Source organism: Sulfurimonas sp., assembly GCF_050296975.1.
Lineage (GTDB): Bacteria > Campylobacterota > Campylobacteria > Campylobacterales > Sulfurimonadaceae > Sulfurimonas.
On the sequence record NZ_JBNKRX010000023.1, the window covers coordinates 288357 to 346027 of the forward strand.

A 57671-nucleotide genomic window follows, 5' to 3' on the forward strand; every position below is an offset into this window, starting at 1 on the left:
TAGAAGTACATCCACCATGATACTTACACTACTTGTATAAGTATTATCTGTAACTTCTGCTTTTGTTTTAAACTCACCTACACTAAAGTTCCACATACCTCGATCGTAAAAGTTTTCTAAAGCTTTGTTCGCCATTTTTTGTGCTTGTATGAGGTAAAGATCATTTTGTGTTGTTTTATATCCACTTAGGAGTGCTTTTGCAAAAAAGGCATAGTCCTCCAAGAAAGCTTTAACTTTTGGAGTCTTATCTGGTAAAGATGTATGATAAAGAGTATCATTGATAAACATTTTTGCTAGAAGTGCATCAAGAGTATTGATCGCTTTTTGCAAATAACTATTGTCAATCATTGCGAGTTGAAAAAATGAAGTTATCATCATTGAAGACCAAGATGTTTGTATCTTCTTATCTATAAATGGGTAAGCTCTTTTTGCACGTATAGCTTGTAAAATGGGCTTTACATCACTAAACCATGTTGGTATTCTATCATCAAAACGAATAATATTTTTACCTTCAAAATTTCCATGTTTAGATACATTCATCTCTTTACACATAGATTTTGGATCGTTGTATCCTTTTTGAGAAAGAAGATCATATATCTCTTCGTAGGTATAGATGAAATATGTTCCCTCTTCACCTTCACTATCTGCATCACTAGCACTATAAAAAAGATTATTCTCACTCATAAAATTAAACCAAAAATCAGCAATTTCTTTAGCGGTTTGTAAATAACTTTTATCTGTATATGTCAAATAAGCATCTATATAGTTTGAGCAAAGTAGGGCGTTATCATATAACATCTTTTCAAAGTGCGGTACTAACCATTGCTCATCTACAGAGTAACGGCAAAAACCACCATCAACCAAATCGTACATTCCACCTTTTTTCATCTGATTGAGAGTATTTGTTATCATAGGTTTGATTGCCCTATCTTGATAAATATTATCTATGATTTGGAGAGCTTTTATAGTTGAAGCATGAGGAAACTTTGGCTGTACTGAAAAACCTCCATAATCAGGTTGATAATTGCTTTTAACCTGTCCAATAAATGTTTTATAAAAATCCTCTTTTAAAATAGTCGCTTCTTTAGGATGTGAAACAGAGGAGATAAAGCCTTCAATCTCATCGGCATTTTTATAGAGTTGTGGGTCATCTTCCCCAATCTTTTGTGCGATAAGTGATGTAAGTTCTTTAAAGCCCATCCCCTCTATACTCCCAGCTGTAGTCTCTGGTGGGATATAAGTAGCTGCAAAAAAGGGTTTATTTCGAGGTGTACAAAAGATAGAAGTTGGCCATCCACCAGCGTGACGATTTAATAGTTGATACACTTCTTGGTAATGTTTATCTATATCTGGTCGCTCTTCACGATCAACTTTGATCGAGATAAAACCTTCGTTGAGTATATCTGCACATTCTTGGTTTTCAAAAACTTTCTCTTCCATCACATGACACCAATGACATGACGAATAACCGATACTTATAAAAATCGCTTTATTCTCTTTTTTAGCTTTAAGAAATGCTTCATCACACCATGGCCACCAATCTACAGGGTTATTTTTATGTTGTTGCAGATAGGGGGAATCTTCGTTTTGTAATCTATTTGCCATGAAAACTCTCTTTGGTTTTTTGTAGAGTATGATAAAGAGGCTAATTTTGTGCTTAAACGAATAGTTATTTTAGTTTGATACAATTACAGAAAAAAAAATATTTTATTATGGGATTTTCTATGAAAAAAGTGTATATCGCTGGACCAGATGTATTTGAACAAGATTCAATAGAGATTGGAAAACAATTAGTCGCATTATGTAAAGAGTATGGTTATGAGGGGTTGTATCCGCTTGATAATGTTGTAGATTTTTCACAAGAAAAACATAAAATTGCAAAAGATATATTTGATGCTAATGTAGCGATGATTGAAAAAGCTGATATAGTGATAGCAAATCTAAATCAGTTTCGAGGAAAAGAGGCTGATAGTGGAACTGTTTGGGAATGTGGATATGCAAGTGCATTAGGAAAAGAAGTGTATGGGTATATGGAAAATACAAACAATTATATCGATACCTTTGAGCACTCAGAGAAGTTTCAAAGAGAAGGGTATGAAGTTGATAAATATGAAAGATTGATTGAAGATTTTGATCATCCAATCAATCTTATGATAGCTTGTTCTGTAAAAGAGATTATAGAGGGTAGTTTTGAAGATGTATTAAAAGGTTTAACACAGGAATGAAGTACCTTCTAATACTTTTTGTATTTTTTTTCTCTTTAAATGCACAAACAATAGAGCCAAAAAAGCTTGATGAAGTATCTTTACAGTTACATTGGAAATATCAGTTTGAGTTTGCAGGGTTTATTGCAGCCAAAGAGAAAGGTTTTTATGAAGATGTTGGGCTTGATGTTGAGTTAAAAGAGTACAAAACAGGGACAAATATAGAAAAAGATGTTTTAAATGGAATCTCAACATATGGAATCTACAATTCATCTACGCTTATAGATTATCTTAAAGGAAAACCTCTTAAACTTGTTGCATCTTTTTTTAAACGTGCAGCTTTAGTTTTAATTGTTAAACCAACTATTCAATCGCCACAAGATTTGGTTGGGAAAAAAATCATGTCATCAACAAAAGAGGATTTTGTACTTAATTTTAAACCTTTTTTAGACAGTTATAATGTCAATGTCAATGTAGATGAGATGTTTTTAACAAACCATACATATTCTATAGATGATTTTGTCAATGGAAAAGTTGATGGTATGACAGCTTTTATCTCTGATCAAGTTCATCAATTAAATCATAGAGGTATCAAGTACAATATTTTAGACCCAAGTAATGATAATCTTTATGTTTTACAAATGGAGCTATTTACTTCTAAGTTTGAAACACAAAATCATCCTACAAGAGTGATAAACTTTAGGAATGCTTCGATCAAAGGGTGGCAGTACGCTTTAGAACATGAAGATGAGATTATAGATATTATCCATAAAAAATATGCACCGTATATATCAAAAAACGACTTACGCTATGAGGCAAAAGGGGTTAAAAAACTGATACTTCCATACACTTATGATATAGGTGCTGTAGATAAAAACTTTTTAAATAAGCAAATGGCTTTTTTTAAAAAACAATATAGCCTCAATCCATCAAAAGAGTTAGATGATTTTATATTTAATTATGAGTATATTGATAAAACTTTATTGTTCTCAGAAGAGGAAAAGAGGTATGTTAAAAAACATTCTGTTGTCAATGTTTGTATAAAACATGATCAGTTTCCAATTGATGGGATGAAAAATGGAAAAATGACAGGGATTATGTCTGACATTTTTAATGATATATCTCAAACAACATCGTTAAGTTTTGAACCTATCTATGTGAGTTATGAAAAAGATTTAGAAAATAAGCTTGAAGATAATGAATGTCAAATTCTTTCGATATATGAAAAGAGTGCAACACAATATTCTATGCTTAAACAAACGACACCTGTCACAAGTTTTCATTTTACATTGATTAGTAAACTTGATAAATCTTTTGTTAGCAGTTTGGATAAGTTGAAAAACGAGATTATTGTTGTACAAAAAGAGTTATATAAACAACATCTTTTATCATTGTATCCATATCTTCATATTGTCGCTGAACCAAATAAAAATAAAATGGTAACAATGGTAAAATCATCTAAAATTTATGCAATCGCTTCACTCGATTATCAAGCAGATTATATAATCGATAAATATGGGTATGGTGAGTTAAAGATAAATGGATTTTTAGCCAAAGAGTCTCCACTTCAAATCAGTATCGGTGTGCAAAAAAATGATCCTGTTCTCTATAACATCATCGAAAAAAGTCTAAAAAAAATATCTAAAGAGAGAATAGAAAATATCTTAAACGAGTGGAGAATAACGAGATACCAACAAACGATAGACTATATGCTTGTTTGGAAGATAGCATTTTTTATGGGATCGATTTTACTTATAATGTTTTATTACCAAAGAAAATTGAAACTTTTTAATAAAAACCTAGAAAGTAAAGTGAAACTCCAAACAAAAAAACTCATAGAATACAATCACTCTCTAGAAAAAAGTGTGCAGGAAAAAGTTGAAGAGTTAATTGAAAAAGATGAGATATTAACATCGCAATCAAAACAAGCAGTTATGGGTGAAATGATCTCTATGATCGCACATCAGTGGAGACAGCCACTCAATAATATCACGCTCCAGATAGCAAATTTACAGCTCAAAAACCTTTTAGAAGTAAAGATAGATAAAGAGGAGATGGAAAAAACTTTTGAGGAGATTAACTCTGCGATTATGTATCTCTCAGAAACTATTGATGATTTTAAAACATACTTTCGTAAAGACAAAGAGTGTGTTGATGTGGCTTTGGAAGAACTTATCCATAAAGCTATCAATTTGATAAAACCAAGAGTTGGCAATATTGATATCCATGTTGATATATATGATGATATAACTATGCAGGTATATGTTAATGAATTAGTACAAGTGCTGTTAAATATTTTAAATAATGCAATTGACGCATATAAAAACTCAACTTCAACAAATAAAAAGATAAATATTTCACTCAGAAATCAAAACAATATGTATATTATAACTATAGAAGATTTCGCTGGTGGGATAAAAAAAGAGAATTTAGAGAGACTATTTGAACCATATTTTAGTACAAAAGGGAAAAATGGAACAGGGCTTGGATTATATATGTCTCAAATGATTATTGAGAAACAATTTTCTGGAACAATCACTGTTGAGACAGAAGATATAAGAACAATATTTAAGATTAAGTTACCTATATCTTGCCCTGTTTTACCATCGAAAGCACAAGAGGGATATTCAAACCATCGTTGTTAAATCCCTCATCGTGACACGCTTCACATTTATTGCCCATTGGGCAATCTTCATTGTCTAAAATCTCTTGTAAAGTTTGAAAGTTGTTTTTTTTAATACACTCTGCAATATCCTTGACATTCAAAGAGTTACATATACAAATTTCAGTATCTAAATCTATCATTTTTTCCTGACTTATAGTGTATTAAGATGTTCTAAAAATTTTTGTGGTTCTGTAAAACCAACAACAGTTTTAGCTTTGAGAGGCTGAAGTTCTTGATCGAAAAAGATGATAACTGGTGGTCCAAAAACACCATATTTTTTACTTAACGCCTTTGCAGCTTCATCATTTGCAGTAACATCTGCACGAATGAGTACAAACTCTTTTAGTTTTGTCATAACTGCACTATCTTGAAAAGTTACTTCATCAAACTCTTTACAAGCAGTACACCAATCAGCAGAGAAATCTAGCATAATTTTTTTGCCGTTGTTTCTCTCTAAAACCGCGTCAAGTTGCTTGATGGATGTGACTACTTCAAATTTTAGTTCTTCTTGAGAAGTAGTTTGTGTAGTCGATGCTTTTGAGACTAAAAAACCAAGAGGCTCAGTCATACTTGGTTTACCTGCTAAAAAACCTGCAAAAAGTGCTAGTGAATAGATGAATACTATAAAAGCAACTGTTCTTTTAAGTACATGGCTCTCTTTATCAAATGCACCAAAATAGATAGCAAACCCGATACCCAAAATCGAGTAAAGCAGGGCCGTTACTTCACTAGATACTACTTTATCAAGCATCCAGATTGCAACACCAAGCATAAGCACACCAAAGATAGCATTGACCATTGTCATCCAAGCACCAGGTTTAGGCATAAATTTTCCAGCACTAACCCCTACTAAAATAAGCGGTAATCCCATCCCAATACTCATACTAAAAAGTGCTACTGCACCAAGAAGTGCATCTCCAGTTTGTCCAATGTAAACAAGTGCACCTGCAAGTGGAGCAGCTACACAAGGACCTACTATGAGTGCAGAGAGAAATCCCATAATTGCAACACCGATAAAACCACTTTTAGATGAGTTTTGACTTGCACGTGAAACGATTGCATCTGGGAGTTTTAACTCATAAAATCCAAACATTGAGAGTGCCAAAGCTACAAAAATTCCAGCAAATGAGTAAACGACCCATGGAGTTTGCAGAGCTGCTTGAAGATTTGAGCCAAATAGACCTGCTAAAACTCCCGCTATTGTATATGCAACTGCCATTGCTAGAACATACACAACAGAGAGTGCAAATGCTTTTTTGGTTGTAAGACCTTCACCTTGAGAGATAATTACACCAGAGATGATAGGGATCATAGGAAATACACAAGGTGTAAGTGAAAGGAGGATTCCAAAAACAAAAAAAGTAGCGATGATAACTAAAAATCCGCTGTTTTTGATCGTATCTGAGATAAGATCAGTTTCTGATTTTTCTTTTTCAACGTTTTCTACTTTAATAGGTGCTAGGACTTCCAATGTTTTTGGGGTTGTTGCTAAGAGTTTAGAAGTATCAACTTCCAAGTCAAACTCTTTACTTAATGGCTCATAACATAAACCCTGCTCAGAACACCCCTGATAGGAGAGTTTTAGTTTAATATTTTTTACTCCAGCATCTCCAGAATCTTGTAATGTTACAATAAACTCAGGTGATTTAAGATAAACCATATCCCCCATATGCTCAACTGGTGTTGGTTTTTGAATATCTTTGATCGAGACATCTTTTGGATTGATGATCTCTATTTTAAGTTGCGCATCATAAACATATATCTCTTTGCCTAGTTTTATCCCTGTAACTATTTGGGCATTGTCATTTACTTTTGCATAGGGTTGAAAAGCTTGATCTGGCATCAAAAAATCTGCTGAAAAAGCGAAGCTAAAAGAGAAGAGTAAAATAAGTAAAAATTTTAAAAAAAAGTTCATATATATCCTAATTGGCTAAATTTGAAAAAAAGTATATCACATATTTGTGTAGGGATTGTGTTACTCTTTTATAAGTTGTGCTACTCTTGAAGCAGAACCATGTTGTAAATACTCCCTTAAAAGAGCTGAGTTTTGTAAAAAATTGTCTCTATTATAGTTGTAAAAACTTTCGAGTAAGTTTGCTTTTGTCACTGTATCTTGTAAAAATTCTGGATGAAGTGTAGTGCCATTGTATTTTTTTAGCAAAATGTTTCCAAGTCCTACATAATAAAGTTTTACAAGACGACTTCCTATGAAATAATCAAGTGATTTCGCTTTATAAGCAAGTATAAAAGGTGTGCCAATGAGTGAAGCTTCAAGTGTTGCAGTTCCACTACATATAAATGCAAAATCAACATCGTAAAGTGTTTTGTGAGTATCGTGAGAGATATTTATCCCCTCTAGATCGCCATAAAGTTCTTGTACTTCTTGATCTGAAAAATGTTTTGGAATTACGATTGTTGCATCAACATTTAAAGTGTTGATGAGTTCTCGAAATACAGGCATTAAACGTTTTATTTCACTTTTTCTGCTTCCTGGTAAGTAAGCAACAGAATTTATAGTTTCATTTAAACTCTCTTTGAAAACTGTTATTTGATCAAGGAGTGGATGTCCAACATACTCAATATTTGCCTCTTTTGGATAATACGATGGTTCAAATGGTAAGATGGAAGCGAGTTTATCGATCGTCCTAGCTAAAACAGGTATACGTTTTTTCTTCCACGCCCAAGCTTGTGGCAAGATGTAGTAGATGATCTCTTTGTCTGGGTACTTTTTTTTGATCTTTTTAGCGAGTGGTAGATGAAAACCTGATGAGTCAATCAAAAGTACTTTGTCTGCATCACGTGATAATTCTACCATCTCATCTGCAAGTTTGAAAAAAAAGCGAAGTTTTTTTATGGCATCAACTAATCCCATGATAGCTAGTGATTGTAAGTCAATGATCGGGTCTCCTAAGTTTTTATCGAAAATACCGATAAACTCAACATCATCCCCCAACTCTTTTTTGAGTGAAGTTAGGTGCACATTTGCTGAGTGTTCAAGAGCAGATACTAAAAGTTTCATAGACAAACACCTCTTAAGCCTTTTTTATTTATAATGTCGTAATTATATCAGAAGGTTATATGAGATGGTTATAACAAATGCAATAGTATGCGATGTTGATGGCGTAAAAGAGTGTGATGTAAAGATCGAAGATGGTGTGATCGTTGAACTTGGTAACACCTTGGTAGATGATGAAATCATTGATGCAAAAGGCTCGTATCTTATCCCATCGTTAGAAGATAAAAATATAAGTTTACTAGATGCAACACTAAATGCAAAAACTATTCATGCCATTGCCGATGAAGCAAAAAGCGGTGGTGTAGGGCGTATAATCATTAACCCAAACACACAACCTCCGATCGATAACACTATCGCTTTAGAGTATGCACAAAACAGTATAAAAGATATAGACGATGTAGCAATCGATCTGATGATAAATACACTTCAAGATGATTTGAGCCTCTCAAATATTGCAATTTTGCTCAAAAAAGGTGCAGCAGCTCCATATATGAGTACTATTGCAAAAAACAACATAGCAATTAAGATCGCAGAATATGTGAAGATGTATGACACAACACTTTACTGTAAAGCAGAAGATAACTCTCTGATAAATTCTGGTGTTATGTTAGATGGAGATGTAAGTTCAAACCTTGGTCTCTCAGGAATTCCAGAGCTTAGTGAAGTGTTGCATGTTTCTCGCATGATCGAGATTGCTAGATATTTTGACATCAAGATACTTTTTAAAGCTATAGCATCGCCAAGAAGTATTCAACTGATCTCAAAAGCAAAAAAAGAGGGTGTAAGAGTTTCTTGTGAAGTCTCGATCCACCATTTAGTGCGCTGTGATGAGTCGTGTAGAGATTTTAATACAATCGCAAAACTAAACCCACCGTTAGCTTCAAAAAGCGATATGAAAGAGTTGCAAGAGTTACTTAAAAATGGCGAGATCGATACACTTACAACACTCCATCAACCAAACTCACCTGTAAATAAAGAGGTAGCGTTTGACGATGCAGCATATGGATGTTCAGCGTTAGCGGATGCATTGCCACTCTACTACACAAAACTTGTAAAAAGTGGACTTATTGATATGCAAACACTTTTAAAACTAACAACGAATAGTGCAAAGATAAAAGTAGGAAGTAAAGCTAACTTAGTGTTGTTAGATACAACAAAAAGCTACACAGTGAACAATTCTGATTCGCTTTATAACTCTGAAGAGTTGTTTGGAGAAGTTAAAAGTATTTAACTTCTTTTAGCGTAAAACTCCGCTTTGTACTCCGCAAAGCGATCTTCTAAAATCGCTTCACGCACTTCCCTCATAAGATTTAAATAGTAGTGTAAATTATGGATAGTTGCAAGTCTAAAGTAAGCGATCTCACGACTTCTAAAAAGGTGGTTGATGTATGCACGTGAGTATGTTTTACATGTTATACACTCACACTCTGGATCGATTGGGGTTGGGTCTTCTTTAAAAGCTGCACCTTTGATGTTGAGCTTTCCAAATGAAGTAAATAGCGTACCGTTACGAGCATTACGTGTTGGCATAACACAGTCAAACATATCGATTCCACGTTCAATGTTTTCTATCAAATCTTCTGGAGTTCCAACACCCATCAAGTAACGTGGTTTATCCTCTGGCATATACTGCGTAGTGTGCTCAACTGTGTCGTACATATCTTGGTTGGCTTCCCCCACACTAAGCCCACCGATCGCAAAACCATCGTAAGGCAGGGCACATAACTCCGTTGCACTTTTTGTACGGTACGCTTTATCCGTTCCCCCTTGGATGATCGCAAATATGTTTTGATCTACGCCGATACCCTCAGCTTGTTTTGAGCGAAAATACTCGATCGAATCCTGCGCCCATTTTGTAGTACGCTCGATGCTAAGTTTGATACGTTCTTGTGTATTTGGCAGAGCGATGAGATCATCTAAGATCATCATGATATCTGAGCCAAGATTGAGCTGAATATCGATCACTTTTTGAGGAGTGAAGAAGTGTTTGCTTCCATCGATGTGGCTTCTAAACTCGATCCCATCCTCTTTTGGTTTTGACATATCTGAGAGTGAAAATGCTTGAAAACCGCCGCTATCTGTTAAAAAACTTTTTGGATACTTTGTAAAACCGTGAAGTTTTCCCATTTTTTTAACTGTTTCATCCCCAGGACGTAAGTACATATGATAAGTGTTTGCCAAGATGATTTCAGCGCCTAACATATCTAAAACATCATGAACATCGAGAGATTTTACACTTCCAACAGTGCCTACTGGCATAAACACGGGAGTTTTTACAGTTGAGTGTGCAGTTGTAAGTGTAGCAGCACGAGCCTTGCCACTTGTAGCTTCGAGGGTAAATTGCATAGATTGATTTCCTAAAATTGGTAACTTTTTTTGAAATTATACCATTTATAGAAAGTGGGTGATTTTTAGAAAATATCAAGTTGAATTTTATATAATTATCATAGAGATTAATTTTAGTGGGGGTATTGTATGAAAAAAATAATGTTAGTGTTGGTATTGTTGTGTAATGTGTATGCTTTAGATTCTATGAGTTCGATTCCAGATGAACAAAAACAGGTTGTAAACAGAGTTGTAAAAGTACTACAATTGCCAGCAAATAAAAAGTCAACAGAACTAGTCTTTAATAAACTTTCTGATTTTTTTAGTAAAAACTGGTCTTCTCATTGGACTACAAATACTACAGGAGCAGATTCAAAGATTAAAAATAGTCAAACACAAATATGTGATATGACTATCTATAATGATAATAGAGTAGTAAATATTACATTTGTACACTTCAAAAAAGAGAAACAGCTTTTTGTAACAATTAAACAGTATATTGAAGCTGAGTCATCACTTGTTCTAGAGTTATACAATAAAAGAAAAAAAGATGATGCGTATACTATAGAAAATGAAACTGACAACTATGCATATTTTCAGGAAAAAGGGTATATGAGTTATGAAACCCATCATATAAAATCACCTGTCGGTATGGTTGTTTATGAAAGTTCATATATTTTAAATGTGGAATAGTATTTAGTAGAGATAATCAAAAATCCTTTTCTGATTTTTGATTATTTAAAAAGCTGTAATACTTTTACGTGAGTAGGCCGAGAAAGCCCTGTTTTGCTCTATAACCTCTAAAACCCCATCCCAAAACTTTATACGAGCTTCGATCGCTTCGATAGCTGCTTTTTCAGCTTCTTCTGTTTTTTTGGGATCGTTTTCACAGAGTATCTCTAACATTTTGAGTGACATTGGTCCATGATGATCGCTGTCTAGTTCTATATGGCGTTCTAAGTAGTAGTGAAAAACCTCTGTATTTTCACGTTTTATTCCCATCTTTTCTATTAACGAGCGAAACATTTTAGGGATGATGTGCTCACGTCCAAGTGCAAAAGCAGCAGCAACTAGATGAGGTTCATTGCTATCTATAAAGCCAAATGTTGTTTGCATAAATTCTACGGAAGCTAGAGGTGCGATATTTGCATTTAGTGCATTTTTAACAGATGAGTTTTGCACACTTTGTAAAAATGAGTAAATATTTTGAGAACTACCAATTTTTACCTCTTCCATTGCTTGGGTATACAGGCTAAAATGACTTGCATATGTTGGAGTGCCATCAGCTAAAGGGATTCCAAGATCAGTTTCCTCCTCAAGGATAATGTCGTTTATAAATCTTTGTATATCAGAGTTTGCCCTTGGCATCCACGGTGTTTGTGAAGGTGCAAAGCAGTTTTGCAGGTACTTTGCCAAAGACATAAAGTCCCAAACAGAATACACATGATGTTGCATAAAAAGGGTTAAATCATCCATATTTTTGACAGCTCCATATACAGGATGCTTCGCTAACTTTTCTCTGTAAACTGCTATCTCTTCTAAGGGGAAGGTTGACATATTTGTACTCGCTCTTTTTTTGTTCACATTCTAGCATGAATTTTTTTAAAGTTTTAAACTAGCTCTAAAAAGTCCTTGAGATTTAAAGGTAAGGGTGTTATAAGGGTATATTGTATTTTATGGTAAGGAGCTACTATGAAAAGAGTTATAAAGATATATACTGAGCATAAAAACAGTATACAGTTTTACATCCGTAGTGTTGTACAAAATTTTCAACCAGCTTCAAATAACACAAGTGATTTGCATCATATTTTTGACTTTGAAAAATCGGCGCAGTTTATATATAGTGTAGATCAATATTTTATACAACAAACTCCATCTATAGGCAGACGGGAAGTCTATGAAGAAAGGGATGGAGCTGATAAATCTTTTTACTTTAAATGGGTAAGTTTTAAAGATGAACCTATTCACATTAGTAACCCATATTTGCATCATGTTACTGGACAGCCTATGTTGACAGCAGTAAAGCAAGTAGAGGATGATTTTTTAGTGATTGATTTTGATATATTGACTCTTTTGAGTGAGTTACAACTTATCGAGCACAATAGTATGTTTACCAAAGTCAACACTGTTATTATGGCTGGAGGTGGTTTACTTCTAGGATTAGTTTCTGTGTTTTTAATTCTTTATGGAGGGTACATATTTGTAGAGATGTTATTTAGCCATTTCAAAGGAGATAATGTGATGCACGATATTTTTACATCTATCATATCTATCACGATTGGACTTGCTATTTATGATCTGGCAAAAACCATCATAGAAAATGATGTATTGTTTAAAACATTTAATTTTGGAAATGATTTACAAAGTAAAACATTAACTAAGTTTTTGACATCTATTATTGTGGCACTCTCTATAGAATCTTTAATGGCAGTGTTTAAAATAGTACTTGATGATTATAGTAAATTGATAAATGCTTTTTATCTTGTTGTAGGGGTAACTTTGCTTATAGTTGGTACAGCAATTTTCAATAAAATGTCACTCAATAAAAACTAACTGTTTTATAGTAATAACTTTCAGAAAACTGGTGCTATAATGTCTTCAAAGTCGGCTTATGGAAATAAATATGGGAAAAAAGATAATTGGGAGACAGGAGAAGATATCTATTTTAGATTTGGAGTTATTTGATCTTGATGCAAAGGTAGATACAGGTGCAGATTCAAGTGCCCTACATTGCGATCATGTAGTAGTGGAGGGTGACATAGTCAGTTTCACTCTTCTAGATGATGTACATGAGGCATATAATAATAAACGTTTTTCATTGCCTATTTATAAAATCAAAAAAGTGAAAAGTTCAAACGGAGAGTTACAAATCCGCCCTTCAATTAAAGTAAATGTAGAATTTTTTGGAAAAAAATATAAAGGTGTGATTTCACTTACAGATCGTAAAGATATGAAGTTTCCTATGTTGATAGGTAGAAAATTTTTAAAAGATAAGTTTTTAGTAGATGTAGCTTTAGAGTACGTCGCAAAATAGAGGAAAAAATATGAGAGTTTATGTACTATCGAGAAATGAAGAGCTATATTCAACTAGAAGATTAGTAGAAGCTGCTAAGCAAAAAGGTTGGGAAGTTAGAGTTGTAGATTTTTTAAAATGTTCTATAGAGATTATGAAGGGGAATTTAGAGATACACTACGAGGGGGAAAAATTACCAGTTCCTGACGCAATTATTCCCCGTATAGGTGCAAGCCGTACCTTTTATGGAACTGCTATGGTGCGACATTTTGAGATGATGGATGTCTTTACTACATCAGGTTCTTTGGCAATCAAAAGAAGTAGGGATAAATTAAGAAGCCTACAAATCCTTTCAAAAAATGGTGTAGATATGCCAAAAACTGTTTTTGCATCAAATAAATCGAGCGCAAAAGATGTGATAGCTTTAAGTGGCGGTGCACCATTAGTTCTTAAAATTTTAGAAGGTACACAAGGGGTAGGTGTTGTTCTTGTAGATAGCGAAAAGGCTGCAAAATCTGTACTTGATGCTTTTTATGGAATGGATGTAAATTTGCTTGTACAAGAGTTTATAGAAGAAGCTGGTGGAGCAGATATACGTGCATTTGTAGTAAACGGAGAAGTGGTTGGTGCTATGCGTCGCCAAGGTGCTGAGGGTGATTTTAGATCAAATCTACATCAAGGAGGCAGTGCAGTAGCACATAAACTGACACGTAAAGAGCGTGCAACTGCACTAGCAGCGGCAAAATCTATGGGACTTGGTGTCTGTGGTGTAGATATGATCCCATCAAAACGTGGACCACTTGTTATGGAAGTAAACTCTTCTCCAGGATTGGAAGGGATTGAAAAATCAACAGAGTTAGATATTGCAATAAAAATAATGGACTATATCGAAGCAAATGTAACACCTGTAGCACAAGCACCAAAAAAGAAAAAAAGAATTAAAAAAGATAATATTGGAGCATAAATAGGTGAAAAATGAGCGCTTAATTATTGGCGGTGTAGAGATAACAAAAGGGAGTTCTACTACGATTAACATCCCTTTACCAAAACACTACAATACTCCAACAAATCTTTTGTTAAATGTGATATGTGGGAAAAAAGATGGTCCTGTTGTTTTTATCAGTGCAGCTATTCATGGAGATGAGCTTAATGGAATAGAAATTATAAGACGTCTAAAAAAGCTCAGTATATTAAAAAAGATACGGGGGACTTTGATACTAGTACCTGTTGTAAATGTGTATGGGATGATGAATCTCTCACGCTATTTGCCAGATAGACGTGATTTAAACAGAAGTTTTCCAGGAAGCTCAAAAGGCTCACTTGCAGCTAGAATAGCAAAGATATTTTTTGAAGAGGTTGTTTCAAAATGCTCACTAGGGATAGATTTGCATACTGGCTCCATCCATAAAATAAACCTACCTCAAATACGTACAAATTTAGATAATGAATATACAGCAAGATTGGCAAGAGTATTTGAAGCTCCAGTAATTTTGCACTCTGAACTGCGTGATGGTTCTTTGCGAGCTGAGGCACAGGATCACGGTGTCCCAATCCTTCTATATGAAGCAGGGGAAGCTTTACGTTTTGATGAAACATCAATTCGTATTGGTGTCAAAGGGATTGTTAATGTACTGCGTGAAAATGGAAACTTACCAAAAATTACGAAAAAAACTAAAAGTAAAACACCAATTACAACACGACAAAATAAATGGATACGCTCAAGTAGTAGTGGAGTTTTAAGAACTGTAAGAGCTTTAGGTGAAACAGTATATAAAGATGAAGTTTTAGCGTATGTAGATGATCCACTTAATGAAGATTCAACAGAGATAGTAGCACCATTTAGTGGTGTTATTATTGGAAAGTCACAAATTCCTCTAGCACAAGAGGGAGATGCGATCTTTCATATAGCCAATATAGCAAATCTTAATCTTGCTGAAGACAAGATCGAGTACTTTAGTGAAAATGCTATTGAACATAGTGAGTTTTTTGAACTCAATAATGAAGAGATTATTGAGTAAACTTAACTCTGTAATTGTTTATAGAGTGAATTAAGATCGCCTAAAACATTTATAGAAACTATTTTATCATTTCTAAATTGGAAAAATGCAGCACCAGAGTAGTTAAATCTATTGCCAGTCGCTTCAAACTCTTGAATTTTTCCAACATGTTTTCCAGTGTATGTAACATATACGGCAGCTAATGCATTTTCAATTACTGTAATCTCAACAGCATGATACAAATCGCCAAATACAGAAGTAAGCATTTTCGCATATTCTTTAAACTCTGCTATACCATGTGCAGTTATATCTAAAGAACCTCGAAAACTAATGTTCTCATCGAGAATCTGTTCTGCTTTATCAAACTCTTTTTTATTCCACATATCGTAGTATTTTGTAATAAGGTCTTTGTTTGTTGCCATAAGTGATTTCTCCTACATAAAAAAAGGTACATAAGCTTGTCCTTCTCAAACTCAAAGTTAGGGCTACATGTAAAATGGAATTATACAGCATAAAATTTATTTCTAAGCAGTTTTTTTATACAATGCCTAAAAATTTCTAATAAGGTGTTTTTATGGCAACAATTGGTATGGGAGATATCAAGAAAAACGTACGTCTTATCATAGGTGAAGTACCGTACAAAGTTGTAGAGTTTCAACATGTTAAACCTGGTAAAGGTGCAGCATTTGTTCGTATGAAAGTAAAAAGTTTCTTAAACGGAAAAGTGGTTGAAAAAACTGTTCATGCAGGTGATAAGTTTGAGGTTCCTGAAATTACTTACAAAACTATGCAGTATCTTTATGATGATGGTGAGATGTTCCAGTTTATGGATAATGAAACATACGATCAAATAGGTCTTACCCATGAACAGTGTGATGATGTTTCAATGTGGTTCAAAGATGGTATTAGTGTAGATATTGTATTTTACAAAGGTGAAGCTATTACAGTAACACCACCAGAAACTATGGAGCTTGTTATTGCAGAAACACCCCCAAACTTCAAAGGGGATACTTCAAGTGGAAGTAAAAAACCTGCAACTCTAGAAACGGGTGCAGTTATTCAAGTACCTTACCATGTTTTAGAAGGTGACACTGTAAAAGTAAACACTGTTGAGTGTGAATACTTAGAAAAAGTAAAATAACCCCTTTTTTTCTTTCATTTTTTTGATATATGTCACTATTTGACATATATCAAATATTTCTTCATTTTTTTTAACAAATAATTTTAAAACATTTTTTCATTTTATTAACCTTTGTTCTGCCCCCTAAATAAAGATATTTCAGAAGAAATCTTAAATCGCAGTCTATAACTAATTCTAATATTTATAGTTCTATTTAAAATATTTATAGTTCTATTTTATTATTTATTAATGTTTAAAAATATAATATACCGCAATGTAAACCGTAAAATTATATATTGTTTACAAATATTAATATTAAGGAAAAGATACAATGAAGTTGTCACATAAATTGTTATCAATTGCCGCAGCAACGGTATTAACTGCTACTTTAACAGGCTGTAATAGTGATACTAGCACTAGTACAAGTGATACTGGATCAGCTGCACAACATATTACAAATCCAAAGGGGTCTGTGACTGGATTGGTTCAAGATACAAATGGTAACCCACTTGCGGGTGCTACAATCTATTTAGCGGGGAAATCTACTACAACAGATGCAGGTGGTGTATATCTCTTCAGTGATGTTCCTGTAACAAATACACAATCAACAGGTTCAAGTACAGAGGCTACACAAGCACTTTCTATTACAATCGTACCACCAACAGGATATATCGGTGCAACAGTAACAGTTACACCATTAGCACAAATCAATGGTGCTGAGGATAGTTCAACAAATGCTGTTGAAACATTTATTGATGGTTACATTGCTTCAGCAGGTACAGCAGTACTCCCAGCTACAGATTCAACTGTAACAGGTGTATTACGTGATGCTAATACTGGAGAGCCTTTAGCAAGTCAAGAAGTAGATTTTGAATTTACTTATGGTGGAACTTCAGGTGTAGCACAAGAACAAGAACAAGATGGTGTAACAACTTCTTACGCAGTATCTACATACAAAGTAACAACAGGGACAGATGGTTCATTCTCTTTTGCTTCACTTCCAAGTGATTCATATTTTACAGTATTAGTACCTGGATATAATGTTTCAAAATCATTTAGTTCAACAGGTGAAGATCAAATTACTCTTGGAAATGTACTTGCTACTGCTATTACTGCATTAGATACTGTTCATCCTTATATTGTTAGTGTAGATAATGTTATCTCAAATAGTTCACGTGCAATGTTAGATGATGATACACGTGATACATTTGTAGTGAATTTTTCTGAAACTTTAGATGCTTCAAAAATGGAACTAGCAGGAAACTCTTTATTACTCTATACTGGAGCAGCTGGTGCTTTACAATCTACTAGCTATACAGCTTCTATAGATTCAACAAATAAAATCATTACAGTTTCAACTACAGCAACATTAAATGATGGTGATTATGTAGATATCTTATTTTTAAATGCGGATGTTGCAGATACTTCTGCAAATACACTTACTTTAAATGGTGATATTGCATATGACTCTACTGTAAGTAACTATACAAAAGTTCAACTACAAATCTTTGAAGAAGCAGATACAAATGCATCTGCAGCAACAAGTTATTCACAATTAACTAGCGATTCATTAGGTGAAGATGATGATGAAGCTGTACAAGCTAAATCAGATGCTTTTACAGATGTTCTTGATGAAACAGCTGGTTTCCAACAACTTAATAGTGCAGATGATGATGATGGACTAAATGGAGCTGATTCAGCTCAAAGACTTAATGCTTTAGCACAGGCATTAGGAGCTAGTGGTGTAACTGTTGGACAAACTCGTATAACTTTTACTCCTACAGGTGCTTATGGTTACTTTGTACAAGTAACAGACAAATCTGCAACTGCTAAAGTTCAATCAAATGTAATAGGTGTTACTGATGCCCTTACAGATAATATAGACACAACTAATAGTGCAGATTTTGATGGAACAGCTACTTTAACATTACTTCCAACAGATACAAATCCTGTAGAAGTATATCTTTCAAATGTTGAACCAACAGATATCGTAACAATTACACCGTTTGACTCATTAGGTTATATGGGAACTGCAGTGACAATTACACTAGAAGATAATGTTGCACCTACAACAATTTTACAAAAATCTTATTTTGCAGGTACTGCAACATCTGATGAAAATAGTTCTGGTACAGTAGTACAATTTGGTGATGGTGGTGAACTAGCAGATACAAATGGAGAGTTAGTAGTAGGTACACCATATTTAGCACTTAATAACTCACTTTTAGATAATGAAGATGCTTCAGGTGAAAATGTTTCTACAGGTGTAACTCCTGATCAAACTTTAAAAACTGAATTATTTGACTTAAGTGTTATTGATGATGATACAAGTTTACCATATATAGATGGAACTGGTGCTTATGATGCACAAGCTATCGCTGCATTTAACCAAGATTCTGCACTTGCAAGAACAATGGGTGTTGCATTTTCTGAAGATATTGAAACTATAGGTAGTACACCTACATTTAATGGTACAGCTACAGTAGATGGATGGACTATTAATAATGATGTTATTATCAATGTTCATGGTCAAACTGTAAATGCTGATTTAATTGATATGGATGTTTCAAATATTTTAACTTTAGCAAACACAGATCATAACTCAGTAATTGATTATTCTGGTATCACTGATAGTACAGGTAATGCTGCATCATCTGCAACAAATGCTGCAGTAGTTATTAAAGATGAGATGGCTCCAATGGTACTTTCAGCTACATATAATGAAAGTTCATCAAATGTTGTTATTACATTTAATGAGGCTATTGCATTAACAGATTCTGCTACGTCACCTGCGGTAAACAGTGTAGTGGTTTTATCTAATGGTGCAACAGCAACTTATAGTGCAAGTGCAACAGAGAACCAATGGTCACTTAATAGTGATGCAACTGTGTTAACTATTCCAGAAGCTGCATTTGATAGTACAGTTAATAGTCGTACACAGTGGTCAGCAGCAGCTTATCCATACCCTGATGATAACTATGGTCAAGGTACTGATGTAGATGTAAATCATTTAGGTTTAGATTTTAGTGCTATTTCAGATGTTCATGGCAACAGCTGGGATTCTTATGCTACTAACACTGGTACAAGAGCAACAACAGCACCATATTTTATGATAGCTGAGATTCCATCAAACTTTGGTGCAAATATTCCTACATTTGGTGCAACAGATACTACAACTAATGCACAAACTGTAACTTGGACATTTAATCAACCTATCAGAATCGATAATGCAGCAGATATCTTTTATGGTGTAACTCCAAATGCGTCAGGAGTATATATAATTAGTGCAGCTACTGATTTATCGGCTATTCAAGATGCATTTACTGGTGTAATTGATCCTGATGGTGCAGAAACATTAGATGCTATCACTAATGCTGATGTTTCTAACCCTACAATGTTAACTCTATCAGCAAATAGAAAAGTAGTAACTTTACGTTTTACTACTACTACTGACTTAACAAGTACATTAGATGACATCGTTAGATTAAATACTAAAACAATTGTTTCAGATGGTGATATTGACCAATCATTATCTGGTGAAGGTGTAAGAGCAGCAGCTCAATAAGCTTTTATTAAAGTCTTAGCGCACTCTGCGCTAAGATTTGTGTAAGAGGTTATCGTGTTTTTTATAGTTCTCCTTGTTTATATAAAGCTATAAATCATTTTAGTATAACCTCTGAAACTAACTTTATGTTAAGTGAAAATTACTATAATTTCTCTATGTCAAAATATCCATTCACTCACTTACATTTACATACAGAATATTCACTCCTTGATGGTGCAAATAAGCTCTCAAATCTAGTCTCACGTATCAAAGAACTTGGTATGACCTCTGTCGCAATGACCGATCATGGAAATATGTTTGGTGCTATTGATTTTTATAAACAGATGAAAGATGCTGGAATTAAACCAATCATCGGTATGGAAGGGTATATCCATAACGGTGAAACACTTGATGATAAGTCTACAAAACAACGTTTTCATATCTGTTTATTTGCTAAGAATAGAAAAGGGTATGAAAACCTCATGTATCTCTCTTCACAAGCATTTATTGAAGGATTTTACTATTTCCCACGTATAAACAAACAAGTACTTCGTGAACATAGCGATGGAATTATATGTACATCTGCATGCTTACAAGGGGAAGTAAACTGGCACCTAAATTTAAGTGAGAGAAATCTAAAATTTGGTGCAAAAGGGTACGATGAAGCTAAACGCATCGCTTTGGAGTATAAAGAGATATTTGGGGAAGATTTTTATCTTGAAATTATGCGTCACGGTATTGGCGATCAGTTAAATATTGATGAGCAAATTTTACAAATCTCGCAAGAAACAGGTATCAAGGTAGTTGCTACTAATGATACCCACTACACATTCCCAGATGATGCACAGTATCATGAAGCGTTTATGTGTATTGGAATGAATAAACTCTACGATGATCCAAACCGTCTGCGCCACTCTGTGCATGAGTTTTACATTAAGTCCCCTGAACAGATGGAGCGACTTTTTGCAGATATCCCTGAAGCATTACTCCACACACAAGAGATCGTGGATAAGTGTGAAGAGTTTGAGCCGATCGTAAAAACTCCTACACCACCGCATTTTAAATTTACTAGGGAGTATGCTAAAGCTGAGGGGTTAGATATTGACAATGAAGATGATGCTCCATTACCAGCTGATGCAAGTGACGACGATAAGAAAAAATGGTTCAGCACGGCAGATAAAAACGATGCAGACTACTTTGCTTATAAATGTAGAGAGGGGCTTGAAAAACGTTTAGAGATAGTTCTGCCAGAGCGTCATCAAGAGTATAAAGATCGCCTAGAGTTTGAGATCGATGTTATCAACTCTATGAAGTTCCCAGGATATATGATGATCGTTTGGGATTTTGTTAAAGAAGCCAAAAAAATGGGAGTAGCTGTAGGTCCTGGGCGTGGGTCGGCTGCTGGGAGTTTAGTTGCATATGCTCTGGAAATTACCGACATCGATCCGATGAAATATGATCTTCTTTTTGAGCGTTTTTTAAATCCTGAACGTGTAAGTATGCCCGATATCGATATGGACTTTATGCAAGCGCGACGTGGGGAGGTAATCGACTACGTAACGCGTAAATATGGACGTAATCAAGTAGCACAGATCATCACTTTTGGTTCACTTTTGGCTAAAGGGGTTATACGTGATGTCGCCCGTGTTTTAGATATGCCACTAAGCCAAGCTGACAAGATGGCAAAACTGATCCCAGATGAGCTTGGAATTACTCTCAATGGAAAACATAAAGGTGGTGAGTTTCATGATGGAGCATTTCAAAAGGAGCCAAAACTTCGTGAACTTATAGATACAGACCCACAAGCTGCACGTGTTTGGGAGTTTGCTAAAAAACTTGAAGGTTTAAAGCGAAACTCTGGGATGCACGCAGCGGGTGTTGTAATCTCAAACGAAGAGCTTTGGAAAAAAACACCGATCTATAAGCCATCGGGTGAGGATACATTTGTTACACAGTATTCACTGAACTATATGGAAGATGTTGATCTAATTAAATTCGACTTCTTAGGTCTAAAAACGCTTGATGTAATTGATAATGCCAAAAAACTTGTAAAAATGCGCTACGGGCGTGAAGTTGACTGGACACAGATTGATGAGAATGATCCAAAAGTGTATGAAAATATCCAATCAGGAAACACGATCGGGATGTTCCAGATAGAGTCTAGCGGTATGCAAGACTTAAATAAACGCCTAAAACCTTCAAACTTTGAGGACTTAATCGCCGTTCTTGCACTCTATCGTCCAGGTCCAATGGAATCTGGGATGTTAGATGACTTCATTGAGCGTAAGCATGGGCGTAAAAAAGTGTACTATCCGTTTGAAGAAGTTAGTTTTGACATCCTAAAAGATACACTTGAACCAACCTATGGAATGATCGTTTACCAAGAACAAGTTATGCAAATCGTACAAACTGTTGGTGGTATGAGTCTTGGTGGTGCAGACATTGTTCGTCGTGCTATGGGTAAGAAAAAAGTTGAAGAGATGCTCAAGTATAACAAGCTTTTTAGTGAAGGTGCACAAAAACTTGGACTTGATTACAACAAAGCAAGTGAACTCTTTAAACTGATCGAAAAATTTGCAGGATATGGTTTTAACAAATCGCACTCAGCTGCATATGCAATGGTAACATTCCAAACTGCATGGCTAAAAACTTACTATCCAAATGAGTTTATGGCTGCACTTTTAACATCTGATAAAGACAATACAGACAAAGTTGTCCGCTACATAGATGAGCTAAAACGGATGGGGATAGAGCTTAGTCCTCCGGATATTTGTGATTCACAGTTAGAGTTCTCGGCGATTGAGAAAGATGGGCAAGATGTTGTACTTTTTGGGCTTGGTGCAATCAAAGGAGTAGGAGGTGCGGCGATTCAGTCTATGCTCCAAGAACGCCGTGAAAATGGGGACTATAAATCTCTGCAAGACTTTGTAAATAGAATAGACCCAGCAAAAGTAAATAAACGTGTAATTGAGAGCGCCATTAAAGCTGGTGCTTTTGATAGATATAACTACTCTAGAAAAGCATTACTCGATCAGGTTGAAGAGATAGTAGAGACTGCAAAAAAAGCGAATGAAGCAAAGAAAAATGCGATGGGTTCTCTCTTTGGCGATGATGCAGAGATCACGACAGTTGAGTTAAAACTGCAAAATTGTGAAGAGTATGAGTTAAAAGAGATACTTGAATTTGAAAAAAACACTTTAGGTTTTTACGTATCTGGTCACCCGATGGATAGTTACCGTGAAGAGTTAGACAAATTAACGTACTCATTATCTTCAGAGATAGAAACAATTAAAGATGGATCATATGCGATTTTTATAGGGATGGTAGAAGAGATTCAAAAGAAGATGTCGAAAAAAGGGAATCCTTTTGGTATAGTAAGTCTTATGGACTTTCATGGAAACATTGACATTATGCTTTTTGAAGATAAACTTAAAGAGCTTGAAGATATGGATTTAACCGAGCCTGTAGCATTTAAAGTAAAGATCACCCATACAGAGATGTTTACACGTATCGGGGTAACAAAACTAATGTCGCTCAAAGATGCTAAAAAAGAGTGCAAAAAGGTAAAAACTGAAGTTCAAGAAACTCCATTGGAACCTATAAACTTAGGTGTAAGACTTAGTGAAAAAACAGATGTTTTAGAGCAACTCTATACACTCATACGACAAAATCCTGGAAACAGAGAGTTAAAAGTAACAATTATTTCAAAACTGCATAATGTTGTGATCGATTCTTCGATCAAAGTTGGAACATCACTGATCTCTGCACTTGATGGGAATGAGAATATCGATATTTTATAAATATCGGTATATTTCTTGCATAGTCGTTTCTCATGGATGAAGAATACAAATTAGATAAATATGAAAGCTTTTTAGGAGAAGTAAAAAGCGACGGTGGGCATTGGGAGAAGATCAAAAAGCGTACAGCTACACTCTTTCAAGTGCTTATGGATGGTGACTTAAAAGAACTTGTTTTTGTACTTAATCATTATCCACAATATACGGAGATAGTTTGTGAACACTTTCGTTACCTTTATAACTACTCAGAACAAAGTGCTGACATCTTCGCAGCAAGTAAACTGTTATGGATGAGTACAGAGTACCACCAAAAACAATTTGTTCGTAACCTTATACGAAAACTGCCAAAGTTTGATGAGTATAACTCTACGCAGATAAAAGAGTTTTTTGATTCACTTAAAACAAATCAAGATAAAATACATCCTATCATCATCGGCTATTACAAGTTACAGTTAGAATACTATTTGGAAAACTCATCTTTGCATATATTACAGAAGAAAATTTTACAAAAGAATGCGCTTGAACTGAGCGGTGATAACAGTTACGATTTTAGTGCAAATGACCGTGATGCAAATTTGGATATACCATATATGATGTAAAACTAGAGAGGGGATTCTCTAGTTTATACTTTGAATTATTTTACTTCGTAAATTACAGTTGATCCACTTACTTCATAAGAAACTAAAAGCAAGTTTTTACCATTTGGAGATTCATTAGCTGGTACAAATTTCATACCCTCAGCTGAGATATCCCCCTCAGAGTCTGTTTCGATATAATCAACAAATTTAACTTCACTTGGGTCTGTGATATCAAATACAACGATTGCATTTTGTCTCTCAAGTCCTACAAATGCATATGTAACATCATCAATAGTACCAACTGCTAAAGCTTCAGGCTCTACGCCTTTGTTACCACTTCTACCATCCATTTCACCATCATCTTGGTTAAAAAGTGCTGGTTGTGCCTGTGCTACTATTTTAGAGATGCTATCGCCACTATCAAATACTAAATCACCATCTTCATCCCAAATAGAGAAACTTCTTGCACCATAAGTGTAAAGTTTATCATAATCACCATCACTATCTGTATCACCCATATCTATAACAACTTTTAAGTCATTGTCATCAGCATATGCATCTGCAATAGCAGAATCAAGGTCTAGTTTTTTAATTTTTTTCTCATCAGTATAAGCATCCCCAGTTTCAAGTGTAGCGTTTACATCATCTATAGGATATTCACGGCCATCACCCTCATTTGCAGTTACTATATATGTTTTTGAACCTGTTGTATATGTAGCAATTGTATCTGGCATATAAAGTCCATAAAGCTCTGGGTAAGTCTGCATTCTGATCTCACCATCTTCTTCGATATCTATAGTATTACCTGACTCTTCATCATAACTTTTTACACCGTAAGATTTGATGTAATCAACAGTGTTAGTAGTAAGATCGATTTTTGCCATTGCATTGTTTTCTTGAAGTGTCACATAAGCATAGTCTCCACTTACTGCAATATATTCTGGTTCTAAATCTTTTGCTTGGTCATTACTTGGAGTTCCACCAAGTCTTACAGCAGTTCCATCATCTGCATCTGTAGTTGTCCCATCAAGAGTGATCTCTGTGTAAGAGTAGTCTGAAACTTTGATAATACCAACAGTACCTTCAGGGTCAAAACTATAGTCACCATTTGGCTCTCCTTCATTTGCTACAAGCACCTTTGTACCATCTTCTGTAAATGTAACCATATCTGGTAAGTAACCAACTTCTACACTTTTAAGAAATGTCCCATCTACGCTAAAGAAAACAACTTTACCTTTTGAGTTTGTATAAAGACCATCTGTTGATTTTACTTCAACAGCAACAGCGATTTTTCCATCATATGCAGTTACAGAATTTACACCTGTTCCATATGTACTTAAATCTAGTGATGTTACTTTTGTTGGTGATGCTGGATCTGAGATATCGATCACGTCAATAGCATTTGCTGCACCATTTGTAGTAAACATTCTTTTAGAATCATGATCAAATGCAACGATCTCAGAACCAGCTTCTGTATTTGTATCGTAAGAGCCTAGTTTTACAAGTTTGTCAGATAAATTTGGAGATTGAACTACATAAAGAGTATTTTGATCAATTTTTGTCATATCATCATCAAGATATTTTTGCTCTAAAACGCCACCTGTTGCCCATGTAGCAAAATCATCATCATTTAAGATACCAAGGCTTCCATTTTGAAATAGAATTAAACCTTCCATTTTATCATGTGCATAACCAACTTCATCTACCATATCAACAACAAGTTTTTTAGATACTGGATAGATCCCTTTTTCAGCTAGTGCGGCCCATCCAGTACTTAAGTTTGTACCATCTCCATATACTACTGATTCTAGTGTTTCCCCACCAATAGTTAAACCTACATCAGCATCTTGGGTCATATCTGCATCAAGTGTTATGTTCTCTAGCTCAGTTCCAGTTGAGAGTTTGATTTTATAGATATGTTTTTGTGCATCAGGATCAGCAGTAGTTGGTCCACCAGCGTAAAAAGCACCATCTCTCTCAATTACTAAAAACTCATCATTTGAAAGTGCGACGATTTCAGAGTTAGAGTTTGCAGGTTTTTCTTGTTTATAAAGATATTGTTTTGTAACCCCTGTTGCAACATTGATAGTTACAATTCTTGTTATTGTAGAAGAATGAGCTGCTTTTGGATTGTCCATAGTTGACTGCATGATACCAACTAAAGTTGTTTGATCTGGAGTGATAGTTAAACCTTCCATACCTCTATTTGCACGACGATTGGCAAACTCAGCTGGTAGATTAAAGTCTGTTCTATTATCATCAACAAATGGGTTGATTCTTCCTATCTCTTTACCGTCTGCATCAAAATGAACCATGTGTGGACCATACTCATCACTTACCCAAAAAGTTCCATCTTTAAGTGCTGCTAAACCTTCTCCATCTAAACCATAATCATCTAACTTAATTGTTGTGTTATCATCTTCTAAGATAGTATCGCCATTTTTATTGTATGGAGTTTCTCCAGTTCCACCAAGTGCAGATGAGCTTGGAAGACCTGTGATCTCAGTACCATCAGGACGTTTGAGTAAAATATCTTTAATTTTGTCAACTGATCCATCAGATTGAATCTCAAAAAGACCGATTCTCGGTGTATAATCAGGTGTAGGAAACATTTTCCCTTTTCCATCATCCCCTGTATAAGTTGCATTTGGACCTCTGTCTGTTAAAGCGTAAAATTGGTTAATGTTTGTTGGATGTGCAGCAGCAGATGAACCATACCCACCATTTCTAACTTCCATGTTTGAACCAATATTTTTTCCATCTTCAATAGTATCATCTAAAACTGTGTACTCTAAAGTAGAACCACTACTTGAAACAAGAGTAGAATAATAAGTACTTGTTTGTGTCGTATCTGTACTAGTAGAATCTGAATCACTACCACAACCTGAAAATGCTGCTACCAATAAACTCGCAGCAATTACGCTTAAACCTTTTTTCATAAGAACTCCTAGATATGTTTTCTAGGCGAAAATATAAGGAAAGATTATTACAATGAAATAACTAAATTATTACGATTTAGTAACGTTATAAAAAGGGTAAATATTGAAAAATTACTGATGGAAGTATTAATAGTAAGATAGTTCTCAAGCTGTGAACTTGAGAACAAAAAGAATATTTTAACGTGTAAAACAGCCAGTACAAGAGATAGTAACTGCTCCAATATAATAATCTTCTATACCCATATAATCTGGATAAGAGAAAGTAAAAGATTTTCCTGTCAGTGGTGTTACAAATTTCATTGGTTGACCATGTTCTTTACCAAAACTATACGTTACAAACTCTCCACCATCAATAGATACAGAAAAACCATCCCACGGTTCTAAAAGGTGGGATAATAAATAGTCTGTAACTCTTTCATCTGGAAAGAAATAAATAGCATCTAAACTTACTTCTGTTTCAAAAGTAATCGTAAGTTTTTCATTTCTTTTGTTTAAAGCATAAAATGTGTCCACTGCTTTAAATTCAGTTCCACAGTAATGGCCAGATACTACACCCAATCCTGCATTTTTGCATTTACTTTGATGTGCTAATGCATCATCATCTATACTACCACCATCTGTTGCGGTAACAACTATTTTGCCACCTATATCTGAATTATAAATCAACTCCGTAGCACAAGTCCCCCTATTTTCACACAAGTTACTTGAGACAATAGGTGATTGAACTGGTGATAATGAAACAATTGTACTTTCTGTAAAAGCAATTGTTTCTGTTCCACAAATTGATGGATCAGCATACAAAAAACTTGATGCTATAAACATCAAAAGCGCTATACTTTTTTTTGAAAAAGACATACTTACTCCTAATATATCTATAAAAAATTAGACAAATTATTGTCAACAATTTAGAACGTATTTTTACTATATATCATATAAAATAATACTTGATTTATGTTTATAAATAACTTAATATTATAAAAAATATTTTTTTATTTAATTCATTTTTTTATAAACTATTTCAGTGATGAATCATAATAACTATTTGCTCTTTTCATTTTCATTTTTTTTATTGACATAGTTAGTAGCTTTTTTAACAACCAATTAATATTGATTTGTATAGAATATTTTATTTTATTAAATTTAATGTAAATGAGTACTAATGGTTATTAAAAAATACTTTTCTTTATTTATCCTCATTTTAGCTTTTGTGGGATGTGGTGGAGGTAGTTCCTCAGGAACACAGACTACAGCCCCAAAGTATCGTGCAATATTAGGACCTATTGTGGGTGGGGAACTTAAGATAAGTCCTTTAGAAACAAATACAAGTTTGTATCTAGGGCAAACAGATTATACAGGATATTTCACTTTTAGTGTGGATAGTAATATTACCAATGATACTTGGTTGAAGTTTGCTGTAACTGGTGGAGTTGATATTGATAGTGACGATGATGGAAATACATCTGAGGGGAATGTATCTTTGAAATGGGACTATCTATATGTTATGCAAAAGAGGTGATTTAAAATCTTCCTCTGCCAACATTAACGTTTTGACAACTATTGCATATATTTTATATGTTCATGATAAAGAAAATAACTCTTCTATAGATATCGAAGATTATCTCAATACATTTGCAAAATCTGTTTTTACTTCAAGTGTAGATAGTATTAGTGGAGTTGATTATAGAGATTTATTTGCGTATCACCCAACTGTAACTTCAAGTTCGGTTTTTAAAAATCCAGATTTGTATCGTGCATTATTTGATGAAGGTGTTATGGATGGACTATTAAACAATACAGATGTTGATGCATTACTTACCTCTGATAGTGATAATGACACTTTGACTTTTTGGGATGAGATATTAGTGAGTTCACAAATTGCTATTACTGATACTGATAATGATGGATTAAGTGATGATGATGAGATTAATATTTATGGGACATCAGCACTTGATCCAGATACAGATGGTGATTATATTCCTGATGGTGTAGAAGTTTCCGAAGGAAGTGATCCAAATGATGATGATGAAAATAACAATAATGTCCTCGATGGTTTAGATGGTGATCCATATTTCGCATATCAATGGTATATACAGAGTTTAGGTACAGCAGTGGCAAATATTGCTGGTGTTAGAACAATTTTAGGAAATGATCTTGATATTTTAGAAGTTTACCACAGTGTTCTGGGAAATAACAGTGGTTCAAAACTACTTGTACAAGTTGTTGATAGTGGTGTAGATGCAAATCATGAAGATTTAGAGGTGGATTTAGCGAACTCTTTAAATGCAGTTAATGCTTCAAATGATCCCACTCCTACAGAAGATATAGATGAAAGTGATCCAACTTCATCATTAGATATAGGGCATGGAACAGCTGTAGCTGGAATAATTGGTGCAAAAGCTAATAATAGTTATGGCATTAGAGGTGTTGCTCCAAGAGTAAAAATAGCTGGAAGTAACTGGTTAGAAGAGCAGTCATTAAGTGAGTTAGAAAAAGTTTGGTATTCCCAAATTAATGATGATAGTATAGTGGTTTCAAACAATAGTTGGGGGGCATATTACTCTGATGATACTGCTATGGAAGCAATCTTGGAAAATGGTGTTAATAATCTTAGAGAAGGAAAAGGCAGAATATATATTTTTGCTGCTGGAAATGAAAGATATGAAGATGGAAATGCAAATCTTTCAACTTTAACTAATAACCCTTATGCTATCACTGTTGCAGCTCTAAACTATCAAGATAAGTATGCATCTTATTCAAATCCTGGAAGTAGTATTTTAGTAAGTGCTTATGGTGGAGAGTTCTATGATGAATCACCTACAATCATGACAACTATTGTAAGTGGTACATCGTTTACAGAATCAGAGCTCTTAGGTGAGTATGGAGCCATAACAATTGATACTGATAGTAGTAAAAACTATACTTTTGCAATGAGTGGAACAAGTGCAGCAACACCAATGGTTAGTGCTTCTATAGCTCTAGTTATAGATGCCTGTCCAGAGCTTACATATAGAGATATTCGTTGGTTGATAGCAAATACTGCTACACAAATAGATACGACTAATTTTAGTTGGATAGAAAATGCTGCAGGGCATATGTTTAGTATCGATTATGGATATGGAAAAATAAATTCTAAAGCTATGATCCAACAATGTAAATCAAGATATTTTACATCGCTTCCAACATTACAACAAGCAAGTGTAGAAAAAAGCATGTCTATAGCGATTCCAGATACGAAAACGGCTATAACAAAAACTATAACAATGAGCGATTCTTTAACGATAGAATGGGTAGGTTTGACAATTGATACTGATCATACATATAGTGGTGATTTAGAGATTAACTTAACATCTCCAGCAGGGAGTAAGATTAATATTGTAACAGCAAATCGGGTAAGTGGAGATTTTTATAATGGTGGATTTAGATTTGGAAGTGTAGGTTATATTGATGAAAATTCTAAAGGGACTTGGACGATTGAGATCATAGATCAAGCTTCTGACGATTCTGGAACTTTAAATGGAATAAAATTGGAGGTATATGGACATGAAGATTAAAATACTTTTATTGCTTATGATAGTTACTCAAGTTGTAATGGCAAATAATTGCTCAAGATTAGAGGAAGTGAAAAAAAAGAAAAAAGTTGAAAATAGTATTTCTGAGCAACAAAATACAAAATCTGAGAATAAACTTATTCAAATAAGATTTAAAGATATAAAATCTTTAGATAAAGCATATCTAAAGTCAACATATAAGCTTGAAGTCCAGGAGTGTATATCAAGCGGGGTTTGTATCTTTAAATATACAGGAAATGAAAATACAGATACAATTATTCAACAGATTAAACAACAAGAAACGAATGTAAAAAGTATTAAAACACATTCAAAATATAATTTTAAAACGTATTAAACTCCCTAATTTGGTACAATGTCAAATCTATAATATATTAATGATTAAAGGTTTGATATGACCAAACAAGATTTTAACGAAGGGCTTTTTGGCTTTTTAGATGCATCACCGACTCCTTTTCATGCAACGGCAAATATGGCTGGAATGTTTAGTAATGCTGGATTTATACAACTTGATGAAAAACAAAGTTGGAGTCTTGAAGCTGGAAAAAAGTACTATGTAACTCGCAATGACTCTTCGATCATAGCTTTTACATACCCTAAAAATTTTAAAGAGTATCTGTTAGTTGGTGCACATACGGACTCACCAAATTTAAAACTAAAACCTAATCCTATTGTAAAAGAACATAGTGTTATAAAGTTTGCAGTTGAACCTTATGGAGGACTGCTTTTAAACCCTTGGTTTGATAGAGGGTTAGGATTAGCTGGTCGCGTTAACTTCAGCGATAGTAGTAAAAAAATTAAAAGTGTATTGATTGATGTAAACAAATCTATTGCGATGATCCCATCACTTGCTATCCATTTGGATGAAAAAGCTAATCAAGAGAGAACTATTAACAAACAAACAGATATCTCACCAGTTCTTACGTGTAATAACGACTTTGATTTTGATCTTTTTATAAAAAATGAACTTGAAAAATTAGGGATCAAAGATGTAGAGAATATTTATGCACATGAATTGAGTCTGTATGATACTCAAAAAGCTTCTTATGCTGGTCTTGAGGATGATTTTATAGCAAGTGCAAGACTTGATAACCTTTTATCATGTTATGTAGGGATGTTAAGCATTTGTAGTATAGCTGATGATAAACCAATGCTTTTCATCGCAAACGATCATGAAGAGGTTGGAAGTGAATCAACAAGTGGAGCAGGGGGAAGCTTTTTGGAATCAACTCTCAAGAGAATGTTTCCATCATTTGATGATTATATGGGGATGGTACGAAGCTCTTTAATGGTTAGTGCTGATAATGCACATGCAATCCATCCAAACTATCCAAGTAAACATGAAGCAAATCATGCACCAAAAATCAATAAAGGTATTGTTATTAAGGTAAATGCAAATCAAAGATACGCTTCAAACTCTACAACGATAGCGAAGTTTTTAGCAAATGCATCTAAAGCTGAAGTACAAACACAAAAGTTTGTTACAAGAAGCGATATGGGATGTGGTTCAACTATAGGACCAATTACTGCTACTCGCATAGGAATAGATACTGTTGATATTGGACTTCCAACTTGGGGTATGCACTCTATTCGTGAGATGGCTGGAAGTGATGATGCTTATGGACTTTACAATATTTTAGTAGGTTTTGAGATCTAATGGCTGAGAGCATTACGGTAGAGGAATTAAACCTTTTAATAGAACAAACATATAAGGTTGAAAATGAGTTTAATGAGCTTAAAGCTTCATATACGCATTTGCAAAATACTGTTGAAAAAGTGGTTGAGTTTCTCCCTAATGCTATTTGGATATTAAACGATGACAACTCTGTATTTTTACAAAACTCTAAAGCAAGGGAACTATGGCAGTTATTGAAGTTGATAGAACTTCAAGAGGATGATTATGAGATACAGTTTGAAAATCGTTCATATATTGTAAAAAGCTCTACTTATAAAGACAAGATGATGCTGAGTGCCACAGATATAACTGAGCAAAAAAGAAAAGAAAATCTAGCTACTATGGGGCAGATGGCTGCACATCTTTCACACGAAATACGTAACCCTATAGGGGCTATATCGCTTATGAGTTCTACACTTAAAAAAAGGGTAATCCCAGAAAATATACCAATTGTTGAAGAGATACAAAAATCTGTTTATAGAATAGACCGCATTATAAAAGCTACTTTAATGTTTTCAAAAGGGATAGATGTCAAAAAAAGAAAATTCAATTTTAGTGAATTACGTCAAGCTATAGATATGGCTATAGATTATTACGGCTTTTCAAAAGAGATAGAGTTTATTTTCCCAAAACAAGATTTTGAACTTGATGGTGATCGTGATCTTTTAGAGATGTTATTTACTAACTTTATAGTTAATGCTATCGATGCGATCGAAGAGGATGATAACGAAGATGGAAGAATTGAGCTAACATATATAGAAGAACAAAATTTTCATAGATTTCAAGTTGCTGATAGTGGTGTAGCTGTTAGTGATGAAGAGAATCTTTTTGAAGCATTTAAAAGTACAAAAGTTAAAGGTAATGGTCTAGGATTAGTGCTTTCAAAACAGATAGCACAAGCGCATGGTGGTGACGTTGTATTTTTAAATGACTCACAAAAGATGTTTGAGATTACGTTATCCAAGTTTTAGATACATTAAAATTATTTGGAATAACATTTGCTAATAGTTAGGCAAAATTTCTGGAGCATGTTATGCCTATAATTGTTGATGAAAAAATTTTATCTCTTGTTGATTATGTAAAGATTGATGGAATATCGATTGAGTGTCATTTTAAATGTAAAGAGACAAATAAAGAGGTTATTTCCCAAGTTGCATTTGAACCATATGATGGAAAAATTGTAATCACTTGGAAAGATATGTTACTCCATCCTATAGAATCTTACAATAGATATTATCATACTCCGATTGTAATTTATGCACACGATACGCATGAAACAATCGTATTGAAAGCTTTTGAAAAAGTTGCAAATAGGTTTCGCTGGAATACAAATAAAAATCAATATATATGTATTCAATAGTATTATAAAAAGTTCTATAACATCTCATATTTTTACAATAAATATTATCTTGACTTATCAACATCACATTATTTATTACAAGTCTAAATACTCAATATAATCCCTTGTTAAAGGGATTTTTTACTATTTGTATTATTCTTCACTATAACAATTATAATATCAAATTAATCACATATCACATAAATATCACACTAGTTTTTTTTTGATAAAAATAAATGTGATATATAAGAAAATCTTACATGTTTAAAGTTCAATTAAATAATTAAATGTAATACTAGGGTTGAATTTTAATAAAGGGGAGAAAAGAGATAATGTATAAGAACAAATTATTAGTATCTCTAGCTGCGTCTGTTGCTTTTATGTCAATGACTGCTTCTACTGCTATGGCTTATGATAAGAACCCACCGTTCAAACTGGGTAAGTTAAAGAAGTATACAGAAGTTGATGCAAAAGGCAACAAAACAGTTGGTTATGAACCAAAAAATGACTACAACGTGTTTATTAACTATGAACTAGGTATGCACTGTGTTGGTTTTAGTATGGATTACTGTTGTGTTATTCCACCGTATAACTCTATCCAAGCTCAGGCTGTTTCATCAGGTAAGAGTGGTAAATTACCAAAACTTTTAAGTCCAGATGATGATGTGAAACTATACTACTACACTAAAGACAACTCTTATAGTGAAGGTAACAAAATGAGATACTGGAATGTATCTAAAGATGCTGATGGCGATGGTCACCTAGATTCAGCAGGGGATAATGTTGCAAACTATGTTTGGACACACCTTTTTATCTATAAAGATTTAGAAGGTACTATTCCTGCAGATGCTAAAGATGAAAATCGTTTACGTGTTGGTCAACAAATCCCTGTAAACATCGATGCGGGTCCTTCTGGTATGCCAATGTCTGGTGGTTATCTTGCTTATGCTGGAAAAAACGGTGGTAATGTTGTAATGACTGATACACTTGTTCCACCTGTAAAAAATGTTAAGTTAGTTCTTACAGCTTCACATCTTTGGGATGCTCTAGGTCTTCCTTTAACTGCATTCAATGATAGTGTTAGACGTGGAACAATTCGTTCAGTTACTGAAAAAGATTTCCAACCATTCCAGTACTCTACTGTAGAGATGCATGATAGAACTGGTAAAGGTATGAAAAATACAGACGGTACTGATGTAACATACTTTGGTACAAATCCTGTTGATATTCCTAACTGTTATGCTTGTCACTCAAGAAACGGTAAAGCAGCTCAAATGGCACGTGATGAAGGCTTAAAATACTCTGATGCAGAGTATAACTACTGGAAATCTTACCCAGATGAGTCTGAATATATGGCAAGACTTTCTGAAGCGTCTATTAACATTCTTTCACTTCACGATGCTCACCATGGTACAACTTTCTTAAGCGATTACAAATCAAATGCATCTGGTAACAGACTTGGTAAAACTGGTATGGTAAACTGTGCTGACTGTCACGGTGATAACGTTTCTGGTAACTTACAAGAGCCTCGTCCAACTGCAACTGGTTATAAAGCTGTTAAAGCAAAAACTTTAACTGAAGCTATTCACGGTTTCCACTTAGGAATGGTTCCGATGCCTGATGGTGCTGGTCGTTCACAAGCGTGTCAATCTTGTCACCCTACACACTTCCAAAACCCTAACATGAATGATGACTCTAATCCATTTAGAGTAACAGACAGATATGGTGAGGGACGTTTCTCTAAAGGTGATATCCGTAAATCTGGTGGTGGATGTTATGTACGTCGTGATGCTCACTCAAACCCAAATGCTAAACCACCGTTTTTCTTAAATAACTACGGTAAATGGCAATATCAAAATGTTGCACTTAAAGATGAACATGGTAAAGATGCTGGTGAGTTAAGAGGTCTATACTGTACTAACTGTCACACTAAAATTGCTCAAGGTTTCCAAAACTATGACAATTTAACTAATGACTCTAAACAAGAGGGTAAAACTTTAAGAAATAAATCACTAAAAGAGATGATTGATGGACTTGCTGGTGGAGATGCGAAGAAATTTGCTGAGTTAGCAGACCCTAAATCAAGTGGTAATAATGAAGTATTAAAATACTATACTGAACATAAATCAGCTACAATTCTTAAAGCTGTAGGTAACAATTTACCAGCTGATTTAAGAATGTGGAATAATAAAGAGGGTGGAGACGTACCATATGCTGCTGCATCTGGTGGTAACGATTGGTGGTTATCAGCTTCTGAACCACATTGTGCTGATTGTCACTTAGCTCCATTTGTTGAGCAAGATACTGGTGGAAAATATTTCCCAATTGATCTTCCAAACAAATACTCTTTATACAGATACTCTAAAGCACATGGAGATATCGCATGTCAAACTTGTCACGAGTCTACACATGGACTTTACTCTACGAGATATGACGGTAAAGAGCGTTCAGTTGATGTAACTACACATGAACAAGCACTTCAGTACTCACCAGATGGTGAATATGCTGGTCCTGTAACTTGTGCTGCATGTCACACTGTAAATGATAAAGGTGTTCCATTACAACTTAAAGGTACTGAGTATGAAAATGATTACTGGGCTTCAGTAACATTAGCACACTTTATGAGAGGTGGAGATCAAAAACTTTCTGTTAAAGAATTAGTTAAAAAATATCCATACGAAAACTCTGTTAAAGTTGTAAAAGACGGGTGGAAATAATCCACTCCTAGAACTATCCCTTAATTGGGATAGTTTTTATTTTCGTTAAAGTTTATGTTTATAAATTTTCACTAGAATAAAACCTGCATTATGAAAACAATCGAGGAACATAATTATGAATAAATATCTTGTTACGCTACTAGTAGTATCTAGTTTAAGTGTGTCGTTATCTGCTGAGTTTGTAAAAAGCTATTTTAAAACAGGTGAGTTAAAGGCTGAAACCAATTATAAAGATGGTACGCGTACAAACACAAGAGAAGGTGTTAAAGATGGTTTAGAAAAAATCTATTATCAAATGGGTCAGCTTGCATATTTTGTAAATTATAAAGATGGAAAACGTGATGGTAAACTTACTTGGTATGATAAACAAGGACATTTACTTGCTGAGATGTTTTATGATGATGGAAAACTACAAGGGATTGAAAAATCTTACTATGTCAACGGTCAGATAAAATATGAAGTTGCATATGTAGATGACTTAAAAGAAGGGTTTCAAAAAGAGTATTTTGATAACGGTCAGTTAGCTCTAGTTGTACCGTATATGCATAACAAAAAAGAAGGTATACAAAAAGAGTACACGTACGAGGGGAGACTTTATAGTGAAGTTACGTATGTAAATAATTATAAAGAAGGTAACCAAAAGTGGTATGATGAAAATGGAAAAGTTGTAAAAACACAATTTTTTAAACGTGATAGACCTGTTGAAATTATGAAACAAATAGAATCTAAAAAAGAAGATGCTACAGAGATTCTTATAAAAGGTTTAGACTTCTCTCCTAAAAAGGCAGAATAGGCTTTAAAAAAGCTATTTTGCTACCATTCATTAGCTTTAATTCATTAGAATAAAACTTTTAAATCAAGGATAAAATATGAAACAACTTTTATCATTTCTTGGCTCCATGAAAACCATGGCAGTTTTGATGTTAATCTTTGCATTTTCTATCGGTTATGCAACGATTGTAGAAAATGATTATGGAACTATGACAGCTAAGGCTGAAATATACAATGCGACATGGTTTGAAGTACTTTTGGGGCTTCTGGCTGTTAATCTATTTTTAAATATTATCAATTTTAAAATGTTTACAGCGAAAAAAGCTCCAATTTTTATCTTTCATGTAGCTTTTTTTGTCATTTTATTTGGTGCAGCAGTCACTCGTTTTGTAGGTTATGAAGGGTCTATGCACATTCGTGAAGGTCTTACATCAAACTCTATACTTAGTTCAGTTTCATATTTTGATGTAAGTGTAAAATCTGCTGATAAAGAGGTAAACTCATCTCAAGAAGTGTATCTTTCAAAAAGAAAACAAAACAACCTTAGTTCTCATCTCAATGTAGATGGTAAAGATGTAGAAGTTAAACTTATTGAGTATGTTCCAGATGCGATAGAATCAATAGTTGCAGATGAAAATGGGAAACCGATGTTAAATCTTATGGTTAGTGGTGGTGGACAAGGTGAAAAAGTTGCACTTGCAGAGGGAAGTTACTATGATGCAGGTAATTTTGTTTTAGACTTTGGAAGTGGTGAGAGTTTTAATAAGCCTGTAGTTTTTATATTTATCAACAATGGTGAACTTTTTATGAACCATGAGATGAAACTATCTTATTTTAAAATGGCTGATCGTTCCAAAGGTGATTTAGCTGCAAATGATGCTGAAGCTTTTGATGATAGAGTACTTTATAGCACTGAGATGGGAAGTTTTGTATTACGAGAGTATCTACCAAAAGCGGTTAAAAAAGTTGTAAGTGATCCAAATGCAAAAGCGAAAATGGCTGGTATTGATATGCTTAAATTTAATGTAAATGTAGGCGATAAATCAAAAGAGGTAACACTCTATGGACAAAGTGGCGTAGAAGGTGTAAAAGAACACGTTGTAGTTGATGGTGTAGATGTAGCTGTACAATATGGTGCAAAGGAGATACCACTTTCATTTAGTATCAAACTTAAAGATTTTCAACTCGATCGTTATCCTGGTTCAATGTCACCCGCTTCATACGCAAGTGAGGTACAACTTTTAGATAAAGATGCAGGTGTAGATATGCCCTATAGAATTTACATGAACCATATATTGGATTATAAAGGGTATAGATTTTTTCAAGCATCTTATGATAGAGATGAGCAAGGAACAGTTCTTTCCGTGAATCATGATCCAGGGACTTTACCAACATATATAGGGTATTTTTTACTAGCTCTTGGGATGTTTTGGTCACTCTTTTCAAAACATAATAGATTTGCAAAATTAGCTGCCAAAGCAAAAAAAGCAGCTGAATGTCAGGTAATTCCTGCTATTTTAGCTACATTTTTAATTGTAGGTTTTTCAACTAATTTAAAAGCAGATGTAGACCCAGCTATAAAAACGATACTTTCATTTGATAAAGAACATGCTGATAAATATGGACAATTGATTGTTCAAGACTCTAAAGGGCGTATGAAACCTTTAGATACATTGGCTACTGAAGTGTTGGCAAAAGTACATAGAAGCGCAAATCTAGAAGTGGGTTCCCAGTCTTTAATTCCAACTCAAGTTATACTTGGAATGATGATTCGACCAGATATTTACAAAGATATTAAGCTTGTTCGCACGGGTGATCCAAAAGTTAATGAGATTATTGGTGCAGCAAAAGATGCAAAATATGTTTCATTTTCACAGTTTTTCTTTGATCCTGAAAATATGCGTGGGTATAAACTAGCACAAGTAGTTGATGAGGCGGCAAGAAAAGCACCTAAAGATAGAAATAAGTTAGATAAAAAAGCGCTAGAGATCGATGAAAAAGTAAATGTTGTATATATGGTTTTTACAGGTTCTCTTATAAAAATCTGGCCTAAGCCAGATGATGCAAACAACAAATGGTTAGCTACGATAGAAGCTTTAGAGTCTTTAACACCAGAGCACACTTTTATGATAAAAACATTAGCATATGACTACTTTACTGCACTAGATAAAGCAACTGAAAGTGGTGATTGGAGTGATGCAGATAAAGCTTTAGCTAACATTGAGAAATTCCAAAAAAGATTTGGTGCCGCAGTGTATCCTAGTGAAAGTAGAATTAAAGCTGAGATGTTTTATAACCATGCAAATATTTTTGAAAGATTATTTCCATTTTATTTAGTGATGGGATTTGTGCTTTTAATTCTGAGTTTTGTTAAAATCATCAAACCAAAATTTAAAATAGAGATGGTTACTAAAGGTTCACTCTATCTTTTAGTGCTCTTTTTTATAGCACATACTGTTGGTTTAGCACTTCGTTGGTATATCTCAGGTCATGCCCCTTGGTCTGATGGGTATGAGTCTATGATCTATATCGGTTGGGCAACAGTTTTAGCTGGATTTATATTCTCTAAACGCTCACCTATGACCCTGGCATCTACGTCGATATTAACAGGTCTTATCTTATTTGTAGCACACCTAAACTGGATGAACCCGCAAGTTACAAACTTAGTACCAGTTCTTAATTCATACTGGTTAAGTATCCATGTTTCTATGATTACAGGTTCTTATGGTTTCTTGGGACTTGGTGCGTTACTTGGGTTTATAACACTGTTACTGTTTATCTTTAAAACAGAAGCAAATAAAGAGCAAATTTCTTTATCAATTAAAGAGTTAAATGCGATCAATGAGATGAGTTTAATGATAGGACTTGCAACACTTACAGTTGGGAACTTCCTTGGCGGTGTTTGGGCAAATGAATCATGGGGACGTTACTGGGGTTGGGATCCAAAAGAGACTTGGGCGTTAGTTACTATCTTAGTATATGCAGTTGTAGTACACCTCAGATTTATCAAATCAATCTACAACGAGTTTAATTATAGTGTGATCTCACTCTTAGCGTTTACATCGGTAATTATGACTTATTTCGGAGTAAACTATTATTTAGCTGGTATGCATTCATACGCTAAAGGTGATCCAGTACCAATCCCAGACTTTGTACCAGTTACATACGCAATCATCTTTATAGTGATAGCTTTAGCATTTAGAAATAGAAAGATTGCATAAGGAATTTGTGTGGAGTTTACTGGTTTTAGTAAAAAAACACTCCCGTTTTTAGAAGCTATTCGTAAAAATAACAATAAAGAGTGGTTTGAAGCTCATAAAAGTGAGTACACAGAGCTTATCTTAAACCCATCTCGCGCTTTTGTCGAGGAGATGGGTGAACACCTTATGGCACTAGAACCAACTATCAATTATGCTCCAAAGATTAACCAATCACTTTTTAGAATCTATCGTGATACACGTAGAATGGGTGCAAATAAACTTCCAATTAAACATAGAATAGGGTTCATTTTTTGGCAGGGTAATGCAAAAAGATTGCAAAGCTCCGCTTTTTATATGCACTTTTCCCCAGATGAACTCCTCATTGCTGTAGGGGTGAGATGGTTTGAAAAACCTATGTTAGATGCGTATCGTGAATGTATAAAAGATGATGCAAACAGAGCGAAGTTAGCTGGTATTTTAGAGAACATTACTGCTAAAGGCTATAAAGTGATCGAGCAAGGGTATAAACGCTATCCAAGAGGGTTTAATGCTGAAATGGATAATGTTGAACTCTCACTTTATAAAGGGATGGCGACGACGGCTATTCTCGATCCTCATTTGATCGAAGATGGGGAAAATCTGATCGATACACTCTATAATATCTACGAAGATATGCTACCATTACAGCAGTTTATGTATGAAGTGAGCCTACGCGTAAAAGATGAGTGAAAACTTTTTTGAATATACCTTACCCAAACTAGATAATGAAGAATTTACAACTTTACTTGAACATAAAAATGTTAAAATCTCGAAAATTGTGAGTAACACACTTAAAACTGAACAGATATTTTATAGTGAAAAAGATGAATGGGTTATAGTTTTACAAGGGTGTGCAAAACTCCAGATAGATGGAAAAGTTCATAAACTTGTTAAAGGGGAAAGTTTATTTATCCCCGCAAATACTGAGCATAAAGTATTGAAAACTAAAAAAGTTGTGCTTTGGTTGGCAGTGTATATAGAGTAGGACGAAGATGAAAAAAGACGCAGTATTATTACTTAATATGGGTGGTCCAAATAACCTTAACGAGGTTGAAGTGTTTTTGACCAATATGTTTAATGATAAAAATATTTTGACTATGAAAAGCAATCTGCTTCGAAAATTTATAGCAACTATGATTACTTTTACAAGAACTGAAAAATCCCAAGAGATATATAGACAACTTGGTGGAAAGTCACCTATAGTTGGACATACACAAAATCTAGTGGAGAAACTGCAAAGTAAATTGGGTGAAAGTGTTATTGTAGATTTTGTAATGCGCTATACACCACCGTTTGCACCCGAAGTTATTGAAAGGCTACAAGAAGAAGATATTGGCACTATTTATTTGATTCCACTCTATCCACAGTATTCAACTACTACAACAAAATCATCTTTAGAAGACTTTGAAGAGAGTTATAAAAAGGCTGGTGGTAAAGCTGAACTAAAAGATATAAAAGATTTTTTTGAAAATGAGAAATATAATAGAGCGATTTTAGAGCAGATTAGACTTAGTATGAATGGTGCTGATTATAAAGAGTTTTCTATTATTTTCTCAGCACATGGTTTACCTCAAAAGATAGTCGATGCTGGAGATGTGTATGAAAAACATGTCAATAGTCATGTAGAGATTTTACAAGAGATGATGCAAAATGAAGGAATGAAGTTTCATGAAGTGCATTTGGCATATCAGTCAAAAGTAGGACCTATGAAATGGCTAGAGCCATCGTTAGAAGATAAGCTGCATTCGTTAAAAACTAAAAAGGTACTCATATACCCTATAGCTTTTACAATTGATAACTCTGAGACAGATTTTGAGCTGGATATTGAATATAGAGAGATAGCCCAGGAGTTAGGTTTTGAAGATTACAAGGTTGCTAAATGTTTAAATGACAGTGACTTGTTTGTTGAAGCATTAACTGAAATATATGAGAAAATGAAGTGATGCAAAAGATTGTAATTTTTGATATGGATGGGACTTTAATAGATTCCAAAAAAGATATCACTATTTCTATAAATTATGTACGTGAACTCAATCATAATCTTACACCATTAAGTGAAGCATTTGTTGTTGAAGCTATCAATATGCATGAGAGAAATTTAGCTAAACTTTTCTATGGCACAGAACTTTACGAGGATCGTGATCGTGTAATTTTTGAAAAACATTATAAAGAGCAGTGTACTCAAAACCCCTACCTTTATGATGGGGTAGAGGAACTTTTGTATACACTCAAGAAAAATGATGTAAAACTATCAGTAGCTACAAATGCACCTACACTTTTTGCACAAACGATGTTAGAGTCTTTAAGAGTTAAAGAGCTTTTTGATCTCATTATAGGTGCTGATAAGGTTAAAAAATCAAAACCACATCCTGAAATGTTACATCATATCTTGCAAAACTATAAGTATGAACAAAATAGAGATAAGGCGTGGATGATTGGAGATAACTCAAAAGATATGCAAGCAGCAACTAATGCAAATATAGACGCTATATTTGCAGCATGGGGATTTGCTGATTTTGCAGAACATAATATGGTAATAAAAACTCCAAAAGAGATCACTTCTATAGTTTTATAAAAAAATATGATAGAATAAGTCAAAAAAAAAGAGGCTTACAATGTTCTCTACAGATTTTTTGATTAGTTTTGGATTTATGGCTATACTGTTTCTGCGTCAAGTATACATCTTAAAACAGCCAAATAAAATAAACTATGCTCCGTTGATGATTGCCATAGGGTTTATATCTACAATTTTACATTTTATAACATATCCAGCAAATGATGAACTGATTGTTGTTGTTCGTGAATCTCTTTTTCCTCTTTTAATAGCGCTTATTTTATTTATTTTGATGAATATTATGCATCAAACACAACAATCAGAACTTGCAAAAAATCAAGAGCAATTTGTCAAAGTTTTAGCAGCAGAATTAACACAGTTAAAATCTTTTATATTAGAGCTAGAAAAACGGATGACACTCTCTAGTCAAGAGGATAGAAAAGCACAAGAGGAGATCATAGAAAAGTTTAAAAATGATCTTGCTGCACTTGATAAGATACAATCTAACCAAATGAAGTTTGTGGATATGTTTGGTGATGTTGAAAGCTCACTTGCAGATGTTAAAAAAGAGTATAAATATTTTAGCGAAGTACAACTCCCAGAACTTGATGGAGTGGTACATAAACATATAGATATTTTACGTGTTGCAGAACAAGACCACTACAATAATATAAAAACAATATTGCAAGATAATCTTCAAAATAATAAGATTAATGTTAAACAAGATATAGATGAACTAAAACAGAGTATAGCTGGGATTAAAGATATCTCATATGAGATAGCAAACTCAATCATTAAACATACGCTTACACAACTCTCAGGTGTAACAAAATCTTTTGAAGATCAAATCAATCTTTTAAAAGCACATTCTGAGGGGATTAAAACAACACTGGATGAAGATGATGCAACACTTGTTAGTATACGCCAACAAAGTGAATTGCTTCTTAAACAGATGAGTTTAATGGCAAATAAGATGTCAGATTTTCAGATGAAACAAGTAGAGTTTAACAATGTGTATAAAGATGTAGAGTCTTTAGTAAGTGATATAGAAGCCATCAAATCAGACTATGTAAAAGCACAGTCACAACTCTCATCAATCTCTACAGAGCTTCTAGAAACGAAAGATAAAAAAGTTTTAGAGATGAAAAAAAGTTTAGATGAGCTCAGTGAAAACCTCTCTACAAAAATAGATGAGTCGTTAGAAAAACTCCATGAACACTACCATATAGCAAGTAAAGATATCACTCAAAGTGTGCAAACTCTTACAAAACGTGCCCAGTTTCAAAAAGGGTATAGCGACAATAGCTAAACGAATTATTTTTTAAAAATTACATAATGGTAGCATATGCTACTATTTCAATTTAAATTAAAGTTGCATATGCTACTATTTTAAAAATAGGATAAGGCGGAGAAGGAATGTGTTATAACTTAAAAACTTCCATAGGATATCAAACAAACTTGGTAGCCACGACGTTAAAAACAAGTTTTACAAAGTTAATTCAACCAAGGTTTGGAGTAGCGGCTGAGCAGTTTGCTACTTTAAAGATAATAAATGAAGACAGTGAAGTTACACAAACGCAAATAGCTGAAATACTTGGAAAAGATAAAACAACAGTAGGTCGTTCAATCGATTCGCTTATCAAAAAAGGGCTCTTAAAAAGGAAGGGTTGTTTTTTAGATAAACGTGCAAATAGAGTTTATTTGACCCCAAAAGGTTTGGAAGTATTAGAGGGTGCAAATGAGATAGGGCACCGTTATAATGAAGCTATAAAAAGTAAGTTAAGTGATGGTGAGATAGAGATATATTTTAAAGTTTTAAACACTATCTTGTCCCAGAGTCAAAATATAGAATTAGAATTAGGAGAAAAATAATGTCAAAAGGTTTTATAAAACTATCTTTGATAACAACTTTATTATTTAGTAGTGCATTGTTTGCACAAGAACAACAACAAGCTCCTGCAGCTCCAAAAGTGGATGTATATATTGTAAAAGAGGTAAAACAAGCTCCTGTTTCACTTGAGTATCCTGCACGTATACAATCTTTAAAAGAGGTGACAATTACAGCACGTGTATCTGGAGTGTTAGAGAAACAACTCTACACTGAGGGTACAAAGCTTTCAAAAGGTTCACCGATGTACAAGATTGAACCAACAATTTATGCAGCTGATGTAGCAGCTAAAAAAGCAAATCTAAGTGTTGCTGAAGCTACATTGGATAAAGCTCAAAAAGATTGGGAAAGAGCAAAAGGGCTTTACGAAGAAAAAGCGATCAGTGAGCAAGATAAAGACACAGTATATTTCGCATATGTAAGTGCTAAAGCAAATGTCAATGTAGCTCAAGCTGAGCTAGATAAAGTGCAAGTAAATTTGGATTATACAGATGTAAAATCAACTATTAATGGTGTTGCTGGTATAAAACTAATTGATATAGGGGATTATGTAACTATTGGCACTCCACTTGTAAAGATAACACAACTTGATCCAATATATGCTGAGTTCTCAATTCCAAATATCAATAATATTAAAGAAAAATATGCTTTAAAATATGGAAGCTTTAAAGACTTACAAGATGCAAAACTAAAAGCTGTACTTATTGTTGATGGCAAAGAGTATGAGCAAGAAGGACAAATTGATTATGTTGCTTCTCATGTAGATAGTGCTACATCAACACTTAAAGCACGTGCAATCTTTAAAAATCCAGATGCAAAACTTATTGCTGGAGAATTTGCAAAAATTAAAATCGTAGGTGTAGTTTCAAATAATGTAATTTCAGTTCCACAAAAAGCAGTCCTGCAAAACCCACTAGGTACTATTGTATTTGTAGTAGTTGATGGAAAAGTAGCAATTAGACCTGTAAAAATTATTGAAGCTTCTGGAGATAAATTTATTGTTCAAGGTGTAGCGCCTAAAGATGTAGTTATTGTAAACAATTTCTTTAGAATCAAACCAAATTCACCTGTGACAATAGACAAAACAATTAATGCTCAGGAAAAATAATGTTTTCTAAGTTTTTTATAAATAGACCTATATTCTCAGCAGTTTTATCTATAGTGATAATTATTGCTGGTTTTATATCTATAAAATCATTACCAGTTCAAGCATATCCAAGTGTAGTACCTGTACAGATCAATGTTCAAGCGGTCTATCCAGGTGCAGATGCGGATACACTCTCAAAAACAGTTGCAGCACCGTTAGAAGAAGCGATCAATGGTGTTGATAATATGATCTATATGACATCCACTGCATCCCCAAGTGGTACGGTGAGCGTAAGTGTTTTATTTAAAATCGGAACTGATCCAGACCAAGCAAATGTAGATGTAAATAACCGTGTACAACTTGCAGTGTCTAAGCTTCCTCAAGCTGTACGAGATCAAGGTATTAGTGTTAGAAAACGCTCCCCAGATATGTTAAAAGTTTTAGCTTTTACCTCAGAGGGGAAAAAACATGACACGATCTACTTATCAAACTTTGTTCTTGTAAATGTTTTAGATGATATCAAACGTATACCAGGGGTTGGAGATGCATATATATTTGGTAGTAAAGATTATGCTATGCGTGTGTGGATTGACCCAGATAAATTGGCAAACTACAACTTAACTATCACAGATGTTGTAAGTGCAATTCAAAGCCAAAACAACCAATATGCAGCGGGACAATTAGGACAAGAACCTATTAACTCTCATCCTGTGTACACATATACAGTTCGTGCTCAAGGGAGATTACAAAGTGCTGAGGATTTTTCAAACATCATCTTAAAATCAAATAGTGATGGTTCATCACTGAGACTTAAAGATATAGCAAATGTTGAGCTTGGGTCTGAGTCATACTATTTTCAAGCGACTTACAATAAAGAGCCTATGATGCCAGTTGGTGTGTTCTTAGCACCAGGAGCTAATGCTTTAGAGGTTTCAGCAGCACTTGATAAAACGATGGAGGAGTTATCAAAAAGCTTCCCAGAGGATGTAAAAGTGAGTGTACCGTATGACCCAACAGAATTTGTTGAGCAGTCGATCGAAGAGGTACTTTTTACATTAGGGCTTTCAATCTTATTAGTTGTATTTATTATCTATCTGTTTTTAGGAAATTTTAGAGCGACAATTATTCCAGTATTAGCTATTCCAGTTTCTATTATTGGGACATTTGCAGGGTTTTATGCACTTGGATTTTCGATCAACTTGCTTACACTTTTTGGTTTAACGTTAGCGATTGGTTTGGTTGTTGATGATGCGATTGTTGTTATTGAAAATGTTGAACGTATTTTAAAAGAAAATACACATATAAGTGTAAAAGAGGCAACAACAAAAGCGATGCAAGAGATTACAGGACCTGTAATTGCAATCGTACTTGTGCTCTCAGCGGTATTTATTCCAGCTGCATTTATGGGTGGTTTTAGTGGAAAGCTGTATCAGCAGTTTGCAATTACTATTGTTATTTCTGTTACGATCTCTGGTATCATCGCTTTAACACTAACGCCATCGTTATGTGCACTCTTTTTAAAACATGAAGAGCCAACGCCGTTTTGGCCAATTCGTAAGTTTAATCAGTTTTTTGCAAAAGCAACCCAGAGTTTCTCAGTGAATGTACAACGTGTAATTCGCTTTGGTATGTTTAATATATTTCTATTTTTTGTTATGATCGGTGCTGCATATTCGCTAATGATGCGACTTCCAACTGGACTAGTCCCAGGGGAAGATCAAGGTGTTGTTATGATTATTCAAGCGATGATGCCAGGGACATCTCTGCAACGTACAAAAGTGGTAACCGATGAGGTAAATGCACAACTTTTAGCTGATCCACAGGTAACAAAAGCAGCAGGGCTTTCAGGGCTTGATATTACTACTTTTGCGTATAAAACAGATTCAGCAATCTCGTTTGTGCATCTAACAGACTGGAGTGAGAGAACAGACCCAGCATCTGCAGCTTCAGCAATAGCTGGAAAGTATATGGGAATCTTTTCTCAAAATAAAGAGGCATTTTTATTTGTTGTAACACCGCCACCAATTCGCGGGATGAGTACAACAGGTGGTTTTGAGATGTATGTACAAGATAGAACAGGCTCAGACCTTACACAAATGAATGGATATGTGCAAGAGATTATAAAACAAGCCAATGCACGACCTGAACTTATGGGTGTAAGAACTACACTCAATACAAACGTACCTCAGTACATGATAACAGTAGATGAGGAAAAAGCAAAAGCACTTGGTGTGAGTGTTTCTGATGTATATACAACATTACAAGCGACATTTGGGCGTAAATATGTGAATGATTTTAACCTTTTTGGGCGTACATATCATGTAAATATTCAATCTTCTGGTAAGTACAGAGAGGGATTAGAGAGCTATCAAAATGTTTTTGTAAAAGCAATTGGTGGTGCACTTATCCCTATTAGTGAAGTTGTTGATATTAAACGTATAGTTGGACCAAGTATTATCCAGCGCTTTAATATGTTTGACTCTGCACAAATCTCAGGGATGGCCAAACCAGGGTTTAGCTCAGGAGATGCACTTAAAGCGATCGAAGAGGTATCGAAAAATGTATTACCTGATGGTTATACTATTAGTTGGGCCGGAACATCATACCAAGAGAAAAAACTGCAAGGAAGTGGCAATATGGCGTTTGTGTATGCGATTATCTTTGTATTTTTAATTCTTGCAGCTTTATATGAGAGTTGGAGTATTCCATTTGCGGTTATTTTAGCTGTACCTTTTGCATTTTTTGGAGCAGTTTTAGCGTTGTGGCTTAGAGGACTAGAGAGTGATATTTATTTTCAAGTTGGACTTATTACTCTTGTTGGGCTTTCTGCAAAAAATGCTATTTTAATGGTAGAATTTGCAATGCAGCGTTTAAAAGCTGGATATTCACTTTTAGATGCAACGATAGAGGGTGCAAAGGTGCGTTTTAGACCAATTGTAATGACATCATTTGCATTTATTATGGGAAGTATTCCACTTGCTTTAAGTATTGGTGCTGGAGCAAATTCACGTCATATTATTGGAACAACTGTTGTAGGTGGAATGTTAGCGCTTACAATGATAGGTATCTTTTTTGTACCGCTTTTTTACTATTTGATTATGAAAATGAAAAATAAATTTTTTAATAAAGGGAGTGTAGATGAAAACTAAAATATTTTTAGCTTTAAGTGTTTCTGTTTTACTTTTTTCAGCGTGTTCGATGGCACCAGAGTATCAAAAACCTGAATTAGAACTCCCAGTAGCTAAGCAAGAAGTGAATGTTAATGCAGATTGGTTTAAAGGTTTTAATGATGAAAAACTAAACTTGCTCATCCAAGAAGCATTAAAAAATAATGATGATCTAAAACTTGCAGTTGCAAATGTGCAAAAAGCACGTGCTCAGTATGACATCAGTGATGCAAACTTGTATCCAGAGTTTGATCTTAATGCTGCTGCTATGAGACAAAAAAGAAGTACAAATGCATACCCTGGTTTTTTTGGTGGACTTTACAACGACTATAGCATGAGTGTATCTGCAGCGTATGAGATAGATTTTTGGGGTAAAAGCCTTAATCAAAGAGATGCAAATATGGCAAATTTTTTAGCAGTAGATGCAAATAAAGAGACTTTGCGTATCTCTTTGATTACTGATGTAGCAACGTATTATTTTAATCTTGTTGCTGTTGAGGAGCAACTAACAATAGCAAAAGAGAATCTCAAAAATTATGAAGAGACTTTAGAATATAGAGAAAAACAGTATAAATACGGTGTAATTGATTCACTTATATTAGCTCAGGCTAAAGCAGAGGTTGCATCTGTTAAAACAACAATAGAGGGGATAAAAGCATCTAAAGTAAAACTACAAAGTTCACTGGTTATTTTACTTGGACGCTCACCTAAAGAGATATTTGAGAGTAATATAGATACTCATACACAATTGCCAGAGTTTATAGAGATACCAACATCTTTACCGACAAATCTCTTGGAAAATCGCCCAGATATTAAGATAGCTGAGGAAAATTTAAAAGCTGCAACTGCACTTATCGGTGTTGCTAAGGCTGCATACTTCCCAAATATCTCTATAACTGGGAGTTATGGAATACAGAGTCAAAAACTTAGCAACATAACAGAGTCTAACTCTCAAGTATGGGGGATTGGTCCTAGTTTATATATGCCACTTTTAGATTTTGGAAGAATAAGCGCAGCAGTTGATGTAAGCACGGCAGAACAAAAAGCAGCACTCATCTCATACGATAAAGCGGTAAAAAATGCTTATAAAGAGGTGTTTGATTCACTGCAATCGATTAAAGCGATTCAATCTAAAAAAGATGCCATGGAGCAACAAGTCGCTGCTTACCAAGAAGCTTATGATGTGGCAAACAAAAAGTTCTCTGTTGGAACTACGAGTTACCTAGACCTTTTAATAGCACAAAGTTTACTGCTCAATGCGAAACTTGCATATGTTACAACAAAGTCTGAACTGCTCATTGAAGAAGCAACATTTTACAAAGCTTTAGGTGGTGGTTGGAAATCTAGCTTATAAGTTTTTAAGAGCGAAAGGTCTATACTGTAAAAAATTTAAATCATAAAGGTAAAAGCATGAAACAGTATGAGACATATAAATGTAGCGTTTGTGGAAACGAAGTAGAGGTACAACATGTAGGTGGTGGAACACTTGTATGTTGTGGAAAGCATATGGATTGCATCACTGAAAATTTAACAGCTGTAAACCTTATGAAAGCATTTGCAGGTGAATCTCAAGCAAGAAACAAATATGAGTTTTTTGGTGAATTGGCACGTGAAGCAGGGTGGCATGCTATAGCTGATCATTTTGCTGAAGCTGCGATGAATGAAAAATACCATGCAAAAGCAGAGTTCCAAGCGTACAACAAACTTATGTATGGAATAGAGATGCATGAAACGCTGAAAAATCTCGATACTGCGATAGCCGGTGAAAACTATGAACATACTGAGATGTATCCAAACTTTGCAGCTATTGCAGAAGAGGAGGGGCATAAAGATATTGCACGTCTTTTAAAAGCGATTGCAAAAGTTGAAGTGGAACATGAACGTGAATATACTGAACTAAAAAAAGTGTTAGAAGAAGAGGGCTTTTTTGACAGTGATGAGGACGAGTACTGGGTATGTGAAGTGTGTGGGCATGTCCACCGTGGGAAAAAACCGCCAAAAGCGTGTCCACTTTGTAAAGTACCACAAGAGTACTTTAAAAGGGAACATCTTTACTAATCAATGGGCGATGCCCATTGAAGTATAGCACCTATTTTAGAGGTGCATTTTTTACATTGTCTGCTACAGATAAAGCTGCTAATCCACCTTTTAAAAGACGAATATTTTTAAAACCTATCTTTTTGAGTTCTATAGATGCTAAAAGTGCACGAGAACCCGAATGACAAACAACTACAATTGGTTTATCAGTTGGAAGTTTATCCAAGTTTTTTGCTTCAAAAAGTTTATTTAGAGGCAGTTTGATTGCATTAGGTGTTTGTAGAGCAACTACAGACATTTCACCCTCTGTACGTATATCTAGTAAAATAAAATCTTTATTTTCACGAATCATCTGCATAACTTCATCCGCTTCAATATTGAGTTTAGATTTTGCAAAAGCTTCTTGAGTCATATGTGCGTAAAATTTTTCTAATGCTTTTGCTTGTGTTTGATCGTAAGCAAAAGCATTTATACTAAAAGAGGTGGCGATTAAAAATGTAATAAATCTATTCATTTATTTTCCTGTATTATAAAAATTATAAGTGAATTATATATTTTAAATCTGTGGCATCCCTTAAGAAAAATTTTGTAGCAAAATTTGAATTACCCATTAAAGAAACAACTATATTAATGTGATCTAGATCACATATGTTTTGGACTATTTATTTTAAACTTATCTTTTGACATTTAGTGATTCTAAATCACCCAAGTGTATTTATCAATGCCAATAGTGTAAAATATCAAGAGGAGTTTATGATGGATCTATTTGAATATGAGTTTTTTAATGATCTCAAGCAAGAAGAGAAAGAAAAGATAAAAGAGAGTTCAAAATATATCTCTTTACCTATTGGCTCTCAACTTTACTTCGAGGGCGATACTAATCAAGATATTTTATTTTTAAAACGTGGAAAAGTGAAAGTGTATATAACCCCAGAGAGTATTGGCAATGGAGAAGTTACACTTTATTATATATCTGCCGGTGAACAATGTTTAGTCAATACTTTTAGCACTATCACTCAAACACAAACCTTAGCTTCAGCAGTGGTTGATGAGTCGATCGAAGGGTGGTTGATCCCGCGAGAGAGCATTATGTGGTTACTTAATAATTCCCAGAGTTATAGAAATTTTAAAATTGAACTCTGTGGTCAAAGACTTCAGATAGTACTCGATTTAATTAAATCTATAAAGTTTGATCAATTAGATCAACGACTACTCAATTGGTTATATGTTCAAGGAAAAAACCAAATAAAAATAACACACGAAAAAATAGCTGCTATTTTAGGAGTTTCTCGTGAAGCGATTAGTAGAAACCTAAAAAAGCTAGAGCGTGCCGGTGATCTAAAACTTTCACGAGGTTGTATAACTATTTTATAAAGTTTACAACCTCACCATCTACGGCTTTTAAAAAGCTGATTATCTTTTGAATCTCTTTATCATCCAAGTTTATTCTTAGCTGATGAATCCCCATGATTTTTATAGCATCTTCTAGTTTCTCTACACTTCCATTATGAAAGTACGGTTTTGTTCTTACAACATTTCTAAGTAATGGTACTCGGAAATATTTTTTATCATTTGCCCCTAAAAATTCCCCTTTGTTTTCAAATGGAAAAGCTATTTTAGTAAGTAGTTCATCTTTTACTTTACGGGAATTATCACTATGACAATCTGTACATCTTCCCTTTTCATTTTTATCTAAGTAACCATCTGCGAAAAGTTTTTGTACATTTTTTGGAGTATCCATACTCCAAGCTTTATGATAAACTAAAGGAAACTTTCTCATCACTTCCCCTCCAAGACCTCTGCCATTATGACAACCTACACAACCTTTTGTTATAAATAACTCTAATCCTTCTTTCTCACTTTGAGCTAATGCATTTGCATAACCAAGTAAATAATCATCATACCGTCCACGTGTAAGTAAAGTTTTCTCATACGAAGATAAAGCATCTGCGATCTTTTCAAAAGTTATATCACTACTTCCGTAAGCACTTTGAAACAGATTTACATACTCTTTTTTATTTGCTATTCTTATTTGGGCTAACTCTGGTGTAATAGCCATCTCAAAAGATGCTTGTAGTGGACCTTTGGCTTGATCTGCCAAAGTTGTACTTCTACCATTCCAAAAATAGTATTTTGAAAATACAGAATTTAAAACAGTAGGTGTATTTAAATGAAAAGGATTTTTTTGTCCAAGATGACCTATGGCTGTTTGCCTAGCATCAGCTCCACCTTTGTTAAAACTATGACAAGTCGCACAGCTAATATCTTTTCCTAAAGAGAGCTCTTTTTCAAAAAATAATTTTTTTCCTAAAATAATCTTCTCTTTCGAGAGCTCTTCTTGAGTCATTTTAAGCTCAACTCGTAACGATTCAAGATCGTTTGGAACAGGTTTAAGGTTGTGTTTATATGCAAGGGTCATCAACTCAAAATCATCCATTGCAAATAAAGAGGTTGTTAGTAGTATCCATAAAATAGTTTTCATAATATTTCTCCTTTTTTACAGTTGTCATAGTAGTACAATTCATATTTTTCGTATGTGATCTACATCACATAAAAAATAATCACAAAGAGATATAGTTTGATAAAAAAAGGATCACTTATGAAGTTTATAATTGGTTTAATGATGTTTATGGTGTTGATGTTAGGATATAGAGTAATCTCAGCTATTACAGTAGATGAGTACAATCTATATGATAAAAAGATATCATTAGTTACAGAAGAAACTCCGCAAGAGGAGTTAGAAGAAACTGGAAAGTCTATTTATTTTGTATATTGTTCATCGTGTCATGGTATGAACGGGCAGGGAAATAATGGAAAAGCTCAAAACCATACAAAAAGGATAGCTAAAAAATCTATCTTAGATGTGATAAAACATGGATCAAATAATTTTAAAACACTCTATCCATCTGGAATGCCAGCAGGTCTTTTAGATGAAAAAGAAGCTGAAATTGTTGCTACATATATAGCTGGTGGAATGAAAGGGGAGAAACCAACATCATGGGAAGTGTGTGCATCGTGCCATGATGATAGTGGTAAGGGTATCTCTTTAGTAGCACCAAATCTTTATGAATACAGTGATGAATTTGTTGCAACAGTTCTTACAAATGGGAAAAAAGGGGTGATTGGAACTATGCCAAACTTTAGTGGAAGACTTAATGAACTGCAAATGAAAGCACTTGCTACCCATATTAGAGGTTTAAAAAGTGAAAACTTTTAAACCTCAATTATAAAACTTAATTCTATGTTTGTGGAATAAGACCAAAATGGTATTCATATGTCATTTCTCTATCAACTACTCCATCTGCATCGTTATCATATCTTGTACTCAATCTATTTCCATTTATATCATACATATATGTTTCTGAGCTATCAACTATGCCATTTGCATTTTTGTCATAATCATACGTGAGTTTATTTCCATTACTATCATATGTATAAATCTTAACATTGTGTCCAAAGAAGCCATCATAAACTTTCGTAAGCATATTTCCATTACTATCATATATGTATGTATATGTATAAAGGTTTCCTCCAGTTCCATCGGCACCATTGTCATAACTATCTGTTAACATATTTCCATTTGCATCATACGTGTATGTTTGAATCGCATCTATAGTTTCATCAGCATCGGTGTCGTATCTCTTTGTTAGTATATTATCATTAGCATCATATGTGTATGTTGTAATACTGTCTGCCACCCCATCTACATTTGTATCAAGGCTATTTATAATCTTTTTCCCATTTGTATCATATATGTAAGATGTGATTTCATCTATTGTGTCATCACCATTATCATCATTACTATAACTTAATACATTGCCATAAATATCATATGTATAATATTGATTAGTGTTTGCTAATCCATCACCATCAGAATCATAACTTATAGAAAGTGTATTGCCATTAGTATCATGTGTATAAGTGATAGTTCTATTTATAATTCCATCTCCAGTGTCATCATAACTTTGAGAGAGCACATTTTCATTAGCATCATATGTAAAACTATAATGAAAAAGAAGAACACCATCTAAATTATTAGTATAACCACTTTGTGTAAGTAGATTGCCGTCATCATTAAATGTCTTGATAATAACAACATCTATACTACCATCTCCACCTGTATCTTCATTTATTAAAGAACTTTGAAAACCAACCTGCTTTTTACCATTTTGCGCAAGTGATTCATTAAAATGTGCCAAAGCACTACTTGGAGTTACAAGTGCACTTCCTATGGTATGTAAAGCAACTGTATCAAAATCTATAGCATCAATCTCTCTGCTAAACCCATCAAAAAGATTGCGTGAACTCTCAGTAATCTCTATACCATTTGAAGTATTGCCATCATTATCTAGTGTTTGTAGTACTTGAAGTATATTGATCAGTGTTGTTGGATTTTCACTTTGTAGATTATAAGGGGTTATAGTATCTGCAACTGGAGATGTTCCTAGTTCAAGTGTTCCAATAAAAAATGTTACATTACCATCGTTAGGGCAACTGTATTCACCTATTTCATTGGTAAGTCCAGTTTTCCCAGATGAACAACTATAGCTCAACCCACTCACATTAGAGTCTATAAAAATACCTGTTGTGGTTGCTACAGAAGGAGTACTACCTCCGCCACCACCACCACACGCACTTAAACCAAAACCAAGAGCCAATAAAACTCCTACATAACCACATCTTTTCACGATATTCTCCTTTTTTAATATCTACCATTATCTCATGCTCGTGCTACATGAAAGTCACTCTAGTGTCTCATAAACGTTACATCTGTTTTGAAAAAAATTTTGTATAATTAGCTATGAATCTTTATAAGCTATTTCAAACTAAACTTTATAACTTAGATAAAAGAGAAGTTTTTTTAATTGGTTTTTATGTAAGTTTTTTATTTGTTATGACGTTAGCAATGGTTTTGGATTTTTTGATACAAAACTATGTAGATGCGTATGTGGAAGTGTTTTTTATTGCTTTGACTGTCATAAGTGTCATCCACTACAAATATACACTTAACATTACTATCGCTGTGTATGGGATTGTCATTATTGCGACACTGACAACCTATGCTTTACTTGTAAGTAACTCATATAATATCTCTATATTTCACTCTATAGTTCCACTTGGGTATTTTTTACTATTTTCTTTGAAGCGTTCTTTAGTGTATACCTTTATACATCAATGTATAGTGGTTGCAATTTATATGTATGGATTTTATATATATCCTCAAAATGAAATTTTACATAATCCAGCGATTTTAACAGCCACTGCAATGGCTTCGTTGATGATTATCTTATTTGGTGTTTTTTACCATCTCTCTATAGAGAACTCATACAGTAAGCTTCAAGCAGCAGATAAACAAAAAGAGATGCTTTTAAAAGAGGTGCATCATAGGGTAAAAAACAATCTCAATATCATCTCATCTATGCTTGGCTTACAAATGCTTCGAGAAACTGATGAAGTGATAAAAGATGTTTTTCAAAAAAATCGCCTACGTATAGACTCTATAGCTATCGTACATGAAACACTTTACAAACACAATAATTTTGAAAAAATCGACATCAATACATATCTACATCAACTCTCATCTTTTGTTTTAGATATGTCTGATAAAGAGATCGGTTTTGAGATAGATGGAGAAAAACTTTTATTGCCCTTTGAAGATGTGCTTAAAATTGGGATTATCACAAATGAGCTTTTACTCAACTCTATTAAATACTCTTGTGAGAATGATAGTGCTAAAATACATATAACATTTAAAGATGAAAAAGATAGTTACCTATATAAGTATGAAGATAGTGCTACAAGTCATATAGACACTACTAATTTAAAATCAGGGAAAAGTTTAGGATTGAAACTTATAGATATGATGGTGCAACAAATGGAAGCTAGTTTAAGTGTGGATGGGAGTAGTGGACTCAAATATGAGATAAGGATACAAAAACATGGATAAAAAAGCCACTATTCTTATAGTTGAAGATGAAAAAATTCCTGCAGAGTTTTTTAAAGAGATATTGGAGATAAACGGCTATGAGGTTTTGGGTATTTGTGACAAAGGTGCAGATGCAATCAAAAGTGCTTTGAGTCTAAAACCAGATGTGATTTTTATGGATATCATGCTTAAAGATAACATTAGTGGAAGTGAAGCAGCCCTTAAAATATCGACATCTATCGATACCAAGATCATTTTTCTAACGGCTCATTCAGATGAAGAGATGATTGAGTATGCTTTAGATGCAGGAGCGGTAAACTACCTTATAAAACCTTATAAAGAGAAGCAGATTATCACTACGCTTGAGATGGCATTGAAACAGAAAAAAGATGTAACTTCTAAACAAGAAAGAGGAATTAAACTTGCAGGTGGATTTTATTATGATTTTATAAATAAAAACTTACAGTTGAATCATAAAGAGGTGGAGATAGGTCTCAAAAGTTTAGA

Annotated in this window: 47 protein-coding genes (2 of these 47 cut by a window edge); 35 read left to right on the plus strand and 12 right to left on the minus strand. The window is 34.1% G+C overall.

Going from position 1 to position 57671, the window contains the following annotated elements:
• Positions 1-1605, minus strand: the 5' portion of a protein-coding gene (locus ACQY56_RS07680) for a thioredoxin domain-containing protein (protein ID WP_428738730.1). The gene continues 327 nt to the left of window position 1, outside the view; only the first 1605 of its 1932 coding nucleotides appear in the window; its start codon is at positions 1603-1605; its stop codon lies beyond the left edge, outside the window.
• A gap of 119 nt (positions 1606-1724) precedes the next feature.
• On the opposite strand from ACQY56_RS07680, the gene ACQY56_RS07685 reads away from it, so the two are divergent.
• A complete protein-coding gene (locus ACQY56_RS07685) occupies positions 1725-2225 on the plus strand; it encodes a nucleoside 2-deoxyribosyltransferase (protein ID WP_428738731.1) in 501 nt (166 codons plus the stop codon).
• Positions 2222-4849, plus strand: a complete 2628-nt coding sequence (locus tag ACQY56_RS07690; RefSeq protein WP_428738732.1) for an ABC transporter substrate-binding protein — start codon at positions 2222-2224, stop codon at positions 4847-4849. The genes ACQY56_RS07685 and ACQY56_RS07690 overlap by 4 nt, the downstream gene beginning before the upstream one ends.
• On the opposite strand, the gene ACQY56_RS07695 is transcribed toward ACQY56_RS07690, so the two are convergent.
• Genes ACQY56_RS07695 through lpxB form a run of 3 tightly spaced genes read right to left on the minus strand, consistent with a single transcriptional unit; the run spans position 4788 to position 7888 of the window.
• The gene (locus ACQY56_RS07695; protein WP_428738733.1) at positions 4788-5009 is read right to left on the minus strand and encodes a hypothetical protein; all 222 of its coding nucleotides are present in this window, start codon (positions 5007-5009) and stop codon (positions 4788-4790) included. The genes ACQY56_RS07690 and ACQY56_RS07695 overlap by 62 nt on opposite strands.
• An 11-nt stretch (positions 5010-5020) precedes the next feature.
• The gene (dsbD, locus tag ACQY56_RS07700) at positions 5021-6784 is read right to left on the minus strand and encodes a protein-disulfide reductase DsbD (protein ID WP_428738734.1); all 1764 of its coding nucleotides are present in this window, start codon (positions 6782-6784) and stop codon (positions 5021-5023) included.
• Between the two features lie 60 nt (positions 6785-6844).
• Entirely contained in the window at positions 6845-7888 is a 1044-nt protein-coding gene (gene lpxB / locus ACQY56_RS07705) for a lipid-A-disaccharide synthase (RefSeq protein WP_428738735.1), read from the minus strand.
• A 64-nt stretch (positions 7889-7952) separates the two neighbouring features.
• On the opposite strand from lpxB, the gene ACQY56_RS07710 reads away from it, so the two are divergent.
• Positions 7953-9116, plus strand: a complete 1164-nt coding sequence (locus ACQY56_RS07710) for a dihydroorotase (RefSeq protein WP_428738736.1) — start codon at positions 7953-7955, stop codon at positions 9114-9116.
• Here ACQY56_RS07710 and tgt read toward each other — a convergent pair.
• Positions 9113-10231, minus strand: coding sequence for a tRNA guanosine(34) transglycosylase Tgt (tgt, locus tag ACQY56_RS07715; protein ID WP_428738737.1), 1119 nt, complete (start codon positions 10229-10231; stop codon positions 9113-9115). The genes ACQY56_RS07710 and tgt overlap by 4 nt on opposite strands.
• Before the next feature lie 129 nt (positions 10232-10360).
• Between tgt and ACQY56_RS07720 the strand changes: the two genes are divergently transcribed.
• Positions 10361-10903 (plus strand): hypothetical protein, encoded by a 543-nt coding sequence (locus ACQY56_RS07720; protein ID WP_428738738.1) that lies wholly within the window; start codon positions 10361-10363, stop codon positions 10901-10903.
• A gap of 45 nt (positions 10904-10948) precedes the next feature.
• Here ACQY56_RS07720 and ACQY56_RS07725 read toward each other — a convergent pair whose 3' ends face one another.
• On the minus strand, positions 10949-11767 hold the full coding sequence (locus ACQY56_RS07725; RefSeq protein ID WP_428738739.1) for a DUF3050 domain-containing protein: 819 nt from the start codon (positions 11765-11767) through the stop codon (positions 10949-10951).
• 135 nt (positions 11768-11902) lie between these two features.
• On the opposite strand from ACQY56_RS07725, the gene ACQY56_RS07730 reads away from it, so the two are divergent.
• The 4 genes from ACQY56_RS07730 to ACQY56_RS07745 all read left to right on the plus strand — a co-directional run bounded on the left by ACQY56_RS07730 (position 11903) and on the right by ACQY56_RS07745 (position 15241).
• Complete coding sequence (locus ACQY56_RS07730) at positions 11903-12763, plus strand: hypothetical protein (protein ID WP_428738740.1); 861 nt, start codon at positions 11903-11905, stop codon at positions 12761-12763.
• A gap of 70 nt (positions 12764-12833) precedes the next feature.
• Complete coding sequence (locus tag ACQY56_RS07735) at positions 12834-13244, plus strand: ATP-dependent zinc protease family protein (protein WP_428738741.1); 411 nt, start codon at positions 12834-12836, stop codon at positions 13242-13244.
• 10 nt (positions 13245-13254) lie between these two features.
• Positions 13255-14187 carry a 30S ribosomal protein S6--L-glutamate ligase gene (rimK, locus tag ACQY56_RS07740; RefSeq protein ID WP_428738742.1) on the plus strand — a complete coding sequence of 311 codons (933 nt, stop codon included), beginning with the start codon at positions 13255-13257 and terminating at the stop codon, positions 14185-14187.
• A 4-nt stretch (positions 14188-14191) separates the two neighbouring features.
• Complete coding sequence (locus tag ACQY56_RS07745; protein WP_428738743.1) at positions 14192-15241, plus strand: succinylglutamate desuccinylase/aspartoacylase family protein; 1050 nt, start codon at positions 14192-14194, stop codon at positions 15239-15241.
• A gap of 2 nt (positions 15242-15243) precedes the next feature.
• Here the strand turns inward: ACQY56_RS07745 and ACQY56_RS07750 are convergent, their stop codons facing one another.
• On the minus strand, positions 15244-15642 hold the full coding sequence (locus ACQY56_RS07750; RefSeq protein WP_428738744.1) for an ester cyclase: 399 nt from the start codon (positions 15640-15642) through the stop codon (positions 15244-15246).
• A 152-nt stretch (positions 15643-15794) separates the two neighbouring features.
• Between ACQY56_RS07750 and efp the strand changes: the two genes are divergently transcribed.
• The 4 genes from efp (at position 15795) to ACQY56_RS07770 (ending at position 24280) form a co-directional block, all read left to right on the plus strand.
• Positions 15795-16361 (plus strand): elongation factor P, encoded by a 567-nt coding sequence (efp, locus tag ACQY56_RS07755; protein ID WP_428738745.1) that lies wholly within the window; start codon positions 15795-15797, stop codon positions 16359-16361.
• 310 nt (positions 16362-16671) lie between these two features.
• Entirely contained in the window at positions 16672-19905 is a 3234-nt protein-coding gene (locus tag ACQY56_RS07760) for a beta strand repeat-containing protein (RefSeq protein WP_428738746.1), read from the plus strand.
• Positions 19906-20060: 155 nt separating this feature from the next.
• Positions 20061-23684 carry a DNA polymerase III subunit alpha gene (gene dnaE / locus ACQY56_RS07765; protein ID WP_428738747.1) on the plus strand — a complete coding sequence of 1208 codons (3624 nt, stop codon included), beginning with the start codon at positions 20061-20063 and terminating at the stop codon, positions 23682-23684.
• A gap of 32 nt (positions 23685-23716) precedes the next feature.
• Entirely contained in the window at positions 23717-24280 is a 564-nt protein-coding gene (locus ACQY56_RS07770) for a hypothetical protein (RefSeq protein ID WP_428738748.1), read from the plus strand.
• 35 nt (positions 24281-24315) lie between these two features.
• On the opposite strand, the gene ACQY56_RS07775 is transcribed toward ACQY56_RS07770, so the two are convergent.
• Complete coding sequence (locus ACQY56_RS07775; RefSeq protein WP_428738749.1) at positions 24316-27198, minus strand: choice-of-anchor I family protein; 2883 nt, start codon at positions 27196-27198, stop codon at positions 24316-24318.
• Between the two features lie 177 nt (positions 27199-27375).
• Positions 27376-28053, minus strand: a complete 678-nt coding sequence (locus tag ACQY56_RS07780) for a hypothetical protein (RefSeq protein WP_428738750.1) — start codon at positions 28051-28053, stop codon at positions 27376-27378.
• Positions 28054-28357: 304 nt separating this feature from the next.
• Here ACQY56_RS07780 and ACQY56_RS07785 point away from each other — a divergent pair, with 304 nt between their 5' ends.
• From ACQY56_RS07785 to ACQY56_RS07875, 19 genes are all read left to right on the plus strand, one after another.
• The gene (locus ACQY56_RS07785) at positions 28358-28714 is read left to right on the plus strand and encodes a hypothetical protein (protein ID WP_428738751.1); all 357 of its coding nucleotides are present in this window, start codon (positions 28358-28360) and stop codon (positions 28712-28714) included.
• Positions 28695-30749, plus strand: a complete 2055-nt coding sequence (locus tag ACQY56_RS07790; protein ID WP_428738752.1) for a S8 family serine peptidase — start codon at positions 28695-28697, stop codon at positions 30747-30749. The genes ACQY56_RS07785 and ACQY56_RS07790 overlap by 20 nt, the downstream gene beginning before the upstream one ends.
• Positions 30739-31101, plus strand: a complete 363-nt coding sequence (locus ACQY56_RS07795) for a hypothetical protein (protein ID WP_428738753.1) — start codon at positions 30739-30741, stop codon at positions 31099-31101. Before ACQY56_RS07790 ends, ACQY56_RS07795 begins: the two co-directional genes overlap by 11 nt.
• Positions 31102-31158: 57 nt before the next feature.
• Complete coding sequence (locus ACQY56_RS07800) at positions 31159-32421, plus strand: M18 family aminopeptidase (RefSeq protein ID WP_428738754.1); 1263 nt, start codon at positions 31159-31161, stop codon at positions 32419-32421.
• The gene (locus ACQY56_RS07805; protein ID WP_428738755.1) at positions 32421-33410 is read left to right on the plus strand and encodes a sensor histidine kinase; all 990 of its coding nucleotides are present in this window, start codon (positions 32421-32423) and stop codon (positions 33408-33410) included. The genes ACQY56_RS07800 and ACQY56_RS07805 overlap by 1 nt, the downstream gene beginning before the upstream one ends.
• 62 nt (positions 33411-33472) lie before the next feature.
• On the plus strand, positions 33473-33799 hold the full coding sequence (locus ACQY56_RS07810; protein ID WP_428738756.1) for a hypothetical protein: 327 nt from the start codon (positions 33473-33475) through the stop codon (positions 33797-33799).
• 311 nt (positions 33800-34110) lie between these two features.
• Positions 34111-36495, plus strand: coding sequence for a hypothetical protein (locus tag ACQY56_RS07815; protein WP_428738757.1), 2385 nt, complete (start codon positions 34111-34113; stop codon positions 36493-36495).
• Positions 36496-36610: 115 nt separating this feature from the next.
• The gene (locus ACQY56_RS07820; RefSeq protein ID WP_428738758.1) at positions 36611-37288 is read left to right on the plus strand and encodes a toxin-antitoxin system YwqK family antitoxin; all 678 of its coding nucleotides are present in this window, start codon (positions 36611-36613) and stop codon (positions 37286-37288) included.
• A gap of 76 nt (positions 37289-37364) precedes the next feature.
• Positions 37365-40487 carry a cytochrome c biogenesis protein CcsA gene (gene ccsA / locus ACQY56_RS07825; RefSeq protein WP_428738759.1) on the plus strand — a complete coding sequence of 1041 codons (3123 nt, stop codon included), beginning with the start codon at positions 37365-37367 and terminating at the stop codon, positions 40485-40487.
• Positions 40488-40496: 9 nt separating this feature from the next.
• Complete coding sequence (locus tag ACQY56_RS07830) at positions 40497-41195, plus strand: DUF2461 domain-containing protein (RefSeq protein WP_428738760.1); 699 nt, start codon at positions 40497-40499, stop codon at positions 41193-41195.
• The gene (locus tag ACQY56_RS07835; RefSeq protein ID WP_428738761.1) at positions 41188-41490 is read left to right on the plus strand and encodes a cupin domain-containing protein; all 303 of its coding nucleotides are present in this window, start codon (positions 41188-41190) and stop codon (positions 41488-41490) included. Before ACQY56_RS07830 ends, ACQY56_RS07835 begins: the two co-directional genes overlap by 8 nt.
• Before the next feature lie 7 nt (positions 41491-41497).
• Positions 41498-42448 (plus strand): ferrochelatase, encoded by a 951-nt coding sequence (gene hemH, locus ACQY56_RS07840; RefSeq protein WP_428738762.1) that lies wholly within the window; start codon positions 41498-41500, stop codon positions 42446-42448.
• A complete protein-coding gene (locus ACQY56_RS07845) occupies positions 42448-43080 on the plus strand; it encodes an HAD family hydrolase (protein ID WP_428738763.1) in 633 nt (210 codons plus the stop codon). Before hemH ends, ACQY56_RS07845 begins: the two co-directional genes overlap by 1 nt.
• A 40-nt stretch (positions 43081-43120) precedes the next feature.
• A complete protein-coding gene (locus ACQY56_RS07850; RefSeq protein WP_428738764.1) occupies positions 43121-44368 on the plus strand; it encodes a hypothetical protein in 1248 nt (415 codons plus the stop codon).
• 107 nt (positions 44369-44475) lie between these two features.
• On the plus strand, positions 44476-44931 hold the full coding sequence (locus tag ACQY56_RS07855; protein WP_428738765.1) for a MarR family winged helix-turn-helix transcriptional regulator: 456 nt from the start codon (positions 44476-44478) through the stop codon (positions 44929-44931).
• Positions 44931-46055, plus strand: a complete 1125-nt coding sequence (locus tag ACQY56_RS07860; protein WP_428738766.1) for an efflux RND transporter periplasmic adaptor subunit — start codon at positions 44931-44933, stop codon at positions 46053-46055. The genes ACQY56_RS07855 and ACQY56_RS07860 overlap by 1 nt, the downstream gene beginning before the upstream one ends.
• Positions 46055-49183 carry an efflux RND transporter permease subunit gene (locus tag ACQY56_RS07865; protein WP_428738767.1) on the plus strand — a complete coding sequence of 1043 codons (3129 nt, stop codon included), beginning with the start codon at positions 46055-46057 and terminating at the stop codon, positions 49181-49183. The genes ACQY56_RS07860 and ACQY56_RS07865 overlap by 1 nt, the downstream gene beginning before the upstream one ends.
• Complete coding sequence (locus ACQY56_RS07870) at positions 49173-50555, plus strand: efflux transporter outer membrane subunit (protein ID WP_428738768.1); 1383 nt, start codon at positions 49173-49175, stop codon at positions 50553-50555. Before ACQY56_RS07865 ends, ACQY56_RS07870 begins: the two co-directional genes overlap by 11 nt.
• A 56-nt stretch (positions 50556-50611) precedes the next feature.
• The gene (locus ACQY56_RS07875) at positions 50612-51259 is read left to right on the plus strand and encodes a ferritin family protein (RefSeq protein WP_428738769.1); all 648 of its coding nucleotides are present in this window, start codon (positions 50612-50614) and stop codon (positions 51257-51259) included.
• A 31-nt stretch (positions 51260-51290) separates the two neighbouring features.
• Here ACQY56_RS07875 and ACQY56_RS07880 read toward each other — a convergent pair whose 3' ends face one another.
• Positions 51291-51752, minus strand: a complete 462-nt coding sequence (locus ACQY56_RS07880; protein WP_428738770.1) for a rhodanese-like domain-containing protein — start codon at positions 51750-51752, stop codon at positions 51291-51293.
• 242 nt (positions 51753-51994) lie between these two features.
• On the opposite strand from ACQY56_RS07880, the gene ACQY56_RS07885 reads away from it, so the two are divergent.
• Entirely contained in the window at positions 51995-52612 is a 618-nt protein-coding gene (locus ACQY56_RS07885; RefSeq protein ID WP_428738771.1) for a Crp/Fnr family transcriptional regulator, read from the plus strand.
• On the opposite strand, the gene ACQY56_RS07890 is transcribed toward ACQY56_RS07885, so the two are convergent.
• Positions 52602-53720, minus strand: coding sequence for a cytochrome-c peroxidase (locus ACQY56_RS07890; protein WP_428738772.1), 1119 nt, complete (start codon positions 53718-53720; stop codon positions 52602-52604). The genes ACQY56_RS07885 and ACQY56_RS07890 overlap by 11 nt on opposite strands.
• Before the next feature lie 117 nt (positions 53721-53837).
• Between ACQY56_RS07890 and ACQY56_RS07895 the strand changes: the two genes are divergently transcribed.
• On the plus strand, positions 53838-54455 hold the full coding sequence (locus ACQY56_RS07895) for a c-type cytochrome (RefSeq protein WP_428738773.1): 618 nt from the start codon (positions 53838-53840) through the stop codon (positions 54453-54455).
• Positions 54456-54477: 22 nt separating this feature from the next.
• Here ACQY56_RS07895 and ACQY56_RS07900 read toward each other — a convergent pair whose 3' ends face one another.
• Positions 54478-55926, minus strand: coding sequence for a hypothetical protein (locus ACQY56_RS07900; protein ID WP_428739628.1), 1449 nt, complete (start codon positions 55924-55926; stop codon positions 54478-54480).
• A gap of 113 nt (positions 55927-56039) precedes the next feature.
• Here ACQY56_RS07900 and ACQY56_RS07905 point away from each other — a divergent pair, with 113 nt between their 5' ends.
• Positions 56040-57185 (plus strand): sensor histidine kinase, encoded by a 1146-nt coding sequence (locus ACQY56_RS07905; RefSeq protein ID WP_428739469.1) that lies wholly within the window; start codon positions 56040-56042, stop codon positions 57183-57185.
• On the plus strand, positions 57178-57671 hold the 5' portion of the coding sequence (locus tag ACQY56_RS07910; protein WP_428739468.1) for a response regulator. It continues 202 nt past the right edge of the window; 494 of the gene's 696 nt are visible here — the first part of the coding sequence; its start codon is at positions 57178-57180; its stop codon lies beyond the right edge, outside the window. The genes ACQY56_RS07905 and ACQY56_RS07910 overlap by 8 nt, the downstream gene beginning before the upstream one ends.

Coding starts and splice junctions, on each gene's coding strand:
- ACQY56_RS07685 (WP_428738731.1), top strand. CDS start 1,725: ATGAAAAAAGTGTATATCGCTGGACCAGATGTATTTGAACAAGATTCA.
- ACQY56_RS07690 (WP_428738732.1), top strand. CDS start 2,222: ATGAAGTACCTTCTAATACTTTTTGTATTTTTTTTCTCTTTAAATGCA.
- ACQY56_RS07695 (WP_428738733.1), bottom strand. CDS start 5,009: ATGATAGATTTAGATACTGAAATTTGTATATGTAACTCTTTGAATGTC.
- dsbD (WP_428738734.1), bottom strand. CDS start 6,784: ATGAACTTTTTTTTAAAATTTTTACTTATTTTACTCTTCTCTTTTAGC.
- lpxB (WP_428738735.1), bottom strand. CDS start 7,888: ATGAAACTTTTAGTATCTGCTCTTGAACACTCAGCAAATGTGCACCTA.
- ACQY56_RS07710 (WP_428738736.1), top strand. CDS start 7,953: ATGGTTATAACAAATGCAATAGTATGCGATGTTGATGGCGTAAAAGAG.
- tgt (WP_428738737.1), bottom strand. CDS start 10,231: ATGCAATTTACCCTCGAAGCTACAAGTGGCAAGGCTCGTGCTGCTACA.
- ACQY56_RS07720 (WP_428738738.1), top strand. CDS start 10,361: ATGAAAAAAATAATGTTAGTGTTGGTATTGTTGTGTAATGTGTATGCT.
- ACQY56_RS07725 (WP_428738739.1), bottom strand. CDS start 11,767: ATGTCAACCTTCCCCTTAGAAGAGATAGCAGTTTACAGAGAAAAGTTA.
- ACQY56_RS07730 (WP_428738740.1), top strand. CDS start 11,903: ATGAAAAGAGTTATAAAGATATATACTGAGCATAAAAACAGTATACAG.
- ACQY56_RS07735 (WP_428738741.1), top strand. CDS start 12,834: ATGGGAAAAAAGATAATTGGGAGACAGGAGAAGATATCTATTTTAGAT.
- rimK (WP_428738742.1), top strand. CDS start 13,255: ATGAGAGTTTATGTACTATCGAGAAATGAAGAGCTATATTCAACTAGA.
- ACQY56_RS07750 (WP_428738744.1), bottom strand. CDS start 15,642: ATGGCAACAAACAAAGACCTTATTACAAAATACTACGATATGTGGAAT.
- efp (WP_428738745.1), top strand. CDS start 15,795: ATGGCAACAATTGGTATGGGAGATATCAAGAAAAACGTACGTCTTATC.
- ACQY56_RS07760 (WP_428738746.1), top strand. CDS start 16,672: ATGAAGTTGTCACATAAATTGTTATCAATTGCCGCAGCAACGGTATTA.
- dnaE (WP_428738747.1), top strand. CDS start 20,061: ATGTCAAAATATCCATTCACTCACTTACATTTACATACAGAATATTCA.
- ACQY56_RS07770 (WP_428738748.1), top strand. CDS start 23,717: ATGGATGAAGAATACAAATTAGATAAATATGAAAGCTTTTTAGGAGAA.
- ACQY56_RS07775 (WP_428738749.1), bottom strand. CDS start 27,198: ATGAAAAAAGGTTTAAGCGTAATTGCTGCGAGTTTATTGGTAGCAGCA.
- ACQY56_RS07780 (WP_428738750.1), bottom strand. CDS start 28,053: ATGTCTTTTTCAAAAAAAAGTATAGCGCTTTTGATGTTTATAGCATCA.
- ACQY56_RS07785 (WP_428738751.1), top strand. CDS start 28,358: ATGGTTATTAAAAAATACTTTTCTTTATTTATCCTCATTTTAGCTTTT.
- ACQY56_RS07790 (WP_428738752.1), top strand. CDS start 28,695: ATGTTATGCAAAAGAGGTGATTTAAAATCTTCCTCTGCCAACATTAAC.
- ACQY56_RS07795 (WP_428738753.1), top strand. CDS start 30,739: ATGAAGATTAAAATACTTTTATTGCTTATGATAGTTACTCAAGTTGTA.
- ACQY56_RS07800 (WP_428738754.1), top strand. CDS start 31,159: ATGACCAAACAAGATTTTAACGAAGGGCTTTTTGGCTTTTTAGATGCA.
- ACQY56_RS07805 (WP_428738755.1), top strand. CDS start 32,421: ATGGCTGAGAGCATTACGGTAGAGGAATTAAACCTTTTAATAGAACAA.
- ACQY56_RS07810 (WP_428738756.1), top strand. CDS start 33,473: ATGCCTATAATTGTTGATGAAAAAATTTTATCTCTTGTTGATTATGTA.
- ACQY56_RS07815 (WP_428738757.1), top strand. CDS start 34,111: ATGTATAAGAACAAATTATTAGTATCTCTAGCTGCGTCTGTTGCTTTT.
- ACQY56_RS07820 (WP_428738758.1), top strand. CDS start 36,611: ATGAATAAATATCTTGTTACGCTACTAGTAGTATCTAGTTTAAGTGTG.
- ccsA (WP_428738759.1), top strand. CDS start 37,365: ATGAAACAACTTTTATCATTTCTTGGCTCCATGAAAACCATGGCAGTT.
- ACQY56_RS07835 (WP_428738761.1), top strand. CDS start 41,188: ATGAGTGAAAACTTTTTTGAATATACCTTACCCAAACTAGATAATGAA.
- hemH (WP_428738762.1), top strand. CDS start 41,498: ATGAAAAAAGACGCAGTATTATTACTTAATATGGGTGGTCCAAATAAC.
- ACQY56_RS07845 (WP_428738763.1), top strand. CDS start 42,448: ATGCAAAAGATTGTAATTTTTGATATGGATGGGACTTTAATAGATTCC.
- ACQY56_RS07850 (WP_428738764.1), top strand. CDS start 43,121: ATGTTCTCTACAGATTTTTTGATTAGTTTTGGATTTATGGCTATACTG.
- ACQY56_RS07855 (WP_428738765.1), top strand. CDS start 44,476: ATGTGTTATAACTTAAAAACTTCCATAGGATATCAAACAAACTTGGTA.
- ACQY56_RS07860 (WP_428738766.1), top strand. CDS start 44,931: ATGTCAAAAGGTTTTATAAAACTATCTTTGATAACAACTTTATTATTT.
- ACQY56_RS07865 (WP_428738767.1), top strand. CDS start 46,055: ATGTTTTCTAAGTTTTTTATAAATAGACCTATATTCTCAGCAGTTTTA.
- ACQY56_RS07870 (WP_428738768.1), top strand. CDS start 49,173: ATGAAAACTAAAATATTTTTAGCTTTAAGTGTTTCTGTTTTACTTTTT.
- ACQY56_RS07875 (WP_428738769.1), top strand. CDS start 50,612: ATGAAACAGTATGAGACATATAAATGTAGCGTTTGTGGAAACGAAGTA.
- ACQY56_RS07880 (WP_428738770.1), bottom strand. CDS start 51,752: ATGAATAGATTTATTACATTTTTAATCGCCACCTCTTTTAGTATAAAT.
- ACQY56_RS07885 (WP_428738771.1), top strand. CDS start 51,995: ATGGATCTATTTGAATATGAGTTTTTTAATGATCTCAAGCAAGAAGAG.
- ACQY56_RS07890 (WP_428738772.1), bottom strand. CDS start 53,720: ATGAAAACTATTTTATGGATACTACTAACAACCTCTTTATTTGCAATG.
- ACQY56_RS07895 (WP_428738773.1), top strand. CDS start 53,838: ATGAAGTTTATAATTGGTTTAATGATGTTTATGGTGTTGATGTTAGGA.
- ACQY56_RS07905 (WP_428739469.1), top strand. CDS start 56,040: ATGAATCTTTATAAGCTATTTCAAACTAAACTTTATAACTTAGATAAA.